The 54,883-nt window shown below is 62.3% G+C and carries 56 protein-coding genes (1 of these 56 cut by a window edge); 29 read left to right on the top strand and 27 right to left on the bottom strand.

Translation table 11 applies throughout. The features are described from left to right. Positions 1–79: the 5' end (the start) of a hypothetical protein gene (locus tag EGN72_RS05230; RefSeq protein ID WP_158623141.1), read on the bottom strand. The gene continues 203 nt to the left of window position 1, outside the view; the window shows 79 of its 282 coding nt (coding positions 1–79); the start codon lies at positions 77–79; the stop codon falls past the left edge of the window. An 88-nt stretch (positions 80–167) separates the two neighbouring features. Here EGN72_RS05230 and EGN72_RS05225 point away from each other — a divergent pair, with 88 nt between their 5' ends. Both EGN72_RS05225 and EGN72_RS05220 read left to right on the top strand, forming a co-directional pair. Further along, the gene (locus EGN72_RS05225; protein WP_127045592.1) at positions 168–1,460 is read left to right on the top strand and encodes an adenylosuccinate synthase; all 1,293 of its coding nucleotides are present in this window, start codon (positions 168–170) and stop codon (positions 1,458–1,460) included. A gap of 100 nt (positions 1,461–1,560) precedes the next feature. Continuing rightward, entirely contained in the window at positions 1,561–1,821 is a 261-nt protein-coding gene (locus EGN72_RS05220; RefSeq protein ID WP_127045591.1) for a DUF2842 domain-containing protein, read from the top strand. Between the two features lie 38 nt (positions 1,822–1,859). Here the strand turns inward: EGN72_RS05220 and EGN72_RS19130 are convergent, their stop codons facing one another. Continuing rightward, on the bottom strand, positions 1,860–4,445 hold the full coding sequence (locus EGN72_RS19130; protein ID WP_158623140.1) for a hypothetical protein: 2,586 nt from the start codon (positions 4,443–4,445) through the stop codon (positions 1,860–1,862). A 141-nt stretch (positions 4,446–4,586) separates the two neighbouring features. Here EGN72_RS19130 and EGN72_RS05210 point away from each other — a divergent pair, with 141 nt between their 5' ends. Then, positions 4,587–5,270 carry a thiamine diphosphokinase gene (locus EGN72_RS05210; protein WP_127045590.1) on the top strand — a complete coding sequence of 228 codons (684 nt, stop codon included), beginning with the start codon at positions 4,587–4,589 and terminating at the stop codon, positions 5,268–5,270. On the opposite strand, the gene EGN72_RS05205 is transcribed toward EGN72_RS05210, so the two are convergent. Beyond that, positions 5,239–6,183, bottom strand: a complete 945-nt coding sequence (locus tag EGN72_RS05205; protein WP_233587037.1) for a DMT family transporter — start codon at positions 6,181–6,183, stop codon at positions 5,239–5,241. The two genes, EGN72_RS05210 and EGN72_RS05205, sit on opposite strands and share 32 nt — an antisense overlap. Positions 6,184–6,353: 170 nt before the next feature. Here EGN72_RS05205 and EGN72_RS05200 point away from each other — a divergent pair, with 170 nt between their 5' ends. Beyond that, positions 6,354–6,983 carry a hypothetical protein gene (locus EGN72_RS05200; protein WP_127045589.1) on the top strand — a complete coding sequence of 210 codons (630 nt, stop codon included), beginning with the start codon at positions 6,354–6,356 and terminating at the stop codon, positions 6,981–6,983. A gap of 7 nt (positions 6,984–6,990) precedes the next feature. Here EGN72_RS05200 and EGN72_RS05195 read toward each other — a convergent pair whose 3' ends face one another. Together EGN72_RS05195 and EGN72_RS05190 are read right to left on the bottom strand one after the other, a co-directional pair. Beyond that, entirely contained in the window at positions 6,991–8,370 is a 1,380-nt protein-coding gene (locus tag EGN72_RS05195) for an L-serine ammonia-lyase (protein ID WP_127045588.1), read from the bottom strand. A gap of 10 nt (positions 8,371–8,380) precedes the next feature. Continuing rightward, complete coding sequence (locus tag EGN72_RS05190; RefSeq protein ID WP_127045587.1) at positions 8,381–9,070, bottom strand: glutathione S-transferase family protein; 690 nt, start codon at positions 9,068–9,070, stop codon at positions 8,381–8,383. Positions 9,071–9,218: 148 nt separating this feature from the next. Between EGN72_RS05190 and EGN72_RS05185 the strand changes: the two genes are divergently transcribed. The 6 genes from EGN72_RS05185 (at position 9,219) to EGN72_RS05160 (ending at position 16,023) form a co-directional block, all read left to right on the top strand. Then, positions 9,219–9,752: a hypothetical protein gene (locus EGN72_RS05185; protein WP_158623139.1), complete on the top strand. Its 534-nt coding sequence runs from the start codon at positions 9,219–9,221 to the stop codon at positions 9,750–9,752. Between the two features lie 100 nt (positions 9,753–9,852). After that, entirely contained in the window at positions 9,853–10,641 is a 789-nt protein-coding gene (gene rpiA, locus EGN72_RS05180) for a ribose-5-phosphate isomerase RpiA (protein WP_127045585.1), read from the top strand. A gap of 138 nt (positions 10,642–10,779) precedes the next feature. Then, positions 10,780–12,138, top strand: a complete 1,359-nt coding sequence (gene gor, locus EGN72_RS05175; protein ID WP_127045584.1) for a glutathione-disulfide reductase — start codon at positions 10,780–10,782, stop codon at positions 12,136–12,138. 59 nt (positions 12,139–12,197) lie between these two features. After that, positions 12,198–13,382: an FtsH protease activity modulator HflK gene (gene hflK, locus EGN72_RS05170; RefSeq protein WP_127045583.1), complete on the top strand. Its 1,185-nt coding sequence runs from the start codon at positions 12,198–12,200 to the stop codon at positions 13,380–13,382. Then, positions 13,382–14,260, top strand: coding sequence for a protease modulator HflC (gene hflC, locus EGN72_RS05165; protein WP_127045582.1), 879 nt, complete (start codon positions 13,382–13,384; stop codon positions 14,258–14,260). The genes hflK and hflC overlap by 1 nt, the downstream gene beginning before the upstream one ends. A gap of 293 nt (positions 14,261–14,553) precedes the next feature. Next, positions 14,554–16,023 carry a DegQ family serine endoprotease gene (locus EGN72_RS05160; protein WP_127045618.1) on the top strand — a complete coding sequence of 490 codons (1,470 nt, stop codon included), beginning with the start codon at positions 14,554–14,556 and terminating at the stop codon, positions 16,021–16,023. Between the two features lie 55 nt (positions 16,024–16,078). Here EGN72_RS05160 and EGN72_RS05155 read toward each other — a convergent pair whose 3' ends face one another. Continuing rightward, complete coding sequence (locus EGN72_RS05155) at positions 16,079–16,726, bottom strand: HD domain-containing protein (RefSeq protein WP_127045581.1); 648 nt, start codon at positions 16,724–16,726, stop codon at positions 16,079–16,081. Then, positions 16,723–17,259 (bottom strand): peptidoglycan-binding domain-containing protein, encoded by a 537-nt coding sequence (locus EGN72_RS05150; RefSeq protein ID WP_127045580.1) that lies wholly within the window; start codon positions 17,257–17,259, stop codon positions 16,723–16,725. The genes EGN72_RS05155 and EGN72_RS05150 overlap by 4 nt, the downstream gene beginning before the upstream one ends. A 225-nt stretch (positions 17,260–17,484) precedes the next feature. On the opposite strand from EGN72_RS05150, the gene EGN72_RS05145 reads away from it, so the two are divergent. Together EGN72_RS05145 and EGN72_RS05140 are read left to right on the top strand one after the other, a co-directional pair. Next, positions 17,485–17,808 carry a 2Fe-2S iron-sulfur cluster-binding protein gene (locus tag EGN72_RS05145; RefSeq protein WP_127045579.1) on the top strand — a complete coding sequence of 108 codons (324 nt, stop codon included), beginning with the start codon at positions 17,485–17,487 and terminating at the stop codon, positions 17,806–17,808. Then, positions 17,805–18,629, top strand: coding sequence for a VCBS repeat-containing protein (locus tag EGN72_RS05140; protein ID WP_233587036.1), 825 nt, complete (start codon positions 17,805–17,807; stop codon positions 18,627–18,629). Before EGN72_RS05145 ends, EGN72_RS05140 begins: the two co-directional genes overlap by 4 nt. Here the strand turns inward: EGN72_RS05140 and EGN72_RS05135 are convergent. The 9 genes from EGN72_RS05135 to EGN72_RS05095 form a co-directional block, all read right to left on the bottom strand. Then, positions 18,604–19,065: a GNAT family N-acetyltransferase gene (locus EGN72_RS05135; RefSeq protein ID WP_127045578.1), complete on the bottom strand. Its 462-nt coding sequence runs from the start codon at positions 19,063–19,065 to the stop codon at positions 18,604–18,606. The genes EGN72_RS05140 and EGN72_RS05135 overlap by 26 nt on opposite strands. Next, entirely contained in the window at positions 19,065–20,486 is a 1,422-nt protein-coding gene (locus EGN72_RS05130) for an amidase (protein ID WP_199743703.1), read from the bottom strand. Before EGN72_RS05130 ends, EGN72_RS05135 begins: the two co-directional genes overlap by 1 nt. 170 nt (positions 20,487–20,656) lie before the next feature. Beyond that, positions 20,657–21,682 carry an extracellular solute-binding protein gene (locus tag EGN72_RS05125; protein ID WP_127045577.1) on the bottom strand — a complete coding sequence of 342 codons (1,026 nt, stop codon included), beginning with the start codon at positions 21,680–21,682 and terminating at the stop codon, positions 20,657–20,659. A gap of 30 nt (positions 21,683–21,712) precedes the next feature. Beyond that, positions 21,713–22,516 carry an ABC transporter permease gene (locus EGN72_RS05120; RefSeq protein ID WP_127045576.1) on the bottom strand — a complete coding sequence of 268 codons (804 nt, stop codon included), beginning with the start codon at positions 22,514–22,516 and terminating at the stop codon, positions 21,713–21,715. Further along, positions 22,509–23,423 carry an ABC transporter permease gene (locus EGN72_RS05115; RefSeq protein WP_127045575.1) on the bottom strand — a complete coding sequence of 305 codons (915 nt, stop codon included), beginning with the start codon at positions 23,421–23,423 and terminating at the stop codon, positions 22,509–22,511. Before EGN72_RS05115 ends, EGN72_RS05120 begins: the two co-directional genes overlap by 8 nt. 4 nt (positions 23,424–23,427) lie before the next feature. Then, positions 23,428–24,483 (bottom strand): ABC transporter ATP-binding protein, encoded by a 1,056-nt coding sequence (locus EGN72_RS05110; RefSeq protein WP_127045615.1) that lies wholly within the window; start codon positions 24,481–24,483, stop codon positions 23,428–23,430. 84 nt (positions 24,484–24,567) lie between these two features. Further along, positions 24,568–26,019, bottom strand: coding sequence for an amidase (locus EGN72_RS05105; protein WP_127045574.1), 1,452 nt, complete (start codon positions 26,017–26,019; stop codon positions 24,568–24,570). A gap of 30 nt (positions 26,020–26,049) precedes the next feature. Next, on the bottom strand, positions 26,050–27,837 hold the full coding sequence (locus EGN72_RS05100) for an ATP-binding protein (RefSeq protein WP_127045573.1): 1,788 nt from the start codon (positions 27,835–27,837) through the stop codon (positions 26,050–26,052). 108 nt (positions 27,838–27,945) lie between these two features. Continuing rightward, a complete protein-coding gene (locus EGN72_RS05095; RefSeq protein ID WP_127045572.1) occupies positions 27,946–28,260 on the bottom strand; it encodes a DUF6476 family protein in 315 nt (104 codons plus the stop codon). On the opposite strand from EGN72_RS05095, the gene EGN72_RS05090 reads away from it, so the two are divergent. After that, positions 28,259–29,308, top strand: a complete 1,050-nt coding sequence (locus EGN72_RS05090; protein ID WP_127045571.1) for an RluA family pseudouridine synthase — start codon at positions 28,259–28,261, stop codon at positions 29,306–29,308. The two genes, EGN72_RS05095 and EGN72_RS05090, sit on opposite strands and share 2 nt — an antisense overlap. A gap of 192 nt (positions 29,309–29,500) precedes the next feature. Further along, positions 29,501–30,397, top strand: a complete 897-nt coding sequence (gene rpoH, locus EGN72_RS05085) for an RNA polymerase sigma factor RpoH (protein ID WP_127045570.1) — start codon at positions 29,501–29,503, stop codon at positions 30,395–30,397. Positions 30,398–30,454: 57 nt separating this feature from the next. Here rpoH and EGN72_RS05080 read toward each other — a convergent pair whose 3' ends face one another. Beyond that, the gene (locus tag EGN72_RS05080) at positions 30,455–30,844 is read right to left on the bottom strand and encodes an SMI1/KNR4 family protein (protein ID WP_127045569.1); all 390 of its coding nucleotides are present in this window, start codon (positions 30,842–30,844) and stop codon (positions 30,455–30,457) included. A gap of 123 nt (positions 30,845–30,967) precedes the next feature. Between EGN72_RS05080 and EGN72_RS05075 the strand changes: the two genes are divergently transcribed. Both EGN72_RS05075 and EGN72_RS05070 read left to right on the top strand, forming a co-directional pair. After that, on the top strand, positions 30,968–31,477 hold the full coding sequence (locus EGN72_RS05075; protein WP_127045568.1) for a hypothetical protein: 510 nt from the start codon (positions 30,968–30,970) through the stop codon (positions 31,475–31,477). Positions 31,478–31,579: 102 nt separating this feature from the next. Beyond that, positions 31,580–32,068 (top strand): GFA family protein, encoded by a 489-nt coding sequence (locus tag EGN72_RS05070; RefSeq protein ID WP_199743702.1) that lies wholly within the window; start codon positions 31,580–31,582, stop codon positions 32,066–32,068. A 38-nt stretch (positions 32,069–32,106) separates the two neighbouring features. Here the strand turns inward: EGN72_RS05070 and EGN72_RS05065 are convergent, their stop codons facing one another. Then, complete coding sequence (locus tag EGN72_RS05065) at positions 32,107–32,901, bottom strand: DUF2145 domain-containing protein (protein ID WP_127045567.1); 795 nt, start codon at positions 32,899–32,901, stop codon at positions 32,107–32,109. A 23-nt stretch (positions 32,902–32,924) separates the two neighbouring features. Next, positions 32,925–33,257 (bottom strand): hypothetical protein, encoded by a 333-nt coding sequence (locus EGN72_RS05060; RefSeq protein WP_127045566.1) that lies wholly within the window; start codon positions 33,255–33,257, stop codon positions 32,925–32,927. Between the two features lie 161 nt (positions 33,258–33,418). Here EGN72_RS05060 and EGN72_RS05055 point away from each other — a divergent pair, with 161 nt between their 5' ends. Together EGN72_RS05055 and EGN72_RS05050 are read left to right on the top strand one after the other, a co-directional pair. Then, positions 33,419–34,411: a Gfo/Idh/MocA family protein gene (locus tag EGN72_RS05055; RefSeq protein ID WP_127045565.1), complete on the top strand. Its 993-nt coding sequence runs from the start codon at positions 33,419–33,421 to the stop codon at positions 34,409–34,411. Beyond that, on the top strand, positions 34,408–35,349 hold the full coding sequence (locus EGN72_RS05050; RefSeq protein WP_127045564.1) for a hypothetical protein: 942 nt from the start codon (positions 34,408–34,410) through the stop codon (positions 35,347–35,349). The genes EGN72_RS05055 and EGN72_RS05050 overlap by 4 nt, the downstream gene beginning before the upstream one ends. On the opposite strand, the gene EGN72_RS05045 is transcribed toward EGN72_RS05050, so the two are convergent. The 5 genes from EGN72_RS05045 to EGN72_RS05025 form a co-directional block, all read right to left on the bottom strand. After that, positions 35,338–35,679, bottom strand: coding sequence for an MmcQ/YjbR family DNA-binding protein (locus tag EGN72_RS05045; RefSeq protein WP_127045563.1), 342 nt, complete (start codon positions 35,677–35,679; stop codon positions 35,338–35,340). The two genes, EGN72_RS05050 and EGN72_RS05045, sit on opposite strands and share 12 nt — an antisense overlap. 3 nt (positions 35,680–35,682) lie before the next feature. Next, positions 35,683–37,512, bottom strand: a complete 1,830-nt coding sequence (locus EGN72_RS05040) for a M3 family oligoendopeptidase (protein WP_127045562.1) — start codon at positions 37,510–37,512, stop codon at positions 35,683–35,685. Between the two features lie 69 nt (positions 37,513–37,581). Beyond that, entirely contained in the window at positions 37,582–38,589 is a 1,008-nt protein-coding gene (locus EGN72_RS05035; protein ID WP_127045561.1) for an LLM class flavin-dependent oxidoreductase, read from the bottom strand. A gap of 56 nt (positions 38,590–38,645) precedes the next feature. Further along, on the bottom strand, positions 38,646–40,226 hold the full coding sequence (locus tag EGN72_RS05030) for an ATP-dependent DNA ligase (RefSeq protein ID WP_127045560.1): 1,581 nt from the start codon (positions 40,224–40,226) through the stop codon (positions 38,646–38,648). 106 nt (positions 40,227–40,332) lie between these two features. Continuing rightward, positions 40,333–41,352: a ligase-associated DNA damage response exonuclease gene (locus tag EGN72_RS05025; RefSeq protein WP_127045559.1), complete on the bottom strand. Its 1,020-nt coding sequence runs from the start codon at positions 41,350–41,352 to the stop codon at positions 40,333–40,335. Positions 41,353–41,532: 180 nt separating this feature from the next. On the opposite strand from EGN72_RS05025, the gene EGN72_RS05020 reads away from it, so the two are divergent. The 5 genes from EGN72_RS05020 to EGN72_RS05000 are packed head-to-tail and all read left to right on the top strand — an operon-like array spanning position 41,533 to position 46,400. Further along, positions 41,533–42,945 carry a circularly permuted type 2 ATP-grasp protein gene (locus tag EGN72_RS05020; RefSeq protein ID WP_127045558.1) on the top strand — a complete coding sequence of 471 codons (1,413 nt, stop codon included), beginning with the start codon at positions 41,533–41,535 and terminating at the stop codon, positions 42,943–42,945. A gap of 4 nt (positions 42,946–42,949) precedes the next feature. Then, the gene (locus tag EGN72_RS05015; protein ID WP_127045557.1) at positions 42,950–43,900 is read left to right on the top strand and encodes an alpha-E domain-containing protein; all 951 of its coding nucleotides are present in this window, start codon (positions 42,950–42,952) and stop codon (positions 43,898–43,900) included. Further along, positions 43,900–44,709, top strand: a complete 810-nt coding sequence (locus EGN72_RS05010) for a transglutaminase family protein (RefSeq protein WP_127045556.1) — start codon at positions 43,900–43,902, stop codon at positions 44,707–44,709. Before EGN72_RS05015 ends, EGN72_RS05010 begins: the two co-directional genes overlap by 1 nt. Before the next feature lie 33 nt (positions 44,710–44,742). Next, complete coding sequence (locus EGN72_RS05005; protein WP_127045555.1) at positions 44,743–45,465, top strand: proteasome-type protease; 723 nt, start codon at positions 44,743–44,745, stop codon at positions 45,463–45,465. Further along, complete coding sequence (locus tag EGN72_RS05000) at positions 45,465–46,400, top strand: D-isomer specific 2-hydroxyacid dehydrogenase family protein (protein ID WP_127045554.1); 936 nt, start codon at positions 45,465–45,467, stop codon at positions 46,398–46,400. Before EGN72_RS05005 ends, EGN72_RS05000 begins: the two co-directional genes overlap by 1 nt. A gap of 134 nt (positions 46,401–46,534) precedes the next feature. Here the strand turns inward: EGN72_RS05000 and EGN72_RS04995 are convergent, their stop codons facing one another. After that, a complete protein-coding gene (locus EGN72_RS04995; protein ID WP_127045553.1) occupies positions 46,535–47,467 on the bottom strand; it encodes an alpha/beta fold hydrolase in 933 nt (310 codons plus the stop codon). Beyond that, entirely contained in the window at positions 47,467–47,751 is a 285-nt protein-coding gene (locus tag EGN72_RS04990; protein ID WP_127045552.1) for an SCP2 sterol-binding domain-containing protein, read from the bottom strand. The genes EGN72_RS04995 and EGN72_RS04990 overlap by 1 nt, the downstream gene beginning before the upstream one ends. Positions 47,752–47,830: 79 nt before the next feature. Between EGN72_RS04990 and EGN72_RS04985 the strand changes: the two genes are divergently transcribed. The 5 genes from EGN72_RS04985 (at position 47,831) to EGN72_RS04965 (ending at position 52,894) form a co-directional block, all read left to right on the top strand. Continuing rightward, positions 47,831–48,391: a tetratricopeptide repeat protein gene (locus EGN72_RS04985; protein WP_127045551.1), complete on the top strand. Its 561-nt coding sequence runs from the start codon at positions 47,831–47,833 to the stop codon at positions 48,389–48,391. Positions 48,392–48,406: 15 nt separating this feature from the next. Beyond that, complete coding sequence (locus EGN72_RS04980; protein ID WP_127045550.1) at positions 48,407–51,331, top strand: helicase-related protein; 2,925 nt, start codon at positions 48,407–48,409, stop codon at positions 51,329–51,331. Between the two features lie 4 nt (positions 51,332–51,335). Beyond that, positions 51,336–51,689 carry an RNA-binding S4 domain-containing protein gene (locus EGN72_RS04975; RefSeq protein WP_233587035.1) on the top strand — a complete coding sequence of 118 codons (354 nt, stop codon included), beginning with the start codon at positions 51,336–51,338 and terminating at the stop codon, positions 51,687–51,689. Between the two features lie 64 nt (positions 51,690–51,753). Next, the gene (gene fdxA / locus EGN72_RS04970) at positions 51,754–52,092 is read left to right on the top strand and encodes a ferredoxin FdxA (protein ID WP_127045549.1); all 339 of its coding nucleotides are present in this window, start codon (positions 51,754–51,756) and stop codon (positions 52,090–52,092) included. Positions 52,093–52,384: 292 nt separating this feature from the next. Then, on the top strand, positions 52,385–52,894 hold the full coding sequence (locus EGN72_RS04965) for a CarD family transcriptional regulator (protein WP_127045548.1): 510 nt from the start codon (positions 52,385–52,387) through the stop codon (positions 52,892–52,894). Positions 52,895–53,008: 114 nt separating this feature from the next. Here EGN72_RS04965 and EGN72_RS04960 read toward each other — a convergent pair whose 3' ends face one another. Then, a complete protein-coding gene (locus EGN72_RS04960) occupies positions 53,009–53,716 on the bottom strand; it encodes an adenosylcobinamide-GDP ribazoletransferase (RefSeq protein ID WP_127045612.1) in 708 nt (235 codons plus the stop codon). A gap of 129 nt (positions 53,717–53,845) precedes the next feature. Here EGN72_RS04960 and cobT point away from each other — a divergent pair, with 129 nt between their 5' ends. Continuing rightward, entirely contained in the window at positions 53,846–54,856 is a 1,011-nt protein-coding gene (gene cobT / locus EGN72_RS04955; RefSeq protein WP_127045547.1) for a nicotinate-nucleotide--dimethylbenzimidazole phosphoribosyltransferase, read from the top strand. The last annotated feature ends 27 nt before the right edge of the window (positions 54,857–54,883 follow it).

The following is a 54,883-nucleotide window of genomic DNA, read 5'->3' as shown; positions in this document are numbered from 1 at the left end:
TAGGCATGACTAACCCTCCGATACTGAAAATATTGTATTGAATACTGTCACGATAAACGCATTTTTTCCCGTCTGGCAAGGATTTCGTCGAATGACAGAAAGGTGTTTCGCCCAGACGCGCAGGCGGTTATACCCGCCGCGGGTTTTCCAGCTGAAAAGGGATCAATATGGCCAATGTCGTTGTCGTCGGCGCCCAGTGGGGCGATGAGGGAAAAGGCAAGATCGTAGACTGGCTGTCGGAACGCGCCGATGTGATCGCGCGGTTTCAGGGCGGGCATAATGCGGGCCATACGCTGGTCATTGATGGTAAGGTTTACAAGCTGTCCTTGCTGCCAAGCGGGATCGTGCGCGGGGGCAAGCTGTCGGTCATTGGCAACGGCGTGGTGCTGGACCCGTGGCATTTGATCACCGAGATCGAAAAGCTGCGCGGGCAGGGGGTGGAGATCACCACCGAGAACCTGATGATCGCGGAAAACGCGCCATTGATTCTGCCGGTGCATGGTGAATTGGACCGCGCGCGCGAAGGTCAGACCAGCGTGGCGAAGATCGGCACGACCGGGCGCGGCATTGGCCCGGCCTATGAAGACAAGGTCGGCCGCCGTGCGATCCGCGTGGCCGATCTGGCCGATGAGGCGACGCTGGAGCTGCGCGTCGACCGTTTGCTGACCCATCACGATGCGTTGCGCCGGGGCTTGGGACTGGAGCCGATTGACCGCGCGGCGCTGCTGGCGCAATTGCGCGAGATTGCGCCGCAGGTGCTGCCCTATGCGCAACCCGTGTGGAAAGTGCTGAATGAGGCGCGGCGCGCGGGCAAGCGCATTTTGTTCGAAGGGGCGCAAGGCGCGCTGTTGGACATTGATTTTGGCACCTATCCGTTTGTGACCTCGTCCAACGTGATTGCAGGGCAGGCGGCCACGGGCACGGGCCTTGGGCCGGGGGCGATTGATTTCGTTTTGGGCATCGTGAAGGCCTATACCACCCGCGTCGGCGAAGGCCCGTTCCCGGCAGAATTGAAGGATGCGGATGGCGAACGGCTTGGCCAGCGCGGGCATGAGTTTGGCACCGTGACCGGGCGCAAGCGCCGTTGTGGTTGGTTCGATGCGGTTCTGGTGCGGCAGACCTGCGCCACCTCTGGCGTGACGGGGATTGCCCTGACCAAGCTGGATGTGATGGATGGCTTTTCCACGATCAAGATTTGCGTGGGCTATGAATTGGATGGCAAGCGGCTGGATTACCTACCCACCGCTGCCGATCAGCAAGCGCGCTGCACCCCGATCTATGAGGAAATGGAAGGCTGGACCGAGGATACCGCCGGCGCGCGGTCCTGGGCCGACTTGCCGGGGGCGGCGATCAAATATGTGCGGCGGATCGAAGAGTTGATTCAATGCCCGGTCGCCCTACTTTCGACAAGCCCAGAGCGGGACGATACCATTCTGGTCACGGATCCCTTTGCGGATTGAGTGTTGAAACGGTGCTGCTCTTTGGCCCTTGCGGGCCGCATCGCGGGCGATTTGCGATGAGGCACCGCAAGGGGCCGAAGAGCGGCGGGAAAGGCGAGCGATGAAACTGTCTTACAAGGCGCGGCGGCGTTGGTCATTGGTGGTGCTGCTGGTGGGTTTGCCGCTGTATATCGCGGCGGCGCTTTTTGTGGTGTCGCTGTTTGATCGCCCCCCCTTCTGGCTGGAATTCATTGTTTATGTTTTCCTTGGCTTTCTGTGGATGTTGCCCTTCAAATTCGTGTTTCTGGGGGTGGGCAAGCCTGACCCGGATGCAGCCCCGGATGCCGACCCGGATGCGCCAAAGGAAAAGGCCGAGGGATGATCCTCGGCCTTTCGGTTTTTTGATCGTGCGGCTGTTGCTTAGCCTTCGGCGGCTTTGCGGGCCTCGCCTTGGATGGGTGAGCTGTCGCTGAGAGTAAAGAACCCCCGGCGCACTTTTTCCAGGCGGCCTTCGCGCAGCAAGGTGCCAAAGCTGCGCAGCATATCTTCGCGGTCCTCCAGCAGGTCGGGCTGAACCGACATCACATGTTCCACCATCTTGGGGCGCGACACATCTTCTTGGCCCTCGACATGGGTGGCATAGGCGGCGGCGGCTTCCAGCAGGTCTGACAGTGTTTCCGCGCCCAGTTTCTCGGCATATTCGGCAAAGCTGAGGGCCGCGCCAAAGATGTTTTTGGCGTCAGAGCCATCGTTTGCGGCATCGAGGTCGTGATCGTCGGGGTCTTCTTGGGTCAGGGCCAGATTGCCGCCCTGAACGCGGCGCGGACGCACCGGGGTGATATGGGTCTGCGCCGGGCTTGGCTTGACGCGGGGGGTATCAATCCGCTGTTCCGAGACCAGCATCAGCGGGGCGGGGCGGTCGCCTTTCGGGGCCGGGGCCTCGGCGGCGGTGCGCGGGCGGACGGCGCGTTCCAGATCATTGCGATAGGGGTTCATGCGGGTTTCTTCGCTTGGTCCCTTGTCGCCCCCCGCCTTGCGGTCGGCCACGGTGGCCGCAACGGCGGCTTTCAGATGGGCGATGGCCGACAGGCGGCGGCGGTTTTCGGTGCCTTGAAACTCGGTATCCGTCTGCGCCATCAAGCGCTTGACCGAGGCATCTTCTTCCTCTGCGCTGACCGGGCGTTTGGGGGTGATGCTGCGATCGGGGCGCTGCGGGCGCACCGGCTTGACCACGGCAACGCCTGCGGCATCGGCGGGTTTGCTTTGCGCCTCTGCGGCCTTTGCCGCTGAGGCCGCTTCTGGGGCCGCTTCGTCGGCTTCGCCCAATTCACGCAGCAAATCGGCCTCTGCCTCGGGCGACAAGGCCCCGGCATCGGAGGATTGCGGTGCTGTGGGCGCGCTTTCTGCCAGTGGAGCGCGGCGGATCTTGATGACGCGGGCACGGGCGCGCTGCAATTTGTCATTGGGTTCTGTGGCGGTGGGTTCTGCGGCGGTTTCCGGCGCGGCGGGCGTGGCGTCGGCGTTGTCCATTGCACCGGCTTTGGTTTCAGCCTGTGGCGTGGGTGCGGCGGCGTAGCTTGGCAGCGGGTTTGCCTCGGCGGGGATGTCCAGCACCCCGTCTTCGGAGGCAAAATCATCGGCAAAAGACAAAGGCACAGCTGTTGCTGGGTCTTTGGCATCGCCCTCGGCTGCGATCACTGCTTGGCTGGCCCCGTCCAGCGCCGCTAGCTCTGCCGCGCCTTCTTCGGCGGTCATGGCTTCGGCATCGTCTTCGGTCAGCGCCGCATCGGGTTGGATTGGGGTGGCTGCTTTGGCTTCTGCCTTGGCGGGGGCGGGGGCCGGTTCTGCCAAAGCGGCGGCGAGAGAGGCCATGAGCGTATCATCGCCATCGACATCAGTGAAGGACAGAGGTGGGGTTTCGGCCAGAGGTTCGTCGTCGAAACGACCATCTTCGGCGCGGTCTTCATCGTCGAAGGCCCCGGCCAGAGAGGCGATCAGCGCATCATCCGACGCGCTATCCGCTTGCGCAGCCGCTTTTTCGGCGGCCTCTGCCTCTGCCTCTGCCTCTGCCTCTGCCTTTGCTTTGGCTTGCGCTTCGGCTTCGGCCTTTGCCTTGGCAACCTCTGCCGCTTTTGCCTGCTTGGCGGCCTCCGCTTCGGCTGCCGCCTTTGCTTCGGCTTTGGCTGCGGCTTCCGCCTCCGCTTTGGCTTTCGCTTCTGCCTCTGCTTTCGCTTCGGCTTCGGCCTTTTCGGCGGCTTCAGCTTCTGCTTTCGCTTTGGCCTGCGCTTTCGCTTCTTCTTCCGCTTTTGCTTTGGCCTCTGCCTCTGCCTCTGCCTTTTTGGCGGCCTTCGCTTGGGCTTCGGCCTTGGCTGCGGCTTCGGCCTGTGCCTTCGCTTCTTCCTCGGCCGCCTGGGCTTCGGCTTCGGCCTTTGCAGCTTCCTCGGCTTCGGCGGCGGCGAGGGCGGCGGCGAGGCTGACGGGGGGGCGAGTGGTTTCGCCGGAGGCGCGGGTTTCGGCCATGGCGTTGCGAATGCGCGACAATTTCGCCGCGACGCTTTCCGAGATCGCAGCTTCGGCGGCATCAGCGGCAGGTTTGGCGCTGGTTGCGTGTTGGTCTTCGAACATCGCATCGGGTTTCGCCCGTGCTGCTGCCGGCTTGGCTGCCGGTTTCGCCACGGGTGTGGTGGCTTTTTCGGCGGGCGTGGGCGGCGTATCGGCGGTTGGGGCAGCCAGCGCTGCGGCCCCTTGCGATTCGGTGGCGCGCAAGATCACGCCATTGTCCTGCACTTTTGCTTCGACCCGGCGCTTCATCTCGCGTTCAGCGATCTGGTGCAGCATGGCGGCATCTGGCGTCGGCGGTTCTGCCCCGAAATAGCGGTCATCTGCCGCCAGATCGCGGAAATACTCGGCAATCGCCTTCATCGTGTTGAAAGGTTCGTCAAACCCCTCCAGAGTGCAGGAGAAAGTGCCGTAAGAAACCGTAAGAATTTTGCTCGCCCCGACCATTGGATGCTCGCCCTTTGTTACCAAACTGATGCCTTACATGACCGCAAGGGATGTTCAATTCCGTGGACAGATAGGGGTAATTTGAAGGATTGTTTGTGTCCACCCGGCTGAATTCTGCCTTAATCTGGATACAGTAACACGATGAATCAAGGAATTGTTGAATCCTCTGCGGGGGTGACACTGCTGGCCGGGGGGCCGGTGGCCAAGCGTGATCTGCGCCGGGCGCTGGCGCTGGCGCCGGTGCTGGTGGCGGCGGATGGCGGGGCGGACAGGGCTTTTGCGCTGGGGGCTGACCCTGTGGCCGCGATCGGGGATATGGATTCCATTTCGGACGCGGCCAAGGCGCGGCTGGGCCCGCGTTTTCACCATATACCCGAGCAGGAAAGCACCGATTTCGACAAGGCCTTGCGCAATATCGCCGCGCCTTTCGTGCTGGGGCTTGGCTGCCTTGGCGGGCGGGTGGACCATGAGCTTGCCACGCTGTCGGTTCTGGTGCGCCGCGCTGATGTGCCGTGTTTGCTGGTTGGACGGGAGGATGTGATTTTCGTGGCCCCACCAGTGCTGGAGATGGATTTGCAGGTCGGTGATCGGTTCAGCCTGTTCCCGATGGCCCCGGTGACAGGGCGCAGCGCGGGGTTGGAATGGCCGATCGACGGCTTGGCCTTTGCGCCCGGTGTCCGGGGCGGCACATCGAACCGGGTGACAGGGCCGGTGCGGCTGGAGATGGACGCGCCGGGGATGCTGGTGATCGTGCCCCGCGCGCGGCTGGTGCAGGCCTTGGCGGCGCGCTTGGCTAGTATTCCGGGCTGGGGGGGCGCACTGTGACGCGGGCGTTCACCTGCTCTCGCCAGATCACATAGAGGCCAGAGCCGGAGATCACCGCAATGCCGGCCCATGTCATCAGATTGGGGAAATCGCTGAAGATGACATAGCCCAGCACCACCGCCGAGATCAGTTCAAGGTAATGCAGCGGGGCCAATGTGGCGGAAGGCGCGAATTTCAGCGCATAGGTCATGCACATATGGCTGCACGCGGCCCAGAAGCCCACGCCAAACAGCCAGAGCCATTCCAGCCCCTTGGGCCAGATCGCATCCAGTTCCTTGATGCCGGACCCGTCAAACAGCCACATCAGCGGCAAGCAGATCACGCCGCCCGCGATGGCGGTGTGCAGTTGCATTGTCACGGGATGCAGCGCGCGGGCCATGAAGCGGGTGATCAGCATATAGGCGGCAAAGGTAAAGGCCGTGCCCAAGGGAAACAGCGCCACCCAGCCAAAGGTGGTCAGCGCCGGTTGAATGACCAGCAGCGCGCCACAAAACCCGATGGCCGAGGCGATGATGCGGCGGGGGCCGACCTCATCCCCAAAGAGCAGCCAGCCAAGGATCAGGATGATGAAGGGTTCCACAAAGACGATGGCAAGGGCATCGGCAATCGGCATCACCGCCAAAGCCGCAACAAAGCAATAGGTGGACAGCATTAGCAGCACTGCGCGCGCGGTGATCAGCAGCGCCATACGCGTATCAACCCGCCAGCGCAGCCGCATGAACAGTGCCACCGGCAGCATCAGCGCCGCCTGCACCACAAATCGCGCGGTGACGATTTGCCCGATGGGCAGCGTGGCCGTGGCCAGCTTGGCCGAGACATCCAGCAAAGGGGCCAGCGCGCAGAACATGAGCATCAGAAACACACCCATCAGGATGCGGTCAGGGCTGGCGGTGGGGGTCAGTGCGGTTGTCATAGGCCCAGACCTAGCGGGCAGGGGCGCGCCCGTCCTGCCTGATTTGACCGGGTTTTGGGCCGAAAACGGCAGGGGCGCGCGGCTGTGTCACCCTGTCTGCGCCGTCCAAGGGCTTGCCTTGGCGAGTCTATTCGGCTTTGTAAGGGGAAGGTTGCAAAGGGAAAAATGACGTGCTGATCCTGGGCATACAGCGTCTGGTCGTGCTGGAGACTCCGAAAACCGGGTCGATGGCGCTGCGGGCCATGTTGGAACCTTATACCCTGCCCGCATCAGATGAGGCGGCGCGGCATGTCGGCCATACCGGTTACATGCTGAAACATGCGCCCGCTTTGGCCCAAGCCTTTGGCGGCGGGCTGGAAACGCTGGCCGTGGTTCGCGAGCCGCTGAGCCGGATGAAAAGCTGGTATCGGTATCGGATGCGCGAAAAGGTGGCGCATCTGCCTGTCAGCACCAAGGGCATGCGCTTTGCCGATTTCATGATGGCCTATCTGGAAGACCCACCGCCCACGTTCGCCAATGTCGGGCGGCAGGATCGTTTCGTCGGCTGGAACGGGCGCGAGGCGCGGGTGGATCATCTGTTCGACTACAACCGGCTGGAGCTGCTGGAGGCGTTCTTGTCGGAGCGGACGGGCGATGTGCTGACATTGCCGGCCCGCAATGTGACCCCGAAAACCAAGCCGCTGGATTATTCGCTCAGCGACGCTGTTGCCACACAGTTTGAGGAACAGAACGCCGAGGAATTCGCGCTTTATGCGGCGGTGTCTAAAACCGGCTATCTGCGGCGCGGCGGGGTTTGCTAGGCCGCGTTCAGCAATTCGGCACGTTGACAGCAAGGCCGCCAAGCGAGGTTTCCTTGTATTTCTCATGCATGTCCTGACCTGTCTGGCGCATGGTTTCGATGCAGGCATCAAGGCTGACCAGATGCACGCCATCGCCGCGCAGGGACAGGCTGGCCGCAGAAACCGCCTTGATCGCGCCAAGCCCGTTGCGCTCGATGCAGGGCACCTGCACGAGGCCCTTGACCGGATCGCAGGTCATGCCGAGGTGATGTTCCAGCGCGATCTCGGCGGCGTTTTCCACCTGTTCGGGCGAACCGCCCATCACCGCGCAAAGCCCGGCTGCGGCCATGGCGGCGGCAGACCCCACCTCTGCCTGACAGCCACATTCCGCGCCCGAAATGCTGGCGTTATGTTTGCACAAGCCGCCAATTGCCGCCGCTGTCAGCAGAAAATCCGCCACTTTGGACGCAGAGGCCCCCGGCACATGGTCAAGGTAATAGCGGATGACAGCAGGCACCACACCTGCCGCGCCATTGGTGGGGGCGGTGACGACTTGGCCGCCTGCGGCGTTTTCCTCATTCACGGCCATGGCATAGAGGCTCATCCAGTCGTTGATCGTATGCGGCGCGGTCATGTTCAGCCCGCGTTCGGCCATCAACTGGTCATGGATGTTCTTGGCCCGCCGGCGCACCTTCAGGCCACCGGGCAAGATGCCGGTGCCTTCCATACCGCGGTTGATGCAATCATTCATCACCTCCCAGACGCGGGCGATGCCTTTGTCCAGATCCTCGGCGCTGCGGAACCGCAATTCATTGCGGCGCTTCATCTGGGCGATGGTCAGGCCCGAGGTTTTCGCCATGTCCAGCATCTCGGCTCCGTTCTGAAACGGAAACGGCACGTCTGACCGCGCATCCGCCTTGGTGGTGGAGGCGGCCTCATGTTCGGCGGCGGTCAGCACAAAGCCGCCACCGATGGAATAATAGGTTTCGGCCAGGATCACATCGCCTTGGGCATCGGTCGCGCGGATCACCATGCCATTGGCATGGCCGGGCAGGTTGGGGCCGTAGTCAAAGACCAGATCGGTTGCGGGGTCGAAAGAGAGTGGGCCAAGACCGGGGGCGTCGATGACCTTATGGGTCTTGATCGCGTCCAGCGTGGTTTCGGCGCGGGCGGCGTCATAGGTTTGGGGTTCAAACCCCGCAAGGCCCAGAATGGTGGCGCGGTCGGTGGCGTGGCCCACCCCGGTAAAGGCAAGGCTGCCGTGCAGGGTCGCCCGCAATCCATGGGCGCGGAACGGGCTGCGGCGCAGGGTTTCCAGAAATTGCGCAGCGGCCACCATCGGCCCCATCGTATGCGACGAGGACGGGCCGATACCGACTTTGAACATATCAAGGACAGAGAGGAACATGAGCAGCCTTTCAAAGCGCGCTGCCTTCGGGCGGGCAGGGGTATTGCGGGGCGGTGAAGGGGGCAGGGCCAAGCCCTTCGGCGGTGATCGCGGCGCGGGTGGCAGGGCGTTGCTCCAACGCCTCGGCCATGGCTTGCAACGCGGGATAGTGGTGCAGGTTGAACCAGCGCGCCGCCGCTTTCGGGTAAAGCATCGGCCAGCGCATCAGGGTGGCGGTATAGTAGGACAGCACGCAAGGCGCCGCAAACAGCGTTGGGTGGTCACTGGCGGCTTGGTTCAGCAAGCCGAAATGCCGCATCATCCGTGCGGTCAGCAAGGCGGTGTGGCCGGGCGTTGCCTCTGCCGGGACATATTGGTCGGGGTAGAACAACTGCCGCAAATCGGCATGGGCGGTATTGGACAGAAAGAACAACCATTTCAGAAAGGGTTGCCGCAGGGCATGGCCCGGCGCGGGGGCAAGCCCCGCCTCGGGATGCGCCTCGGCCAGCCACAAAAGGCAGGCGGCGGTTTCCGATATTGGCCCGTCAGGCGTGACCAGTGTGGGGATCAGCCCGCTGGGGTTCAGCGCGCGATAGGCGGCGCTGTCTTGTTGGCGGATGCGGCGATCCACCAGAACCGCGCGATAGGGCAGGCCTGCCTCCTCCATCACCAGACGCAGTATCAGCGAGGCATTGTCCGGGGCGTAGTGCAGATCATACATGCGCTTGGTCCTTTTGCTGTGTTGGGGATAGCGCAGGCTGACGCGGCGCGGCGGCCGGAAAGCGACATTTGCCACGCAATCGCGGCAGGGGCGCGTTAAGGCTATGTTCATCAATCTGTTGGAACGTAGCGCGAACACGGAGGGTTTGATGCTGCGATTGCTTGTTATTGCCTTGGTCTGGCCGCTGGCGGGCTTTGCCCAAAGCGCGGATGTCTCAGAGGGGCTGCGCGCCCGCATACTGGCCAAGCCTGACCGCTTTGAAAGTGTGATTGCCGGGCTGATCCTTGGCTATGGCAATGCCGAGGGATTGTCTGCGCAAGGGGTGGAAAACTATCTGGCGGTGGAACGCAGCAAGGTCAGGGTGCGCGAGATGCGGCGCCTGATGCTGGCGGATCTGGATGATGACGGAACCGTGACGCAGGCAGAACTGTTTGTTGTGATGTCGGCGCAGGGGGCCTCGGCGCGCGGCAGCTTGTGGCAGGCGCATAGTGCGGCGGATAAGGATGCGGATGGTGCGGTGACTTGGGCGGAACTGCATAGCCAGTCGCGCGCAGTCGCGGCCCGATCCGCCGCCGATGAGGCAACCTTGCGCAGCGTGATGGAACTGGATTTTGACAGCGACGGTTTCGTTTCCATGCAGGAATTGCGCGAAGCGGTCACGCTGATCGCGCCCCGAACCTGACATTGGGGGGGCGCAGCCGGGGGATTTGCCGAAATTGCCCCCTCGCACCGCGCGGCAGGCACCGCTATAAGAAAGCTGTAACAGTCAGCGGAGACGGAACATGGCGGCAGAGCTTTCCCCGATCGACAAGGCGAAATTTGTCGCGGCCAAGCGCGCGGTTGAGTTTGTTGAAAACGGCATGAAGCTGGGTCTTGGCACCGGGTCAACCGCCGCGTGGATGGTGCGCTGTCTGGCCGAACGCATCCGCGAGGATGGCTTGCGCGTGACGGGGGTGCCCACTTCCAGCCGCACGGCGGAACTGGCGCGCAGCCTTGGCGTGCCGATCACCAGTCTGGATGAGGCGCGCTGGCTGGACCTGACGATTGATGGCGCGGATGAGTTTGACCCCAGCCTGAACCTGATCAAGGGCGGTGGCGCGGCGCTGTTGCAAGAAAAGATCGTGGCGACCGCCAGCGACCAAATGATCGTGATCACCGATGCCGCCAAGGAGGTCGCGCAGCTTGGCGCTTTCCCCTTGCCGGTGGAGGTGATTCCCTTTGGCTGGCAAACCACCAAGGCGCTGCTGGAAGAGATGTTGGTGTCGATGGATGTGCTGAATCGCGAGTGCAGTTTGCGGATGAATGGCGCGGCGCCCTTGGTGACGGATGAAGGCAATTACATCGTCGACATGCATCTGCGCCGTATCGGCAATGCGCGGCAATTGGCGATGGTGCTGAATCAGATTCCCGGTGTGGTGGAAAACGGGTTGTTCATTGATATCTGCGATATCGTGGTCATCGGCCATGGCGATGGCCGCGTTGTGGTGCGCGACATCAACTCTGGCGAGGTGGAAGATGACCGCGTCGAATTCGTCCCCTCGGACAATATTTTCGCCGATATGGGCGATTGATCGCCCCTGCCGCGCGGGAGGGGTGCATTGCACTGCCCGGCATCTTGTGCCAGCCAAGGGGTCCCGCGCGCCGCAACAGCCCGCCGATGCCTTTTGATGAACCCCGATGCCTTCTGATGAACCAAGGAGCCTGACACCATGAGTTTTGACTATGATCTTTTCGTCATTGGTGGCGGGTCTGGTGGCGTGCGGGCGGCGCGGATTGCGGCGGGCACCCATGGGGCCAAAGTGGCGCTGGCCGAGGAATACCGCATGGGCGGCACCTGTGTCATCCGCGGCTGCGTGCCCAAAAAGCTGATGGTATTTGCCAGCGAATATCCCGACATGGTGGCGGATGCGCGCAGCTATGGCTGGGACGCGCGGATCGGTGGCTTTGACTGGTCGGCCTTTCGCGCCAAGCTGGATGCCGAACTGACCCGGCTGGAAAAAGCCTATCGCTGCGGGCTTTCGGGTGCTGGCGTGACGGTGTTTGACAGCCGCGCCGTGCTGGTCGATGCGCATACGGTCAAGCTGGCCGATGGCACGCAGGTTTCTGCCAAATATATTCTGGTGGCCACGGGCGGCGCGCCCTTCATTCCCGATGTTCCGGGGCGCGAGCTTGCGATCACCTCAAATGAGATTTTCCAGATGGACGCTTTGCCAAGCCGGGTTCTGGTGGTCGGCGGTGGCTATATCGCCTCGGAATTCGCTTGTATTCTAAATGGCTTGGGCTGTGAGGTGGCGCAATATTATCGCGGCGCGCAAATCCTGCGCGGCTTTGACGATGAGGCGCGCGGCCATGTCGCCGAGGCGATGCGCGAAAACGGCGTGGGCATCCATTGCGGCACCGATGTGATGCGGTTGGAAAAGGTGGCCGATGGGATCCGCGCGGTGGCGACCGACGGGTCAGAGCGGGTGTTTGACGCGGTGCTTTACGCCACGGGGCGCAAGCCGAATTCCTCAGGTCTGGGGTTGGAGGCTTTGGGTGTCGCGCTGGGCCGCAACGGCCAGATCGAGGTGGATGAGTATAGTCAGACGGCTGTGCCCTCGATCTTTGCGGTGGGCGATGTGACGGATCGCATCAACCTGACCCCGGTGGCCATCCGCGAGGGCCATGCCTTTGCCGATACGATCTTTGGCGGCCAGCGCCGCAAGGTGGATCACAGCCTCTTTGCCAGCGCGGTCTTTACCCAACCCGAAATGGGCACCATCGGCCTCACCGAGGAGGAAGCGCGCGAGCGCGAACCGATCGAGGTTTACGCGACCGCCTTTCGCCCCATGCAATCGGCCTTTGCGGGCCGTCCGGACCGGGTGTTGATGAAGCTGATCGTGTCGCAGGCCAGTCGCAAGATTTTGGGCTGTCACATCGTCGCACCCGGCGCAGGGGAAATGATCCAGCTTGTCGGCATTGCCGTGACAATGGGCGCCACCAAAGAGCAATTCGACGCGACAATCGCCGTTCACCCCACGATGGCGGAAGAATTGGTGACAATGCGCAGCCCGACGCGTAGGGGTTAACTTGAATTTCTGGTGAAAACCACCAGTTTAGAGAAAACGAAGTCAGATAGGATATTCAGATGGCAGGAAGCGGAGGCCCATGGGGCGGCGGTGGCGGCAACCGGGGTGATGATGGCAACGATGGGAATGATCGCCCGAACGGCGGTCGGCGTCCCGGCAATGACGGGCCACAGATTCCTGAAATTGAAGAAATCATGAAAAAAGGCCAAGAGCAGTTGCGCGTCCTGATGGGCGGGCGCGGCGGCAATGGCAACCGGCGCAATGGCGGCGGTGGTGGCGCGGGCGGTGGTGGCGGCATGGGGCCGTTGTTTACCAAGCAGGGCTTTGTGCTGGGCGGGCTGATCGCCGCTGGTCTTTGGGCTTTTGCGTCCTTTTACACGGTGAAGCCTGAAGAACGCTCGGTCGAATTGTTCCTTGGCAAGTTTTCTGCCGTGGGCAATCCGGGTCTGAACTTTGCGCCCTGGCCCTTTGTGACAGCGGAAATCGTTCAGGTGACGGGCGAACGCCAAACCGATATCGGCACCGGTCGTGGGGGTGCGATGGACAACGGGTTGATGCTGACGCGCGACCAGAACATCGTGGATATCGAATTCCAGATCGTCTGGAACGTGTCGGACCCGGCAAGCTATCTGTTCAACCTTGCCGATCCGGCGGATACGCTGCGCGCGGTGTCTGAATCCGCGATGCGCGACATCATCGCGCGGTCAGAGCTGGCACCGGTGCTGAACCGGGATCGTGGTGTGATTGCCGCCGATTTGCAGGCCGCGGTGCAAGGCACGCTGGACAGCTATGCCGCCGGCATCAACGTAGTGCGGGTGAACTTTGACAAGGCCGACCCGCCGCGCGAAGTCATCGACAGCTTCCGCGAAGTGCAGGCCGCCCAGCAGGAACGTGACCGGTTGGAGAAAGAGGCCGATGCCTATGCCAACCGTGTGACAGCCGCCGCGCGTGGTCAGTCGGCCCAGTTGACGGAAGAGGCCGAAGGCTATCGCGCCCGCGTTGTCAACGACGCACAGGGTGAGGCGAGCCGCTTCCTCTCGGTCTATGAGGAATACATCAAGGCACCGGAAGTCACCCGGCGGCGGATGTATCTGGAAACCATGGAAGGGGTCTATGCCGATATGAACAAGGTGATCCTTGACGGTGTGTCGGGGGCAGAGGCCGGGGGGCAGGGCGTTGTGCCTTATCTGCCGCTCAATAATCTGACACCTGCGCCGCGTGCGACCACTGGGGGGACGAACTGATGAACAAATCTGCAATGATCCTGCCCGCCATCGCGTTGATTGTCGCGGGTATCCTGTCCTCGGTCTTTATCGTGGATGAACGGGAGCGCGTTCTGGTGCTGCAATTCGGTCAGGTGAAGGCCGTGAAGGAAGAACCGGGTCTTGGCTTCAAAGTGCCGCTTATTCAAGAGGTTGTGCGCTATGATGACCGTATTCTGGGCCTGCTGACGCAGCCTTTGGAAGTGACCCCGCTGGATGATCGCCGTCTTGTGGTCGACGCCTTTGCGCGGTGGCGCATCGTCGATCTGGTGGATTTCCGGGAATCGGTCGGGACCGAAGGCGTGCGCGCCGCGCAGGTGCGGATTGAGCGTATTCTGAACGCCGCCATCCGCGAGGTTCTGGGTGCGGTTCCGTCGCAGCGGGTGCTGTCCGAGGACCGGACCAGCCTGATGAACCTGATCCGTGATCAGGCCCGTCGTCAGGCGCTTAGCCTTGGGGTCGAGGTGGTGGACGTGCGTCTGACCCGCACCGACCTGCCGGAACAGAACCTTGCCGCCACCTTTGCCCGGATGCGGGCCGAGCGGGAGCGCGAAGCCGCAGACGAGATTGCCCGTGGTAACGAGGCCGCGCAGCGGGTTCGCGCCAGCGCTGACCGGACCGTGGTCGAGCTGACATCGCAGGCCCGCAAGGAATCGGAAGTGATCCGCGGTGAAGCGGACGCCCAGCGGAACGCGATCTATGCCGAGGCCTTTGGCCGCGACCCGGAGTTTTTCGCCTTTACCCGCTCGCTCACCAGCTATGAGCGGGCGCTGAAAGGGGGCAATTCCTCGATCGTGATGCAGCCAGACAGCCAGTTCTTTGACTATCTGCGCAGCGATCAGGCACCCGCCGGGAATTGATCCTGAAACCATCAGCGGGCCCCGGCTTTTCAGAAAGCCGGGGCCTTTTTTATGCGAGATCAATGGGTTGTTGCGGGTTTTTGCACCGGATGGGCCCGATCTATGGCGGGCGCGAGCCGGTCGGGCGATGACAAATCTGTTCACGTCCTGTTGAGCAGGCGCGACCGGGTTTGTATTGCGCGTGAAAGCGCCTAGATTGATGTTGGTCTTGCAATGACTGCTGCGCCGCTTAGGGTTGTCCCGGCGCAGGGTTGCGAAACGATGAAGAGGAGTTTCGAGTGCAATCGAAGAGCATGTCAACCACCCGGTTCGCGGAAGATCGCCGCCAAACCGGAATGATGCGCGGCTTGACCGCGCTGGTGCTGGGTGCGGCGCTGGTTCTGGGTCAGGCGCTGTCGGTCGAGGCGCGCGGCGCCCCGGAAAGCTTTGCCGATCTGGCAGAGTCGATCAGCCCTGCGGTGGTCAATATCACCACCTCCACCACAGTCGCGGCCAGCGCGGAAGGTATCCCGCAAGTTCCCGAAGGCTCCCCGTTTGAGGATTTCTTCAGGGATTTCATGGATCGCAACGGCCAAGGCGATAACAAGCCGCGTCGGTCCGAGGCGCTGGGGTCTGGCTTTGTGATTTCCGAAGATGGTTATATCGTCACCAATAACCATGTGATCGACAAGGCCGATGAGATCGAGATTGAATTCTTTTCGGGCAAGCGTCTGGAAGCCAAGCTGATCGGCACTGACCCGAAAACCGATATCGCGCTGTTGAAAGTGGAAAGCGACACGCCGCTGCCGTTTGTGCCCTTTGGCAATTCGGACCTGATGCGTGTGGGCGATTGGGTTATTGCGATGGGCAACCCCTTGGGGCAGGGCTTCTCGGTCTCGGCCGGGATCATCTCGGCCCGTGGGCGCGCGTTGTCGGGCACCTATGACGACTATCTGCAAACCGATGCCGCGATCAACCGGGGCAACTCGGGCGGGCCATTGTTCAACATGGACGGGCAAGTGGTCGGGGTGAATACCGCGATTCTGTCGCCCACTGGTGGGTCCATCGGGATTGGCTTTTCGATGGCGTCGAATGTGGTGACCAAGGTCGTGGCGCAGCTGAAGGAGTTTGGCGAAACCCGGCGTGGCTGGTTGGGCGTGCGCATTCAGGACGTGACGCCGGATGTCGCCGAAGCGATGGGCTTGGCGGATGCCAAAGGTGCCTTGATCACCGATGTGCCAGATGGCCCCGCCAAGGACGCGGGCATGCAGGCGGGCGATGTCATCACCTCTTTCGACGGGGCTGATGTGGCCGATACGCGGGAATTGGTGCGCCGTGTGGCCGATGCCCCGGTGGGTGAGGCGGTGCGCGTGATGGTGATGCGCGATGGCAAGACGCAGACCTTGTCGGTCACGCTGGGCCGCCGCGAAACCGCCGAGGGTGAGCCGGTGCCTGCCGCCGCCGCACCCGCGCCGGAACCGTCCAGCGCCGAGTTGCTGGGCCTGACGGTGAAGCCGTTGACGGCCGAGGATGCCAAGGCGCTGGGCCTGTCGGCAGATGCGCAAGGGCTGGCCGTGATGGAGGTGGACGAAGTGTCCGAAGCCTATGCCAAGGGGTTGCGTGTGGGTGATGTGATCACCGAAGCGGGCCAGCAAAAGGTGGTGCGCGTCAAGGACTTGCAGGACCGGATTGCCGAGGCGCGTGATGCGGGCCGCAAATCCCTGTTGCTGTTGATCCGCCGTGCGGGCGACCCGCGTTTCGTGGCGCTTGGCATCGAAAAGTAACCAAGGCTTAACGTGAATATTTCAACGGGCGGCGGGGCAACCTGCCGCCCGTTTTCTATGTAATCTCGCGCAGCAGCCGCGCCCGGAAAGATCGCATCCATTCCACCCGCGCCAGCGCCAGTTCCCGCCCGGTGGCGGTGCGCATGGTTTGCGCGATGGGAAACAGCTTTACCTCCAGATGGTCCAGCGAAAAGCGTTTGTCATCCAGCGGGCGGTTTTGGGCCAGCGGGTCTTCGGCATCAAACAGCAGCCCGCCCATTGCGCCGCCGACATGGAACATCCGCGCAATCCCGATGGCGCCCAAGGCCTCTAGCCTGTCGGCGTCTTGCAGGATGGCCGCTTCGGGCGTTTCGGGGGTGATATTGGCCGAAAAGCTGTGCGTGGCGATGGCATGGGCCACGGCGGCGATTTTGGCAGGCGCAAACCCGTCAGCGGCCAGAAAAGCGCTGGCCCAGTCGGCAGAGGCGACAGAGGCGCGGGCGCGATCGGGGTGGTTTTTCGGCAGGTTCACCGCATCATGGAAATAGGCGGCAGGCAGCAGCACCTCCAGATCCGCGCCGCCTTCCTCTCGCGCAATCTCAACCGCATTGGCCCAGACCCGGTCCAGATGGCCCAGATCATGCGCGCCATCACTCTGCCCGTCCCAATGCGCAGCAATCGCGGCACGATAGCGCGCGCGGGCCTGATCTTGTGCCGGGGTCAAAACGCAAACTCCCCTGCGACAACGCCCAAGCGGCGGGCGGCGGCCAGCGACAGCCGCTCACTGTCGAGGCCAAGCGGTTCCTGATATTGCCGGATGGCGCGGCGGGTCTGCGCGTCGAATTGCCCGGTCAGGTCGCCACGGTAAAACCCCCGCGCCTTGAGCGCGCGTTGCAGGCTGGCCGTCAGGTCCAGCGTCAGAAGCTCAGGGCAGGGGGTGCGGAACCAGACCTCGCGCCGGTCTTGCACGATGCGCTGCGCGGTTTCGGTGCGGAACACGGCGGCCGAGATCAGCTCCCCCTCCGGGTTGCGCTGTTCGGGGCGCACCAGCACCTGTTCGGTGACGGTTTCGATGATGGCGGGCATGGTGTCATCGGCCCAGCAGATAGACTTGCCCTCGCTTGGCGGGGTGTCGCTGGTTTTGGTCACCAGTTCCGCCCGCAAGCTGTCGGGCAAAGGCGGTGGGGCGGGCACGCCGGGCTGGCAGCCCGCCAAGGCAAGCACAAAGAACAGGAAAGCGGCGGCGCTGCGGGGCATGGATTGCTCGGGTTTCTTCTGATTTCGCAGCACAATAGCGGCATTTCCCCCGAAGGAAAGCGCCCCGCCGCAGGCTTTGGCTGATGCGTGGCGCTTTGGTCGCGGCTTTGTGCATCATAGTGGCGCTTTTTGGCCGTTTTGTGCCGCTGGACAGGGTGGCAAATCACCCGGATTTGGCCTATGTGCAAGGCAGATACGATTACCCATCAAGGATAAGGGACGGGCATGGCGAAGATCACCTATGTAGAATTTGGCGGCAAGGAACATGTGGTTGAGGTGAAGAACGGCCTGACCGTGATGGAAGGTGCGCGCGACAACGGCATCCCGGGGATCGAGGCCGATTGCGGCGGGGCCTGTGCCTGCTCTACCTGCCATGTGTATGTGGACCCGGCTTGGGTGGCAAAGCTGCCCGCCAAGGATGGCATGGAGGAAGACATGCTCGATTTCGCCTATCAGCCAGACCCGGAGCGGTCGCGCCTGACCTGCCAGATCAAGGTGACGGATGCGCTGGACGGTTTGCGCGTTCAGATGCCCGAAAAGCAGATTTGATCCGCTTGGCGCGCGGTTTCGGCCTTTGGGCGGCGGCGCTGGCTGCGGCTATGTTTTGCGCGCCCCTGTCGGCGCAGACATGGGCGCAAGGGGCGGCGTCGTTCATTGAAACGAAAGGCGCAAGCCCCGCCCCTGCGGCTGGGTATCGCTTGCCTTGGCCGCAGTCGGCCCGGCTGTCTGGCCCTACGGATCGCTATAGCCATGATGTTTTGGGCGGGATACCGCGCTGGACGGATCTGGGCCTGCGGGCGCAGCCCTGCGCAACCTGCGACCAAGCCGCCACAGGCCAGACCATCCGCCTGCCCGAAACACTGGTGTTCGAAGATACCGGCCCCCGGCTGTGGGATGTGACCGGTGATGCCACGCCCGAGATTGTGGTGGTTGAAAGTGATCTGCGCAAAGGCGCGCGGCTGACCGTCTGGTCCTATGACACAAGCCTGACCCGGATCGCCGTGACCCCGCATATCGGGCGCGCAAATCGCTGGCTTGCGCCTTTGGGTGTGGGGGATTTCAACGCCGACGGCCAGCCCGATATCGCCTATGTCGACCGCCCGCATCTGGCGCGGGAACTGGTAATCGTGACGGTCAAAGGCAAGCGCCTTGTCGAACTGGCGCGGATGGGCGGTGTTACCAATCATCGCATCGGTGAAAGCGTGATATCCGGTGGCGTGCGCAATTGCGGGCAGGGTGCCGAGGCGATCTTGGCCAATGCCGATTGGTCAGAGGTGATGGCCGTGCGGATGGAAGGGGCGCGGCTTGTCGCGCGCAGTCTTGGGCCGCTTGCACGCAACAGTTTCAGCCGCGCGTTGGCCTGTCGCTGATCGGTCTGTGCAGGTCTTCGCCGTCAATGGCAAAGCCGCGGTGCTGAAAGAACTGCACGGCGGGAGCTGTCAGCGCCGGATCGCGCGCCGAAACCCGCAGCCATTGCCAGCCAAAGGCGCGGCCCTCGGCCTCTGCCGCGTGCAGCAACTTGGTGCCTACACCGGAATCGCGGCACCATCGGGCCACATAAAGCGCGGATATATTGGCAAAATCCCCGCCTTTTTCGGCGGCAAACCCCGCCCGCAGCACGATCACCCCCACCGGAACCTTGCCGCTATAGGCCAAATGCCCCGAACTGCCTGCCGCTTTCAGCAAACGGTCGGCTTGCGCGCCCTGTGCCGCAACCGGGGCCTCCTTCTGGAACTGCTGCAACAGCGCGATGGCATCTGCCTCATAGGGCTGCCGGATCGGGAACAGGGCGACGATGGCGCGCATCACAAACCCTTTGGTGCTTGGGCAGGCCAATCGGTGGCGTGGTGATAGGCTTGGCCCATCGCCAGAACCTCGGCATCCGCCCCATTGCGCCCGATCAGTTGTATCCCCATCGGCAAGCTATGGGCCCCAAAGCCCGCAGGCAGCGCCAGCGCAGGCAGGCCCGCAAGACTGGCCGGGATCACCACTTCCATCCAGCGGTGATAGCTGTCCATCGCAACCCCGTTGATGCTTTGCGGCCAGCGCCACTCCGCCGGGAAGGGCCAGACCTGCGCCGAGGGCAGCACCAGCGCGTCAAATTGGTCAAACAACCGCGCCGCCCGTGCATACCAGCGCGACCGGATGACCGAGGCGTCGTAGACCGCCTGCGCGCTCAGGGTCAGGCCTTGCTCAATCTCCCAAAGGGTTTCGGGTTTGGTCAGCGCCCGCTGCGCCGGGTCGTCGTAAAGCGCGCGCTTGGCCCCCGCATTCAGCATGGCGCGCAAGGTGGTCCAGGCCTGCCACAACTGGGCGGCAGGGAAGGGGGGCGCCAAAGGTTCCACCACTGCCCCCAGCGCCTCTAACACCTGCAAAGCGGCCTCCGATTGCGCCAATATCCCCGGCTCCATCGCATAGGCCCCGCCCCAATCACCCAGCCAGCCAATCCGCTTGCCGCGCAGATCGGCGGGTTGCGGCGGCGTAAAGCGCGCGCTCCGGCCAAAGGGGACGCGTGGGTTTTCGCCCGCCTGCACATTCAGCAATAGCGCAAGGTCATCAATCGTCCGCGCCATCGGCCCTTCGGTCGCCAGCGTCGCCAGAAACGTATCGCCCACCGCATCCCCCGGCACCAAACCCCAGGTCGGGCGAAAGCCGTAGACATTGCAAAACGCCGCCGGATTGCGCAGCGATCCCATCATGTCCGACCCATCGGCAACCGCCAGCATCCGTGCCGCCAGCGCCGCCGCCGCCCCGCCCGAAGACCCGCCTGCCGTCCGGCTCAGATCATAGGGGTTGCGCGTCACCCCATGCACCGGGTTGAAACTATGCGATCCTTGCCCCCATTCCGGCGTGTTGGTCTTGCCGATGAAAATCGCCCCCGCCGCCCGCATCCTCGCGGCCAGAATATCATCCGCCGCAGGCACGAACTCCGCAAAAACCGCAGAGCCATAGGTCGTCCGCAAACCCTTGGTCGCGACCAGATCCTTCACCGCCAGCGGCAAACCGTGCAAAGCCCCCCGCACCTCCGCCGCATCCGCCGCCCGCGCTTCCGCCATCAGATCCTCAGCGTCGCGCAGGCTGACAATGGCATTCACCGCAGGGTTCACTGCGTCAATCCGGGCCAGAAAAGTCGCCATCACCTCGGCGCAAGACATCTCGCGCCGCGCCACGCGCCTCAGAACCTCTGTCGCAGACCAGCCCGTCACCTCCACAGTCTTGCCCTTCATCTATTTGAAAATATCTTGGGGGTTTGGGGGCAAAGCCCCCAATCCTTCGCTTGTGGGGGCAAAGCCCCCGGGCCTTCGCTTGTCGGGGCAAAGCCCCCAATCCTTCGTTTCTGGGGGCAAAGCCCCCAGCGGGGCGGCGGGGGTTCGATGCCCCCGCCGCGCCGGTTCCCTTATTTCTGCAATTCGGTCCAGATCGCTGTCAGATATTCCTGCGATTTCTGGCTGCATGTCGGCAAGAACCGCCCCGCCTTGGCATGTTCTTCCGGCGTCACCACTTCGGGCGCGGTTTTCATATCCTCTGGCATGAACTCCGCCGATCCGGCAATCCCATTGGCATAGCGCGCAAAGGCCGAAATCATCGCGGCATTTTCCGGCAGCATGATGAAATCAATGAACTTATAGGCGTTGTCCACATTCTTGGCATCCGACAGCAGCGCCACCGAATCCATGAACAAGGGATAACCCTCACGCGGGTAACCAAAGGCCACGTCCGGGTTTGCCAGACGCGCCCGCATGGTCGAACCGTTCCAGTTCACCGATGCCGCCCAGTCATTGTTCGACAGTTTCTCGGTCGCACCGTAATCCATCGCCAGCCAATCCGCCTTGGCCGCCACCACCAGATCGCGCACTTTCTTCAGCACTTCGGTGTCTTCGGTGCAAGGCTCACCGCCCACGTTGAAAATCGCCATGTTCAACACATCGGTCATTTCCGGCACGACGTTGATCTTGCCCTTCAACTCCTCTGGCACGCGCAGGAAAATATCCGACGTGTTGATATCGCCCTTATAGACAGAGGTGTTGACCGCCACACCAACCGAGCCCCATTGCCACGGCACCGAATATTGGCGCCCCTCATCCCAAGGCACGTTCACCCATTCCGGCGCGATATTGCCCTTGTTGGCCAGCTTGCTGTCATCCAGCTTTTGCACCAGCCCTTTCTCGATCCAGATCGGGATGTAATTGGCCGACGGCACCACAAGGTCAAAGCCTGACCCGCCGGCCTCGACCTTGGCCAAGGCAGCTGTGTTGCTGTCATAATCCGTCACCACCACCTTGATGCCGGTTTCTTCCTCGAACTTCTTCAGCAGATCGGGCGAGGTATAGTTGCCCCAGTTATACAGCTGCAATTCGCCTTCGGCTGCCGCAAGCGCGGTGCTTGCCAGCAGCAGGGCCGTTGCCGTTACGATCTTTTTCATATGTCGTCTCCCTTGGTTGGTTTTTTGTTTTCAGTCTTTCTTGCGCGTCAAAAGGAAAAACGCGGTCAGCAGCAGGACCGTCAGCGCCAGCAACACGGTCGAGATCGCGTTGACCTCGGGTGTGATGGCCCGGCGCATCTGGCCCAGCATATAGGTGGGCAGTGTATCCTGCCCGCCGGATTTTACAAATTCGGTGATCACCACGTCATCCAGACTGATGACAAAGGCAAGCATGGCCCCCGCGATGATCCCCGGCAACATCAAGGGCAGGGTGACAAAGCGAAAGGCCTGCCAATGGCTGGCGTAAAGATCGGCGGCAGCGGTTTCCAGCGTCAGGTCCATCCCTTCCAGCCGCGCGCGAATGGGCAGATAGGCGAAGGGGATGCAAAAGGCGGCATGGGCGATGATCAGGTAGATCAAGCCATTATACCCCGTCGCCACCTTGATCGAGGCAAAGAAGATCAGCAGCGCCACCGCTGTCACGATCTCGGGCACCATCAGGGGTTGGTTGATCATCACATAGATGAAGGTTTGCCCCTTGAACGCCTTTCTGCGCGTGGTGCCAAGGGCTGCCATGGTTGCCACCGTCGTCGCAATGGCCGAAGCAGAGGCCGCGATGAGGAGCGAGCGATAGGTCGCCCCTTTGACAGCCTCATTTTCCCAAGCGGTGGTATACCAATCCAGCGAGAATCCTTCCCACACGGCGACCGATTGGCCCGCATTGAAGCTATAGACGACCAATGTGATGATCGGCAGATAAAGCAGCACAAAGGCCGTCAGCGCGATGCTGCGAAAGCCGGGCAGGCGGGCGACTTCAAAGCTGCGGTCAGCCATGCGGGTTGCCCTCCTTGTTGGCGGCGCGCACATAGACCAGCAGCGCCACCATCACCACGACCAGCAGCGTCATCGACAGCGCCGCCCCCAGCGGCCAGTTGCGCCCTTGGCCGAATTGCAATTCAATGAAGTTGCCGATCATCATATTCTTGCCGCCCCCCAGCACGCGCGGGGTCACATAGGCCCCGAGTGAGGGCACAAAGACAAGGATGGACCCCGCCACGATCCCCGGCTTCACGATGGGCAGGATCACCCGGCGCAGCACGCGCCAGCGGCTGGCATAGAGGTCATAGCCCGCCTCCAGCAGGCGCATATCAAACCGGTCGATCGCGGCGTATAGCGGCAGCACCATCAGCGGCAGATAGACATAGGCCATCCCGATCAGCACTGCGGTATCGGTGTAAATGATGCGGATGGGTTCCGAAATCACGCCCAGCCAGATCAGCGAGGTGTTCAGCAAGCCCTCATTGCGGATCACCTCATTGATCGCCACGGTGCGGATCAACAGGTTGGTCCAGAAGGGAATGGTGATCAGGAACAGCCAGAAGGCGCGCTGTGCGGGCGGGCGCGTGGCGATGAACCACGCCGTCGGAAAGCCCACGGCAAAGGTGATCGCCGTGGTCAACAAGGACAGTTTGACCGAGCGCCAGAAGATCGACAAATGCGCATCGGCCAGTTTCAGCGTGCCGTCAAAGATATCGCGGGTATAAAGGATGCTGACCCAGCCGTTCAGATCGAAATCCCAGATCACATTGCCATATTGGCCCGGTGTCAGGAAAGAATAGGTCAGCACGATCAGCAGCGGGCCAGAGGCCGCGAAGACCAACACAATCAGCGCGGGCGTTGACAAGAGCCACGCAGAACGGGTGCGCGCGGCTTCGGCCTTTTTTTCGGCGTCAGAGGACATCAGATCAATCCTCCAACACTTGCAGGGCATCGGCGGGCAGGATCACGCCGACCTCATCGCCGGTTTTCAAATCCATTGCGCCAGTGGCGGGAATTTGCTGGCGGGCGACGATCTGGCTGCCATCGGACAGCGACAGATGCACATGGGTATCGGTGCCGAAATAGACGGTCGAGGCGACACGGGCGGGCATCGCCCCTGCGCTGCCCGTGGCGACAAGGCGCAGTTGTTCAGGGCGAATGGCAAGGCTTACAGCGCCTTGTTTCGTCACCAGATCAACGGCAGCCCCATTGTGCAGCACCACCTGCCGCCCATCGCTTTTCCCGGTCAGGAAATTCGTCTCGCCGATGAAACTGGCGACAAAGCGGTTGGCGGGACGGGTATAGATATCGCGCGGCGAGCCTGTCTGCTGGATATGGCCTGCCGACATCACGGCGATGCGGTCGCTCATGGTCAGGGCTTCTTCCTGATCATGGGTGACGAAAACGAAGGTGATGCCGGTTTCCATTTGCAGGCGTTTCAATTCAATCTGCATTTCCTTGCGCAGCTTGAGGTCCAGCGCCGACAGCGGTTCATCCAGCAACAGAACCTTGGGCGTGGGGGCCAAGGCGCGGGCCAGTGCCACGCGCTGCTGTTGACCACCTGAAAGCTGGCTGGTCTTGCGGCTGGCCATCGGTTCCAGTTGCACCAGCGCCAGCATCCGCGCTACGGTTTCCTTGATTTCCGCGCGGGGGCGGTTCTGCATTTCCAAACCAAAGCCGATATTCTGCGCCACCGTCAGATGCGGAAACAGCGCATAGCTTTGGAACACCGTGTTCACCGGGCGCTTGTTGGGGGGCAGATGGGTGATATCTTCGCCGCCCAGCAAAATCTGGCCAGAGGTGGGTGTTTCAAATCCTGCGATCAGGCGCAGCAAGGTGGTCTTGCCACAGCCCGAGGGGCCAAGCAGGGTAAAAAATTCGCCTTGCCGGATTTGCACCGAGACATCGTCCAGCGCTTTGACAGCCACCGCCCCCTGCCCAAAGGCCTTGACGGCGTTGCGGGCTTCGACGGCGATGGGCATGGTGGTCATGCTTGGCTCCCTATGGCTCATGGCTCTACCCTAAGCGCTTGGTTTTAAGGATGGCAAGGGTCTTTACCAATTGGTCTAGAATGCAGCGGCCCAAAGCGGGGGGTGATGGTGGCCCCAAGGGGCGGCCCGTTCCAGCTCTGCACACAGGGCGATCAATTCTTCATCATTTCCGAAACGGCTGGCCAGATGGATGCCGATGGGCAGGCCCGTGCTGGACCAGCCCAAGGGGACCGAGGCGGCAGGTTGGCCGCTGGCGTTGAACACCGCGCAAAAGGGCGAATAGGCAAACACGCGCCCCGGCCCGATGCGGTAATCGACATAATCCTCGGGCTGGTGGTTGAAGCGCCCGATCTCGGCCGGGGGTTCGGCAAGCGTCGCGCTCAGGATCACATCGGGGGCGTTGGGGCCATCAAAAACGGCGGCCATTTCGCGGCCAAAGGCGTGAATTTCATTGACCGCTTCGAGGTAGCGGGTGGGGTGCAGGGTGTCGGCATGGGCCAGCGCACCGCGCGCCACACCTTCGACCAGATCGGGCGACAGCGGGCGGGATTTCAACGCTTTGCGGATGGACAGCGCGGTGCCGATGGCGACGATATCGGTCCAGGCCCGCATCATGCCAAGGGTATTGGCGCGGGGCAGGCCGGGGGTGATGTGGTGGCCAAGGTCTTGCAGCAGGCGGGCGGTTTGATGCACCGCTGCTGCGCAATCGGGGTGGATCGCCTCTCCGGTGAAGCTGGTATCGCAGAGCATCACCCGCATCCGGCGCGGAGGACGGCTGATCGCATCGGCATGGCTGCGGCGCAGGGGCGGGGCGACATAGGGCGCGCCAAGGTCTGCGCCTTCGCAGGCATCCAGCATCAGGGCCGTGTCGCGCACTGACCGGGTCAGGAAGCCGTCGATGGCCATGCCCGCCCAGCCTTCGCCGACATAGGGGCCATCGGGAAGCCGCGCCCGCGTGGGTTTGAACCCGAACAGCCCGCAAGAGGATGCCGGTATCCGCACCGAGCCGCCGCCATCGGACCCATGCGCAAAGGGCACGATGCCCGCCGCCACCGCCGCCCCCGCACCACCAGACGACCCGCCGGGCGTATGCGCGAGGCCCCAAGGGTTGCGGGTCGGCCCGCCATAGACCGCCGCCTCGGTCGCGGGGCCGATGCCACCTTCGGGGGCGGTGGTGCGCCCGAAGGTCACGACCCCGGTGGCGCGGATGCGGGCGAAGATGCTGGAATCCATGCCGTAACGCGTATTGGCCAGCAACCGCGAGCCGTTATGCGACGGGAACTCCACCGCCTCACAGCCCAGATCCTTGAGCAGGAAGGGCACGCCGCGAAACGGGCCTTGCGGCAGGCCTGCGGCGATATGGGCGCGGGCTGCGGCCTCTTGCATCAGCACCACGGCGTTCAGATCGGGGTTCAGCCGGGCCACCGCCGCCAAGGCCGCGTCCAGCAATTCGGTGGGGCTGACGCTGCCCGCCGCGACCATTCGGGCAAGATGGGTGGCATCGGGTTGGGGGGCAGGGTGGGACATCGGCGCGCCTTTCGCAGGACTGTTTCGCGCTTAGTCTGCGGGCGAAGCCTTGCGTTTGTCCATCACTGCTTTGATTTCCATCTCGATCCGGGTCGGGTTGATCGGTTTGGCCAGATAGCCATCAATCCCTTGCGACAGATTGAAGGCGCGTTGTTCCGGCAAGGCGTCTGCCGTCATCGCGATCACCGGAAGGCTGCCCGCAGGCCCCGGCATTGCCCGCAGACGTTTGAGCGTTTGCAAACCGCTCATCCCCGGCATGTTCAGGTCCAGCAGGATCAGATCGGGCAAGGTGGTAGACAAGATCTCCAGCGCCTTTTCGCCGCTGTCCGCTTCGATCATCGAAGCCCCCAGCATCCTAAGATAGGTAGAGGCAACCAGCCGGTTGGTGGCAATATCGTCGATCACCAGCACCCGCAACCCAGAGGCCACGCTTGCCGCCACGGGGGGCTGTGTATAGGCCTTGGGCGGTTGCGTTTTTTGCCGGGCAGTGGGCAGGGCAACGCTGGGCGAAGGTGGCACATCCGCAGGCGCGGGCCGGACCGCCAGTGTCAGGATAAACCGCGCGCCGCTTTGGCGGGGGCTGTTGGGCGCAAGCGTCAGGTCGCCCCCCATATGGCGGGCCATGCTGCGGCAGATCGACAGGCCAAGCCCGTTGCCACCTGCGCCGCCGCGGGTGTTGCGCGCCTGTGAGAAGGGTTCGAAAATCGCGCGATGCTGCGCGGAGGGGATGCCGGGGCCGGTATCGGCCACCTCGATTTCCAGCAATTCCGACCCGTTTATGGCCTCGGTCAGGCGGGCGGAAATATGCACCCCGCCGCGCGGCGTGTTTTTCAGCGCATTGGACAGCAGGTTCGACAAGCATTGCCGCAGGCGCTGCGGGTCCAGCAGTTTTGGCGCGGTCAGCATGGGGGACAAGCTGTGGTTCAGGCTTAACCCGGCAGCAGTGGCGGCAGGCTGGAACAGCGCAAGGGCGGCCAAAATCTCATCCTGCGGGCGGACGGCTTCGGGGCGGATGGGCAGGCGGCCCGCATCCAGCGCCGACATATCCAGAATATCATCGAGAATGGTCGAAAGCCCTTCGGCCGAGGCGATAAGGACGGACAGCCGGTTCTGGCTTAACGCGTCCTTGTTGCGGCGCAGTTCGGCATGACCCATGCCCAGAATGGCATTTAGCGGGGTGCGCAACTCATGGCTCATCTGGGCCAGAAACCGGCTTTTCGCCTTGTCATTCGCCAGCGCTTCGGCCCGGTCCGTGGCCGAGACTTTGTGCAGCCGGTGGTTGGAATGCATCGCGATGATCGTATACCAGAAGGCGCAGACAATCGCGAGGGTCGAGACGCCAAACCCGACAAGGTTGCTCTCCGTGACCAGCCAGTGATGGCTGTTCAAGACCCCCGTAATAAGCGCTACAGCCGACAGCCCGATATAGCCAAAGGGCAGATGGCTGGCCCGCACCAGCGCCAGTTGCAGCAGTTGCGACATCAGGACGCCGACCGCCAGGGATTGTCCGTAGCTATCCGCCATCAACCACGTCAGCGAGGCCGCAAGCGTCAGGTAGGCCTCGCGCAGAAAGGACAGACCCGCGACAAGGATATAGCGCTGGGCGTGCCGTTTGGGGGACAGCGCGCGCATGTAGCGCATCGCAAGGATGTCGCAGCCGACATTGCCGATCATGCAGATCAGTGCCACCCAGATCGGCAGATAGATCGCGGTGATGCCGATGGCTGCGATCGACAGCAGGTTCCGGCTGAGGGCCTCGCCCCGCAGCAGATCGCGTTGACGGGCGATCTCGTGTATTTCGGTCCGGCCGGTCTGCATTTTGGGTGGCGGTCCTGTCCTGTGCGGTTGAAGGGGCCGGTGAAAGGGGCGGCTGGCGTTATGTCTGCCACCTGATAGGGTGGCAGTCAGGCCGTGGTGGTCAAGCCTTTATTCCCCTTGCGGTTGAATCGCCACCTCTTGCAGCAGGGCCCCGGTTTTGCCGAACACCAAGATCCGGTTGTCCTGCGTCACCACCGCCGTCCAGCCAGTGCCAAAGGTGATGGCCTGCGCCTTGGCCCCTTCGGGCAGGGTGATGCTGTCTGGCAGGCTGGGGCGGGCGGCAAAGCTTTGCGGCATGCGGGTGACAATCACCGCAACCACGGTTATGACGCCAATAATCATGGTGAGCGTCAGCACGATCACCAGCCCTTTTAGAAACCTGAGGCTGGGCGGAAGCCCGTCTGGTGCCGGAGCCTGTTCCATGGTCAATACGTCCTTGCCTGTCTTGCATGTCACGATCGGGGAGGCCCCGCCTGATCGCCTTGATAAGGCGCTTGCCCGCGATGTGCCAGAAGAAGCGTCGCTGTCGCGGTCGCGCTTGATGAAGATGATCGCCGAAGGTCTGGTCTTTCTGGATGGTGAACCGGTGACGGACCCCAAGGCCCGCGTGGCCGAGGGGCAGGTTTATGCGCTGCTGCTGGAACCTGCCGCCGATGTGGACACTTTGCCCGAAGATATCCCGCTGGAGGTGCTGTGGGAGGATGACGATCTGATCGTTGTCAACAAACCTGCGGGCATGGTGGTGCATCCCGCGCCGGGGTCTTGGTCGGGCACCTTGGTCAATGCGCTGTTGCATCACTTTGGTGGCAAGCTGTCCGGGGTGGGCGGTGAAAAGCGGCCCGGTATCGTGCATAGGATCGACAAGGAAACCTCGGGGCTGTTGGTGGTGGCAAAGTCGGATCGCGCGCATCACGGGCTTGCTGCGCAGTTTGAGGCACATTCCGTGCATCGGCGCTATCTGGCGGTGGTGAACGGTGCGCCGGATGCCGCCGACCCGCGCTTGCGGGGCATCAAAGGGGCCACGTTTGAGGCATCGAATATCCTGCGCATCGCCACCAATCTGGCGCGTCACCGCACCGACCGCCAGCGTCAGGCGGTGTTCTTTGAGGGCACCGGCCGCCATGCGGTCACCCGCGCCCGCACGCTAGAGGTGTTTGGCACGCCCCCGGTGGCGGCCTTGGTGGAATGTTGGCTGGAAACCGGCCGCACGCACCAGATCCGCGTGCATATGGCCCATGCGGGCCATGGGCTGATCGGTGATCCGACTTATGGCGGCAAGCGCAAGGTTTCCGAAAAAGCCGTGGGTGCGGCGGCGGTGGCCGCGGCAGAGGGCTTTCCGCGTCAGGCGCTGCATGCGGCGACCTTGGGGTTTGAACACCCGGTTACTGGCGAAATGCTGGAATTCTCCTCACCCTTGCCCGAGGATATGGAGGCGCTGATCACCGCCTTGCGCGGCGCTGCGGCGGGCTGAGCGGGGGTTTTGTCTGACATATTCGTGATCTGACCGACACAAATCTGGAACCGCGACAGAACAAGGCGCATTTAACGTTGTAAGCAGCACAAGGGGGCGCCGCTTGCGAAGCCCCGATGAAATGCTTAGATTTGCCGATCCCCGCCAGCGCATGATTGATGGCAGGGACCGACAGCGGAACGGAGGACGATTATGAGTAGCTATGCCAATTTACCAGCACCAAGCCCGGAACAGGGGCTGAACCGCTATATGCAAGAAATCCGCAAGTTTCCGCTGCTGGAGCCGGAAGAAGAATACATGCTCGCCAAACGCTGGGTCGACCATCAGGACAGCACGGCTGCGCATAAGATGGTGACGTCGCACCTGCGACTGGCCGCCAAAATCGCCATGGGCTATCGCGGTTACGGCTTGCCGCAGGCCGAGGTGATTTCAGAGGCGAATGTGGGCCTGATGCAGGCGGTCAAACGCTTTGACCCGGAAAAAGGCTTCCGCCTTGCGACCTATGCGATGTGGTGGATCCGCGCCTCTATTCAGGAATATATCCTGCGGTCGTGGAGCCTTGTGAAACTTGGCACCACATCGGCGCAGAAAAAGCTGTTCTTCAACCTGCGCAAGGCCAAGGCCAAGCTTGGCGCGCTGGAAGAAGGTGATCTGCGCCCGGAAAACGTGGCGCAAATTGCCCGCGATCTGAACGTGACCGAGGATGAAGTTATCTCGATGAACCGGCGTTTGTCGGGCGGGGATGCTTCGTTGAACGCGACGGTCGGGTCGGATGGCGAGGGGGCGACGCAATGGCAGGATTGGCTGGAAGACGAAGACAGCGATCAGGCCAATGATTACGCCGAAAAGGATGAGCTGGACACCCGCCGCGAGATGATGGTGCAGGCTATGTCCGTGCTGAATGACCGGGAAAAGGACATTCTGGTGCAGCGCCGCCTGAACGATGTGCCGGTGACGCTGGAAGAACTGTCGGAAAGCTATGGCGTCAGCCGCGAGCGTATCCGCCAGATCGAAGTGCGGGCCTTTGAAAAGCTGCAAGACAAGATGCGCGAACTGGCCCGCGAAAAAGGCATGGTGATCCCGGCCTAAGCCCCATTTCGCCCCGATGCCGTTTGACAACAGGCCCCCGCAGATCTCTGTGGGGGCCTATTTCTTCAAATCCGCGAAATCCTTGGCAACGGGGGTCAGGTGCCCGGTTTCATGGTTCCAAAGATAAACGGTCGCCTCGCAAACCGCGCCTTGGCGTAGAAACACCAATGCGTCCCCCATGCCGTTCGAGGCGATGCAGATCGCCGTTGGCGGCCAGCCCGCCCAACCAGACATTGCTTTCGTTTCCCGCAGGATGTGATTGCTGGTGCGCGACATCCGCTTCCGGTCTTGCTGGTCAAACACAGGGATCAGCGTCCATACATCAGACCCCAGCTTGCGGCTACCGCCGTTTTCCGCTTTCAAAGCCTGGCGATAGCTTTCGGGTAGCCTCACGCCCAAGCTGATCTCTGCGGCGGCGATGAATTTCTCTGCGACATCAAAGGTCATTGCGACACTCCAGCACCCTGTTCCGTGATGTGTTAGGGTGAAAATATGTGAGAGGCATGTCAATTTTGGACGCTGCCACTTCGCCCAAATCTTTTGCGAAAGCCTTATTGAATGATGCGGTTATTGTCACGTTTTTGGCGCCCCAAGCCTCTGCCCCTGTTTCTGGCCTGTTCGGTCTATGCCAATGGCCGGGTTATTGGTGTCTTGACGGTCAAGTTAGTGGGGCGGGCGGAATTGGTCGATTTCGATGTCGGCAGTTTCGAAGCACGGCTGCCGATAGACGATCCGCAACTGATCGCGGCCTGCCGCAGCGCGCTTGATCGGTCCTGTGCGGTTCCCACGGAGGAGATTCGCGCTTTCCCGGATTATCTGGAAACGGAGCGGCGATTCAAACGCTGGGCTGAAGCGCTTCGCGTATTCGATGGGCGTAAATCCATCTACACCGTTTGGCAAAAGATGGAGCTTGTCTATCTGCACTATGACGGCGCGGATTATGTGGTCAGGCCGATGCAAAAGGTCCGCCACTACTCCTATACCGTGATGAAAGGACCGGATGGCGCAGAGATAGCCCCACGCTTTGACAGGCTGGAAGATGCCGTGACGGAGCTTCGTCGCTGGATGGTCCGACCTTAAACCTGTGCGCAGTCAGTGGCGCGTTGCAGCGTGCCTGCCTCGACATTCGGTTCCGATTGGGCCAGTGTCGGGCTGCTGGGCGGGATGCGGAAAGGCAAGGGCATGACAAAGGCCAAAGGCGGCTGCCTGTGTGGGCGGCATAGATATGCAGTAACGGCAGAGCCGATCCGGACCACGATTTGTCATTGCCGCTTTTGTCAACGCGCGACCGGGGTGGCCTATATGGTGCAACCAGTGTTCGCGGCAGCGGATTTCGCGATGCTGACAGGGCCGGCGCAGACCTACACACATCTTTCTGAAGGAAGCGGCAAAGAGGTGTATGTGCATTTCTGCGCTGCCTGCGGCACCAAGCTTTACCTGACCTTCCAGCGCTTTCCCGGTTTTGTCGGGCTTTACCGTGGCACATTCGACAATCCGAACTGGTTCGCGGTAACGCCAGAAACGTCGAAGCACATCTTTTTGGGGCAGGCGCAGCAGGGCACGGTTATCCCGGCGGGGGTCAATTGTTTCATGGAACATGCGGCGCAAAGTGATGGCACAGCGATCGCACCCACGGTGTTTGACAGTGCCAGAACCATTCGCGGAAACTGACACAGCCGGGGGAGGTGACCCCCCGGCCGCGCAGCGGTTCAGAACCGATAGGCCTTGTCTGGCGTCAGCCGATAGACGGATTTCGCCAGCCCATTGGCCTGCATGAACCGCGCGATGGACCCGAAGGTGGCGGTGGCAACGCTTGCGCCGTGATCTGCCGTGGTCAGTGCCTGACTGGCGGCGGGGGCCAGTGCGCGCTTCAGCCCGCCGATGGCGATGGGTTGCGGGGTGAAATGCGCGGCCACATTGGCCTTGATCCGCGCCACATCTGACGTGCCGTATAGCGCGGCCATCATCACATCCAGCGTATGTTCGGTGCAATTCTGAAACTGGCTGGTATTGGGATTGGCCAGCACCGAATAGCGCGGATTGTGCAGCGCCTTGTAGGTGGGGCTGGCGATCACTTTCAGCAGTTTTTTCTGCAACCGGGCATCGGGGATGATGATCCCGGCATCAAGGCGGTAGGCGCCTGCAAAGAAATCTGCGGGGCTGTCCTGCACAAGGCTGCTGCGGGTGCCGTTCTTGGCGTCCTGATACAGGTTATAGACCCGGTATCCGGTGCCGGTGCGGCCATCGGCGGTTTTGATCTGCGACAGCACCCAATAGCTGACATGGGTATAGCGCACGCCTTTGGGCAATTGGCTTGGGTTGCGGCCCATGCGCGCCACAATCGCTACATTGACCCCGCGCGCGGCAAGGTCTTGTTGCACGCGGTTGGAAAAGGCCGCGACCTCGGCGGCGGGAAGCTGCGGCTTGCCGGCTTCGGAACTGCCGGCATGGGCGGGCAAGGCAAGGCAGAGGGCCAGAAAGGCCAGAATGATCCAACGATACATGGTGTTTTCCCCCTCGATGGGTGTTAGTCGAGCGTCGGCGCGCCATCGGGCGCGATGCGTTTGGTCTTGCGCGGCTGGGTGGTTGCGCTTTCGGCCATGGCACTGCCAACGGCTGCCGCGCCGCTGCCCACCTCTGCCAAGGCGGCACCGGAAATGGCGATGGCCCCGCCGGTCACGATGATGGGCACCGCCACCACCAGCGCCGCGCCAGAGGCCACAGCCGCCGACCCATGGCTGGAGGCTTGGCCGCTATGGTTGACCGATTGCGCCGAATGTTGGTCGCTGCCCCCCGCAAGGGCAGGGGCGGCTGCAAGGGCGGCGATCAAGGCGCCAAGGTGGCTGAACTGCTTGAGCATGGTCTGTCTCCTGTTTGTGAACACCGTTCAATGAACATGGTTCAATTTTCAAGTTCGGTCAATCGGGATTCTTGAACGGCGTTCAATGACGTGGCGTCACGCAGGGCTTTCCTTGGCCCAGCCCCGCGACTAAGCTGCCCGAAACGAGAAGGGGAACGCGCATGACCAAACCAATCCGCTGGGGCATTCTTGGGGCTGCAAAATTCGCGCGGGAGCATATGGCCCCGGCGATCCACGCGGCCAAGGGGGCCGAACTCGCCGCGATTGCCACCTCGGACCCGGCAAAAGCCGAGCCATTCCGCGCCTTTGCGCCTGCGATGGCGGTGCATGCCAGCTATGACGCTTTGCTGGCCGATCCGTCGATTGAAGCGGTCTATATCCCGCTGCCGAACCATCTGCATGTGGAATGGACGTTGAAGGCCTTGGCCGCAGGCAAGCATGTGCTGACGGAAAAGCCGATCTGCCTGAAAGCGCCAGAGATCGCCCAGATCATCGCCGCGCGCGATGCCGCCGGGCTGCTGGCCGCCGAGGCCTATATGATCGTGCATCACCCGCAATGGCAGCGCGCCCGCGACCTTGTGCAATCCGGCGCAATCGGGCGGCTGGTGCAGGTGGATGGGGTGTTCAGCTATGACAACCGCGCCGACCCCGGCAATATCCGCAATAAGGCCGACACCGGGGGCGGCGGGATTTATGACATTGGCGTCTATACTTACGGCTCTGCCCGTTTTGTGACGGGGGCAGAGCCAGAGGCGCTGCACTGCCGGATGCAACAGGAAAACGGCGTGGACACCTGGGCGCAGGTGACGGGCACAATGGCGGGGCCGATGGGCCGCTTTGCCTATTCTGCCATCACCTCCATGCGGATGCACAACCGGCAGGAAATGAACTTTCACGGCGAAAAAGGTGTGATCCGGCTGACAGCCCCGTTCAATGCCAATGTCTTTGCCGAAGCACAGCTGGAGCTGCGGGCGGGCATGTCTGTCACCACCGAACGCTGGCCGGGGGTGAACCAATATGTGCTGCAAGTGCAGAATTTCGGTGACAGCATCCGCAACGGCACCGCCTATCCCTGCCCGTTGGAATTTACCCATGGCACGGCGGCGATGATTGACAAGGCGTTTGCCGGGGCAGAGGTGTTTGCGCTGACGTGAGCGGTTTTATCTTTCACCTGCCCGGTTCTGTTCTTCGTGACCGATCCGTGATGAAACCCTATTACGTCAAACTGACCGAAGGTTTGGCCGCGCGCGGTTTTCGGGTCGGTCTGACGGTGCATGACCGCATGACACTGTTGGCCGAGGTGGCAGCAAGCGATGCCTTTCACATCGTCGATCACGGTGGGCAGCGGCACGCGCGGGTTCTGAACACCGGTATCGCCTATGTCTATCCGTTCTGGAACCTTGATCCATGGGGCATCCGCGCGATGTCTTCGATTTCCGAAAAAACCTTTGATGCCAAGGCGCTGGACGTTGACGCTGCGACAACTTTTGCCGACCGCCTGCGCAAGCGTTGGGTGGTGGCGCGCAAGTCACGCTATGAACAACCCATAGCAAGGGCCAAGATTCCGTCCGATTGTATCGCAGTGTTTTTGCAATCGGAATCCCACAGAGACACGCGCGAGACGTGTCACCTTGATCTGCGCCAGATGGTCAAGGCCTTGATGGCCCGCGCCGATCCGCGCCCGATTGTCATCAAGCCGCATCCACTGGACCCCGACCCAAGCACGCGCCGCTTTCTGGCCCGTATCGCAGGGCGGGATGCACGCATCACCTTGGTCGATGCCAATATTCACGACATTCTGGCGCAGGCGGCGGTTTGTGTGACCATCAACTCCGCTGTGGGCATAGAGGCAATGATGCATGGCCGCCCGGTGGTTTTGTGTGGCCAGACCGATTTTCACCACGGCGCGGTCACGGTGACATCTGCCGACGCGATGGACAATGCGATTGCACAGGCCATCACAACCAATTGGCCGCATGACGCGTTTCTGTATTGGTATTTCGGGCTGAACTGCCTGAACGCGGGCAAGGAGACGCTGGTGTATGATTTTCTGGCCAAGGTTGCGCAGACGGGCTTTGCCTTAGCCCGCTAATGCGGCCTGCGCCTTTTTGCTCAGCCCCGCGAAAACCATGTCGTAAGAGGCCAGAAGATGCGCGCGCAGCGCCTCATCCGAGAGCCCGTCCGCCCCGTAGTTTTTCAACCATTTCAGGCCACGAGACGCCATATAGGGCGCAGGGCCGATGCCGGGCCCGTCTTTCAGAATTTCATACGCCATATCAGAGGCTTTGAAGGTCACACCGTCGTCCCAAGTGATGGCAAAGACCTTGCCGCCCACTTTCCAGACATCGGCGCCCCCCCATTGCACGACATGGGTAACGGCGCGCAGAGAGGCGCAAAAGGCGTTGATCTCTGCGCGCGTCATCGGTCAGTCTTCCATCGCTTCCAGCTCGTCGATGAAGCCGGAAATCATATCCAGCCCCTTGTCCCAGAAGGCAGGATCGCTGGCATCAAGGCCAAACGGGGCCAGCAATTCCTTGTGATGCTTGGAGCCGCCAGCTTTCAGCATCTCGAAATACTTCTCTTCGAACCCCGGCAGCCCATCGGCGTAAGCGGCATAAAGCGCGTTCACAAGGCCATCGCCAAAGGCATAGGCGTAAACGTAGAACGGCGAATGCACGAAATGCGGGATATAGGCCCAGAAGGTTTCATAGCCGTCCATGAAGTCAAACACCGGGCCAAGGCTTTCGGCCTGCACGCTCATCCACAGGGCGTTGATGCCGTCGGGCGTCAACTCGCCATCGCGGCGGGCATCGTGGAGTTTACATTCAAAGTCGTAAAAGGCGATCTGGCGGACGACAGTGTTGATCATATCCTCTACCTTGCCCGCCAGCAGGGTCTTGCGTTCCGCCTTGGTCTTGGCCCCGTCGAGCAGTTTGCGGAAGGTCAGCATTTCACCGAAGACCGAAGCGGTTTCCGCGAGGGTCAGAGGGGTGGAGGACAGCAATTCGCCTTGGCCTGCCGCCAGAACCTGATGCACGCCATGCCCAAGTTCATGCGCCAAGGTCATGACATCGCGGGGTTTTCCCAGATAGTTAAGCATGACATAGGGGTGAACGGTCGTCACGGTGGGGTGCGCAAAGGCCCCCGGTGCCTTGCCCGGTTTCACGCCGGCATCAATCCAGCCTTTGGTAAAGAACGGCTCGGCCAGGTCGGCCATCTTGGGGGAAAAGGCGGCATAAGCCTCCGTGACGGTTTTGCGCGCCTCGTCCCAACCCACCACCCGCGGGGCCTCTTGCGGCAAGGGCGCGTTGCGGTCCCAGACTTGCAATCTGTCCAGCCCCATCCATTTCGCTTTCAGCGCGTAATAGCGGTGCGACAGCTTTGGATAGGCCGCCACAACGGCATTGCGCAGCGCCTCCACCACCTCGGGTTCGACATGGTTCGACAGGTGGCGGCCGGTTTGCGGGGTTGGCATCTTGCGCCAGCGGTCTTCGACCTCTTTTTCCTTGGCCAGCGTGTTATGAACGCGCGCGAACAGCTTGATATTCTTGTCAAATACCACAGCCAGCGCACGGGCCGCGGCTTCGCGTTTGGCGCGGTCGGTATCGGTCAGCAGGTTCAGCGTGGCCTCAAGGTTCAGCGGCTCTTCCTCACCCGCGACATCGAACATCAGGCCGGCCATGGTTTCATCAAACAGCCGGTTCCACGCGGCGGCACCAACGGTGGATTGATCGTGCAGGAATTTCTCCAGCTCATCCGAAAGCTGATGCGGGCGCATGGCGCGCATACGGTCAAACACCGGCTTATAGCGCGCCAGATCGGCATTGGCGGCCAGAAGCCCGTTCAGATGCGCCTCGTCCAGACGGTTGAACTCCAGGCTGTAAAACACCAGCGGGGTTGTGAAATTCGTGATCTCATCCTGCGCGTCGGCCATGAATTTGGCGCGATCGCTATCCATCGTGTTCTGGTAATAGCGCAGGCCCGCATAGGACATCACGCGCCCGGCAGTCACGTCAATCGCCTCATAGTCCTGCACGCATTTCAGCATGGCATCGGCATCCAGCGTGGCCAGCTTGCCTTCGTATCTGGTCGCGAAATCGGCGCAGGCTTTTTCCAGCCAGTCCATGTCGCGGTCAAATTCCGGGGCATCGGGGGCGGGATAAAGATCTGTCAGGTCCCAATCGGGCAATTTGCCCAAGCCCCCCGATCCGGTTGCATTGGCGTCAAATACGGGGCGGCGGGGGGAAACTGTCATCTTTAACCTCTGATATTGCGGCTTTGGTTCTGTGTAGGCTGCGGCGGGCGGGGGAACAACCCACCCCGTTCACGCAGCCTGTGCGGGGCGTTGCAGATCGCGCAGCGCATCCGCGGCGATCTGGAAAGAGCGGATGCGGGCGGCGGGATCGTGGATCATGCCGGTGATCATCAATTCATCGGGTTTGTAGAGGTCGATCAGCGCCGAAAGCTGCGCCTTCACGCTGGCCGCCGACCCATGCGCCGAACAAGACAGCGCCTGTTCCACTTGCGCCAGCATCGGGGCAGGCACCTCGGCCCGCACATCCGCCACGGGGCGTGGCAGTTTTCCGGGCCGCCCCATGCGTAGCCGCGCAAAGGCAAGGAGTTGCGAGGAGCGCAGGAATTCGGCTTCGGCATCCGTGTCGGCTGCGCAAACCCCTGCGGCCATCATCGCATGAGGGGCGGGCAGATGGGCCGAGGGGCGGAAGGTGGCGCGATAGGTTTCCAGTGCCTCCTCCAACATCGCGGGGGCAAAATGCGACGCAAAAGCATAGGGCAGGCCGAAATAGGCGGCCAGTTGCGCGCCGTAAAGGCTGGAGCCCAATATCCACACCGGCACATGGGTGCCAAGGCCGGGAATGGCGCGCACGGGGGCATCCTCTGGCATATCACCGAGATAGGCGATCAGTTCCTGCACGTCTTGCGGAAAGCTGTCTTCGGGGGCCATGTGGCGGCGCAGGGCGCGGGCGGTGGCCATATCGGTGCCGGGGGCGCGGCCAAGGCCCAGATCAATCCGGCCGGGGTAAAGCGTTGCCAGCGTGCCGAATTGTTCCGCGATCACCAAAGGCGCGTGATTGGGCAGCATGATGCCGCCCGCACCAACGCGGATGCTCTTGGTGGCCGCTGCAACATGCCCGATGACCAGTGGCGTCGCCGCCGAGGCAATCCCCGGCATGTTGTGATGTTCGGCCAGCCAGAAACGCGCATAGCCCGCAGCCTCTGCCGCTTGGGCCAGTGCCACCGTATTGCGCAGCGCATCGGCGGCGCTGCCGCCTTCGGGAATGGGGGACAGATCCAGCAGAGAGAAGGATTGCATGGGGCCTCACTTTCGCATTCAACCTAAGTGCGGGGTTGGCCTGTGCCAAGGGCCGCTTACGGCAAAAGCGCGCGCAGGCTATCCAGCGTGTCGATCTCCTCTACCGGTTTGTCATGGCGCCAGCGCAGCATGCGGGGAAAGCGCAGGGCAATGCCGGATTTGTGGCGCGGGCTTTCCGCAATGCCTTCAAAGGCGATCTCGAACACCAGTTCGGGCGGCACGCGGCGCACGGGGCCAAAGCGTTCGATCGTGTGCTTTTTCACCCAATCGGTGATCTGGCGAAATTCGGCATCGGTCAGGCCGGAATAGGCTTTGGTGAAGGGCACAAGCGCATCGCCATCGCGGACCGCAAAGGTGAAATCAGTGAACAGATTGGCGCGGCGGCCATGGCCCGATTGCGCGTAAAGCATCACGGCATCAACGGTATAAGGGTCCAGCTTCCATTTCCACCAATCGCCGCGCTTGCGCCCCGCGTGATAGGGCGAGGCGAGGCGTTTGAGCATCAAGCCTTCGGCGGATTTTTCGCGCGCGGTGTGGCGTGCTTTGGTCAAGGTGGTCCAATCGGGCGCTGTGACGGCGGCAGAGGCGGCGAGCGGCAAGCCGGGCGGCAATTGGGCGAGCATCTGCATCAAGGCGGCGCGGCGGTCGGCCAAGGGGGCCGCGCGCAGGTCGCGCCCTTGCCATTCCAGCAGGTCATAGGCCAGAAACCGCGCCGGAGCCTCGGCCAGCAGCTTTTTCGGCACCGTCTTGCGGGTGATCCGCTTTTGCAGCAGCGCGAAGGGCAGGGGCGCATCATTCGACCACACCAGCACCTCGCCATCCAGCACGGTGCCTTGCGGCAAGGCGCGGGCGAGGGGAGCGAATTCGGGGAAGCGGTCGGTGATCAACTCCTCGCCGCGCGACCATAGCGCGAAGGCACCGGGGCGGTTGATGATCTGGCCGCGAATACCGTCCCATTTCCATTCGGCCAGCCATTCCGCCCGTGGGCCGAGCGTTTCTGGCTTATCCTCCAGCCCGGAGGCGAGGGCGAAAGGATAGGGTTTGGTGCTGCCCTGCAAATCGGTTTCCGCGATCAGATCGTCGAAATCGGTGGTGGCGGGGTTCCAATTCCCCATCAGTCGATGCGCAAGCAGGCTTTCATCAACCCCGGTGGCCTGTGCCAAGGCGCGGGTCATCAAGCCCCGGCTGACGCCCATGCGAAACCCGCCGGTGATGAGCTTGTTGAACAAAAAGCGCTCGGTCGTCTCAAGGCTGTCCCATGCCGCCAGAACGCCGGCGCGCTTGGCCTCGGGCGGTTGATCGGTCAGCGCGATCAGGGTTTCGATCCAGCCTGTCAGGCTTTGGTTGCTGCGGCTTTGCGGGGCGGGCAGCAGCAAGGCGATGGTTTCCGCCAGATCGCCGACGATGGGATAGCTTTCTTCGACCATCCACAGCGGCAGGCCTGCTGCTTCGGCAGCCCAGTCGCGCAGTTGTGTGCTGGAGGCGGCGCGTTTGGGCCGACGACCAGAGAGCAGCGCGATGGTCCAGACCCGGTCGGATTTGGGTGCGGTTTGGAAATAGGCGGCAAGGGCCGCGGTTTTCGCGCTGGTTTTGGTGGTGGCATCGAGCGCGTTGAAAAGCTGGGCAAAGCGGTTCATGGCGCGGCCTGTGGCGGCGGGGGCGGGGGGCAGTCTGCCCCCCCTTTTTCTGACGAAAAATTCCCCCCCTGAAGGTATTTTTGCCAAGATGAAGCCAGCGCGGTTTTCATTCCGGGGTGATCTCTTTGTCAGGCTCGGCCGTCTCGCCTTGCCACTCGGTTGCGACGATGCCCGCGTCATAGCCTTGCGAGGCAAGCCAGCGTTGAAAGGGGGCGGTATAGCCATGGTTGGCGAAGATCTTTTCGGCCCCGGTGGCGCGGATGGCGCTGTTCAGCCCGTCCCAATCGGCGTGGTCGGAGATGATGAACCCCGTGCCAAGGTTGCGCCTGCGCCGGATGCCGCGCAGGGCCATCCAGCCAGAGGCGAAAGCCTCGGACCTTGGACCGAGTTTTGCGGCCCAGGCAGAGCCAAGCGCAGAGGGCGGCGCGATGACAAGGGCATCGGGGGGCGGGGGTGCGCGGCTGACAAGGGTGGTGGGGGGCAGCGGGTAGCCCTGGTCGCGCAGGATGCGGGTTGTCGCCTCTGCCGCGCCATGGGTGAAGAGGGGGCCGGGCAGGCCCTGTGCCGCCAGCATCGACATGATGCGCTGCGCCTTGCCAAGCCCATAGGCGCCCAGCAGCGAGACGCGGCCCTCGGCGGCATTCCTTGCCCACCATGTTGCGATTTCGGCGGCTGTTTTGGCCTGTGCGGGCCAGCGAAAGACGGGCAGGCCAAAGGTGCATTCGGTGATGAAGGCGTGGCAGGGGATCGGGGAGAAGGGTTCGGACAGCCCGTCCTCCTCTAGTTTGTAATCACCAGAGACGACCCAGACCTCGCCCCCCACTTCGATACGGATTTGCGCTGATCCCGGCACATGGCCTGCGGGGTGAAAGGACAGATTGGCCCCGCCGATGCGCTGCACCTCGCCGTAGGCCAGCCCATGCGCGTTGATCTGGCCCAAGCGGTGGCGCATCACGGGCAAGGCGGCATGGGTGGCCAGATAGCTGCCATGCCCTGCACGGGCGTGATCGGAATGGCCATGGGTGATGGCGGCGCGGGCCACGGGGCGCCACGGGTCGATATAAAAATCCCCCGCCGGGCAATAAATGCCCTGATCGGTGAAGCGCAGAACCGGATCGCGTGTCATTTCCCAAGCTTAGCCCGCTTGGCGCAAAGGGGAAGGGGGGCGATTGCCTGATTTTTGGGCGATTGCCCGTGGTAGGGGCGGTTTTCGCGGTGCAGCCCCTTTCCCTTCATCTTGCCACCTGCTTACATGGGGCAAAGGGCGGGCCAACCGCCGCTCTGCGCAGCGAGGGACAGCACCAGCATGACACGCTATTTCAATGAGATGTATGAGGGCGATCAGGTCCGATTGCCCTATCAGCAATTGGATGCCTGGATGCGCAACATGCCCGCCGAATTGCGCCAGATGAAACAGGCCGAGGCCGAGGCGCTGTTTCGCCGCATCGGCATCACCTTTGCCGTTTATGGCGAAGGCGGCGACCCGGATCGCCTGATCCCGTTTGATATGTTCCCACGGGTGTTTTCGGCCTTTGAATGGGCCAAGCTGGACCGCGGCGTGAAGCAACGTGCCCGCGCGCTCAACGCGTTTCTGGCCGATGTTTACGGGCGCGGAGAGATTGTGCGGGCGGGCCGTATTCCGGCCAATCTGGTCTATCAAAACGAGGCCTATGAAAAGGAAGTTGTGGGCATTCTGCCGCCCAAAGGCGTTTACAGCCATATCGTGGGCGTTGACCTTGTGCGCACCGGCCCGGATGAATTTTTCGTGCTGGAGGATAATTGCCGCACGCCTTCTGGCGTGTCCTACATGCTGGAAAACCGCGAGATCATGATGCGGATGTTCCCCGCGCTGTTCCGTGAAAACCGGATTGAGCCGGTGGACACCTATCCCGACCTGTTGCGCCGCACCTTGGCCTCGGTCGCGCCGCCCAAATGCACGGGCGAGCCGGTGATCGTGATTCTGACGCCGGGGCATTTCAACTCTGCCTATTACGAACATTCTTTCCTTGCCGATCTGATGGGGGTGGAACTGGTCGAGGGGCAGGATTTGTTCGTGGAGGGCGAATTTGTCTATATGCGCACCACCGAAGGCCCGCGCCGGGTGGATGTGATTTACCGCCGGATTGATGATGCTTTCATCGACCCTTTGTGTTTCCGCCCCGATAGCATGTTGGGCGTGCCGGGGCTGATGGATGTTTACCGTTCAGGCGGTGTGGCGATTTGTTCGGCCCCCGGTGCGGGTGTCGCCGATGACAAAGCGGTTTATACTTTCGTGCCGGAAATGATCCGCTTTTATCTGGGCGAAGAACCGATTTTGAACAATGTGCCGACATGGCAATGCGCCAAACCCGATGATTGCAAATATGTGCTGGAAAATCTGGCAGAGCTGGTTGTCAAAGAGGTGCATGGATCGGGCGGCTATGGCATGTTGGTCGGCCCCAAATGCACCAAGGCCGAGATTGCGGAATTCGCGAAACGGATTGAGGCAAAGCCGCATAATTACATCGCCCAGCCCACGCTGGCGCTGTCGACCACGCCGACCTTTGTCGATCAGGGCATCGCGCCGCGCCATGTCGATTTGCGGCCCTATTGCCTTGTGGGCGAGCGGGTGGAACTGGTGCCGGGGGGGCTGACCCGTGTGGCGCTGACGGAAGGGTCGCTTGTGGTGAATTCCAGCCAAGGTGGCGGGGTCAAAGACACTTGGGTTTTGGCGGGGTGATGACATGCTGAGTAGAACCGCAGATAACCTCTATTGGATCGCGCGCTATATGGAACGCGCGGAAACCGCGGCGCGGCTGCTGGAAGTGGGGGCGCGCAACTCGTTGATTCCATCGGCGCATGGGCATCGCAGCGAATGGAACAGCCTGTTGCATGCCATTGGCACCGAGGCCGCCTTTACCGCGAAATACGGCGACCCGGTGCAGCGCAACATCGAAAGCCATCTGTTCTTTGACCATGACAACCCTTCCTCGGTGGTGTCTTGCATCACGGCGGCCCGCGAAAATGCGCGGATCGTGCGCACGGCGCTGACCTCGCAGGTTTGGGATGCCATCAACTCGGCCTTTCAGGAAATGCGCCAGATGGAACGCAGGCCACGGTCAGAACTGGACCTGAGCCGATTGACCGAATGGACGATGCGCCAGACCGCGATGATGCGCGGCGCCATCGAGGCCACGCAATTGCGCGGCGATGGCTATCACTTTCTGAACCTTGGCTATTATCTGGAACGGGCCGACAGCACGGCGCGGCTGCTGGATGTGAAATATTACGTTTTGCTGCCGCGCGTGGATTTTGTCGGCTCTGGCCTTGATAACTATCAATGGACGACGCTGTTGCGCGCGATGTCATCGCATCGGGCATTTCATTGGGCCTATGGCGGCGATGTGACGGCGCAGAAAATCGGGCATTTCCTGATTTTGAACCCGCAATGCCCGCGCTCTTTGATCACCTGCGCCGATGGGATGGTGGCGCATCTGGAACGTCTGGACCGGGGCAGCCGCAAAAAGAGCACGGCGCGCAGTCAGGCGCGGTCGCTTCTGGCGGAATTGGCCGAAACCAAGGTCGAAGAGATTTTCGACGAAGGTCTGCACGAGTTTCTGACGCGGTTCATTCAGGAAACCGGCAAGCTGGCCCATGAAATCCATGAATCCTATCTGAGCGGGGATATTCGCTGATGCTGCTGACTGTCGATCATGTCACCTTGTATCGTTACAGCGCACCCGTGCGTGGGGTTGTGCAAAGCCACCGGCTGACGCCCTCCAGCTTTGACGGGCAGCGCGTGCTGGACTGGCAGGTCACCGTCAGTGACGGGCTGCGGGGCGGCGGGTTTCGCGACGGGGCAGGGGATTTTGTGCAAGCCTGGTCAATTCAAGGCCCGGTGTCGGAAATCGAAGTGGCGGTGCGTGGCACAGTGGAAACCAGCGATCTGGCAGGTATTCTGCGCGGCCATAAGGAACGCGTGCCACCGCAATGCTATCTGGAATCCACCGCGATCACGATGGCCGATCTGGCGCTGGCAGAGCTGTCAGACAGTGCCGAGGCCACAGGTGGCGGGCTGGAGGCTGCGCATCGGCTGGCAAGTCTGGTGGCCGATCATATCGCCTATGAACCCGGCAGCACGATCGCGGCCACCACCGCAGCCGAGGCGCTGGCGCTTGGCAAAGGCGTGTGCCAGGATCAGGCCCATGCGCTGCTGTCCATGGCGCGGCGTGCCGGTATTCCCGCCCGCTATGTCTCGGGCTATCTGCATTCCAGTGCCGATGGCAGCCCGCATGAGGCCGCCCATGCCTGGGCCGAGCTGTGGGTGCCCGATCTGGGCTGGGTCGGGTTTGACCCCGCCAATCGCTGCTGCCCCGATGATCGTTATATCCGGCTCGGCTCTGGCCTTGATGCGCTGGATGCGGCCCCGATCAAGGGCATCGCGCGGGGGCATGGCGAGGAGTCGCTTGACGTCAGGCTTGCAGTGCAGCAATCCAGCCAGTAATCACCCCTCAGACCCTTTGCCGCGGAGCCCCCTATGACCTATTGCGTCGGCCTTCTGTTGAAAGAAGGCATCGTCTTGTTGTCCGACACGCGGACCAATGCGGGCCTCGACAATATCTCGACCTATCGCAAGATGTTCTTCTTTGAGGACCCGGGCGAGCGGGTGATCGGTATTCTGACGGCGGGCAGCCTGTCGGTGACACAGACGACGCTGGCGCGGCTTCGCGAGTTGTGTGATGATCCGAACGCGGATGAGACGACATCCATCCTCAAGGCGCCGACCATGCTGAAAGTGGCCGATATGGTGGGCAGCATGTTGTCACGGGTGCGGGCGGATGTGACGGACAAGACCCAGATGGGACAATGGGCTTCGGCCACGATGATCGTGGCGGGGCAGCGCAAGGGGGGGGAAATGCGGATGTTTCTGATCTATCCCGAAGGCAATTACATCGAGGCGACCCCCGATACCCCCTTCCTGCAAATCGGCGAGCATAAATATGGCAAGCCGATTCTGGACCGGGTTGTTACCACGGAAACCAGCCTGAAAGACGCGCAAAAAGCGGTGCTGTTGTCGATGGATTCGACGCTGCGGTCGAACCTGTCGGTGGGGATGCCGCTGGATCTGGCGGTGATCAAGCGCGATCAGTGCCGGGTTGCCGAACGGCGGCGGATCGAGGCGGGGGATGAAAGCTTCCGCGCGATGTCCGAGGCTTGGTCGAACGCGCTGCGTGACGGCTTTTCGCAGATTGAGCTGTGATGCAGACCGGGGCCCCCAAGCGCCGCGTTCTGGTCACCGAACCTGTTCACCCTGCCGCCCTTGACCTGCTGGAAAGTGCCGGGGTCGAGGTGATTGGGCCGCTGGCTGGCCCCGCCGAGCCTTTGGTGGCCGCCGATGCCTTGCTGGTGCGGGTGCGCCCGGTTTCGGCGGAGGAGGTAGGGATGTTTTCCATGATCTCCAAACACGGGGTCGGGGTGGACAATATCGCCATGCAGGCAGCAGAGGCGGCGGGCGTTACCGTCAGCAACACGCCGGGGGCCAATGCACATGCGGTGGCAGAGCAGGCCCTGATGCTGATGCTGGCACTGGCGCGGGGCCTTGACGGGCAGCGCGCTGCGGTGGGGCCGGGCAAGCCCGCGCCGCGCGTGCCGGGGCTGGAAGGGCGGCGCTTGCTTGTGGTGGGGTTCGGGGCCTCGGGGCAGTTGGTCGCGGGCTTGGCCAAGGCGCTGGGCATGATCGTGACCGTGCATTCGCGCAGTTTGAAACTGGCGCGCAATGCGGGCTATCCGGTGGCGCCCGATTTGCACGCGGCTTTGCCGCAGGCGGATGTGATCTCGCTTCATTGCCCGTTGACGGATGAGACGCGGGGCTTGTTGGGGGCCGAGGCGCTGGCCCGTTTGCCGCAAAGCGCGCTGGTGATCAATTGCGCGCGGGGTGGGTTGATTGATGAGCCTGCCTTGATCGCGGCGCTGGGCGCTGGTCATCTGGGCGGGGCCGGGCTGGATGTGACTGCGGTGGAGCCACTGCCCGGTGACGACCCGCTGCGCAGCGCCCCCAATGTGATCCTGACGCCGCATGCCGCGACCCTGTCTGACGGGGCGTTCCGCCGGATGGGGATGATGGCGGCGCAGAATATCCTTGATCATTTCGCCGGGCGCTTGAAGCCGGAATTCACGCTGCTGCCGCAGGTGTGAGAGGGCTGGCCGGGGCGGGGGGCTGTCTGCCCCCCGAACAGCTTTGGCAGGGCCAAAGCTGACCCCCCGAGGATATTTTTGCCGAAAAGAAAGCAGGGGCGATGGGCCGGGTGGCCCAGCAGATGGGGAATGCCTTAGCGGTGTTGATCGAACAGTGCTGCGGTTTGGTCGTAGAAGGTCTGCCGGGTGGCGGGGATTTCCATCATGATCTCATGCTCGGCCTGTGCGATCAGCGCCAGTTTGCCCTTGGGCCAGTTTGCCATGCGGGCGTGGATGGGGGCAGGGTCCACCACTTTTTCTTCGGCACCCAAGAAGCACAGGCAGGGCAGGTCTGGTGCGGGGAGGCGGGCGAGGGCATCACATTCGCGCATCGCCTCATCCAGCCAGTGCAGGCCGGGGCCGCCGAGGGCGAGTTCCGGATGGGCGGCGAGTTGGGCCTGCATCCAGGCATAGGTTTCCGGATCGCGGGTGAGGACATTGCCCGGATAGGGTGTGTAGGTGACATAGCTGGCCGCGAGGGTGCCGGGGGCATAGCGCTGGCCTTGGCCCAGAGCCTTGGCGCTGCGGGACAGGATGCGGGCCACGGGGGCAAGGCCGGGGGCCATGCGGATGCCCCACATTGGCGCGGAAAAGGCGGTGGCCTTTACGGCAAGCCCGTTGAGCAAGGCCCGCAGGGCGATGCAGCCGCCCATGGAATGCGACACGAGATACCGTGGCCCGGTCAGGTCAAGTTCATCCATTTTGGCAAGAACGGCGTCCAAGTCTTTCTGATAGCATGTAAAATCGTCAACATGGCCGACCATCGGGTCAGGTGTTGGCCGGTCTGACAACCCTTGGCCGCGCCAGTCGATCACCACGCTGGCATAGCCGCGCGCACCGAATTCGGCGGCCGCGCGGCCATATTTTTCGATATATTCGGTGCGCCCCGGCAGCAGCAGAACTGTGCCTTTTTCCCCCGCTGGCCAATGCGCCATGCGGATCCGCGTGCCGTCAGCGGTGCGGAGCCAATAGGCCTGCCCGTTTTCAGGGCCTTCTGCCAGTCGGTTGAACAGCGGGGCGTCGCCCATCAGCCGAGAACCGAGGCCAGTTTCATCGCCATACCCATCGAGCCATCGACCGACAGCTTGCCAGTCATGAAGGCGGTGGTCGGGTTCATCTCGCCGTTCAGAATCGCCTCGAACACGTCGGCATCGGCGCTAAGCGTGACATCGGCTTCTTCATCGCCTGCCCGCACGCCGGCATCGTCGATCATGATCGCGCCTTCGCCGTTTACGACGAATTTGGCAACCCCATCAAAGCCTTGCACCTTTGCGCTTAGCGCGGTTACGGCAGCATCAATCACAGCACTCATCGGTATTCCTTCCCTTGATCCCTTGAAAGTGAGCGCAAAGGATATGGCTTTTCCCCGCGCGCACGCTACACTTGATGTTATGAAACCACGCGCACCCTTTCACAATCGTATCGTTGCGGCACTTTTTCCGATTTTGATCGGCTTTGCGCCTGTGCCTAGCTTCGCCGCAGGGCTGGATGACCTGTTCACGCAGTTACAAAGCGCCGAGCCTGCGGCAGCAGCGCGGCTGGAGCGGCAGATCTGGCGTGAATGGTCAAAATCCGGGTCGGCGGCGATGGATTTGTTGCTGCAACGCGGGCGCGACGCGATGGACGCAGGCGAGACGCAGGCAGCGATTGAGCATTTCACCGCAGTGATCGACCATGCGCCCGATTTTGCCGAAGGCTGGAATGCCCGCGCTACGGCCTATTTTCAGGCCGGGCAGTTCGGCCCGTCGGTTGCGGATATTCAGCAGGTTCTGCGGTTGAACCCCCGGCATTTTGGTGCGCTCAGTGGTTTCGCGCGCATTCTGGAAGAGACCGAGCAGGACGAGCGCGCGCTTCAGGTCTATAAGGCGGCCCTTGCTATACATCCCCATCTGAGCGGGGTAAAGGAAGCGGTGGAACGGTTGCAGACCAAGGCAGCCGGGCAGGAAATGTAAGGCAGGCCAAGCTCTATGCGCAGCACCGCGCGGGTAACGGCGGTTCTGGGACCGACCAATACCGGCAAAACCCATTACGCGATTGAACGGATGCTGGCCCATCGCACGGGGGTGATCGGCCTGCCGCTGCGCCTGCTTGCGCGTGAGGTTTACGACCGCATCGTCGCGCAACGTGGCCCCGGTGTGGTGGCGCTGGTGACGGGCGAGGAACGGATTGTTCCGGACCGCACGCAATATTGGGTCTGCACGGTAGAGGCGATGCCGCTGGAAATCGGGGCTGATTTCATTGCGATTGACGAGATTCAGCTTTGCGCCGATGCCGAGCGGGGCCATGTGTTCACCGACCGTTTGCTGCGGGCGCGCGGCTTGCATGAAACGCTGTTTCTGGGGGCCGATACGATGCGCCCGGCAATTGCGGCGCTGGTGCCGGGGGTGCAGTTCATGGCGCGGCCCCGCCTGTCGGAATTGACCTATTCCGGGTCAAAGAAAATCAGCCGGATGCCGGAGCGCAGCGCGATTGTCGGGTTCTCGGTTGAAAATGTCTATGCCATCGCCGAGCTGATCCGCCGCACCAAGGGCGGTTGTGCCGTGGTGATGGGCGCGCTGTCGCCTCGCACCCGCAATGCGCAGGTGGATCTGTATCAGAACGGCGATGTCGATTATCTGGTGGCGACCGATGCGATCGGCATGGGGTTGAACCTCGATATCAAACATGTGGCGTTTTCCTCGACCGTGAAATTCGATGGCCGCCGGATGCGTGCGCTGTTTCCGCAGGAACTGGCGCAGATTGCAGGCCGGGCGGGGCGGCACATGACCTCCGGCACCTTTGGCGTCACGGGCGAGGCGCGGCCGCTCAGCGATGAGATCGTGGAAGCGATCGAAGAGCATCGCTTTCAGCCTGTGCGCAAATTGTCATGGCGCAATGAGCAGTTGGAATTTGGCACCGTTTCACGGCTGATCGGCAGCTTGGAACGTCATACCGATGATGAATGGCTGTCGCGCGCCCGGGATGCGGATGATGTAACCGCGCTCAAGACTCTGTCCAATCTGCCGGAGATCACGGATCGCGTCAGGAACCCGCAGGATGTGCGCCTGCTTTGGGATGTCTGCCGCATTCCGGATTTCCGCGGCATTTCGACCACCGAACACGCCAGCCTGTTGCAGATCATCTTTGATCATTTGCGCAAAGGGCAGATTCCCGCCGATTGGTTGGCGCTGCAAATCAAGTTCATTGACCGGACCGAGGGCGACATTGACACATTGTCCAAGCGATTGGCCTTTATCCGCACCTGGACCTATGTTGCCCAACGCAAAAACTGGGTTGCAGACGAATCCCATTGGCGCGAGACGACTCGCGCTGTAGAAGACCGCTTGTCAGACGCGCTTCATGCGCGGTTGACCCAACGATTTGTTGATCGGCGCACGTCCGTGTTGATGCGCCGGTTGAAGCAGAAGGAGAGCCTTGTGGCCGAGGTTAATGACAAAGGCGAAGTGACGGTAGAGGGTGAATTTGTCGGGAAACTGGAAGGGTTCCGGTTCCGGCAGGATGCCAGCTCCTCCCCCGATGAGGCGCGCACGCTGCGCATGGCGGCGGTGCAGGCGCTGAAGCCTGAATTCCATCTGCGCTCGGACAAGTTTTACAACGCGCCCGACACCGAACTGGATTTCACCGAGCAGGGGGGCCTGATGTGGGGCAGCTCTGCCGTGGGTAAGCTGGTGGCCGGTGCCGACCCGCTGCGCCCAACTGTCGAAGCCTTTGTCGATGAAGATGCAGGCCCCGACATCGCCGAAAAGGTGAAGCGCCGTTTGCAGCATTTCATTGACCGCAAGGTCGCGACCCTGTTCGAGCCGCTTCTGGCCATGAGCCGGGATGAGGCGCTGACCGGCCTTGCGCGCGGGTTCGCCTTTCAACTGGTTGAGGCATTGGGCGTATTGCCGCGCGAAAATGTGGCCGATGAGGTCAAGGCGCTGGACCAAGAGGCGCGCGGCCAGTTGCGCAAGCATGGCATCCGTTTCGGCCAATATACCATCTTTCAGCAGGCTTTGCTGAAGCCCGCGCCGACCCGGTTGCGGCTGGTTTTGTGGTCGCTTGCCAATGGCTTGCAGGAATTCCCCGAAAGCCCGCCGCCCGGTCTGGTCACGATCCCGAACCTCGCGGATGTGCCAAAGCAGCATTACACGCTGGCAGGCTATCGCCCTGCTGGTAGCCGCGCGATCCGCATTGATATGCTGGAACGCTTGGCGGATTTGTTGCGCGGCCAGGACAGCCGTGGCGGGTTTGAGGCCAGCCCCGACATGCTGTCGATCACCGGCATGACGCTGGACCAGTTCGCCGATCTGATGGCCGGTCTGGGCTATAAGGGCGAAAAGGGCGAGCGGGTGAAAGCCAAGGCCGCCGCGCCCAAAGAGCTGACCGCCGAAGATATCGCCGCTGCGGCCGCCGCCGCCGCCGCAGAGGCCAAGATCAAGGTGCCAGACGCCCCGGCAGACGCCCCGGCAGAAGCGGAAGCAGACAAAGCCGAAGCCGCGCCGGAAGCCGAGGCCACTGTTGACGCTGCGGCAGATGCGCCTGCGGCAGAGATGGAAAGCTTCATCACCTTCACTTGGGCCCCGCGCCCGCGTGCAGACCGCCGCCCCCCGCGCCGCGACAACCGTGCCGCTGCAACCCCCGGTGCCACAGCCGAGGCAGGGGCGCCGCAAAACGCCCCGCGCGGCGACCGCCCGGCACGCCAAGGCAAACCCGATGGGCAGGCGCGCAACAAGGACCGTGGCCCGAAACCCGAAGGCGGGTTCAAGGGCAAGGGCAAGTCCGGCAAGCCGCATGGCAAGCCCGCGCAATCCGGCCCGCAGAAATACGAATCGCGCCCCGCGCGGCCCGAAAAGAAGATCGACCCCGACAATCCTTTCGCAGCCTTGGCAGCCCTGAAAGGGAAGATCTGACGCTTTGGCCAAACGTGGCGGCAAACAAGAGAGCGCCGATGCAGAGGATGATATTTCCGCTGCATCGGGCAAAATCCGGCTTGATAAATGGCTGTTCTATGCCCGGTTTTTCAAAACCCGGAACCTTGCGGCGGCGGTGATTTCCAAGGGTCGTTTGCGCCTGAACGGGCAGCGGCAGGCCAAACCCGGCCATGCCATCGGCCCCGGCGATGTGCTGATCTTTCCAATGGGCAACCAGACCCGCGTGATCCGTATGTTGGCCCCCGGCACCCGGCGCGGGCCAGCCGCCGAGGCACAATCGCTTTACGAAGACCTCGACCCGCCCGGCGAAGATGTGACAGGATCGCCGCTTGAATGATTGGCGCGGGTGATTTAACCACAAGCCCGAACGCATCTTGCGCATTCCAGATAAGAGGCCAGCCATGACCTATGTGGTGATTGATAACTGCATTGCTTGCAAATACACCGACTGCGTTGAAGTCTGTCCGGTGGATTGCTTTTACGAAGGCGAGAATATGCTGGTCATCCATCCTGATGAATGTATTGACTGCGGCGTCTGTGAACCGGAATGCCCCGCCGATGCCATCCGCCCGGATACAGAGCCGGACATGGAAAAATGGGTGGAATTCAACCGTAAGTATTCCGAAAAATGGCCGGTCATCGTGTCCAAGAAAGACCCGCTGCCGGGATATGAGGATCGGGATGGGGAGACGGACAAACTGTCCAAATACTTCTCCGAAGCACCGGGCGAGGGCGGCTGAGCCTCGAATCGGGTGACGTTGCGGCAAGCGCTTTGCGGCCCCGCGCAATGGCCTAATGGATTGTTTTGAAACGCGCCTGAACATAGGGCAGCGATTCTTCCCCTGTTGGAATCAGGCCGATTCTGTGTTATACAATACGGACAGACAACCAAGGATCGCCACACCAGACCCAGCGCTGCTACGCTTTTGGGGGGATTATTTCCGGACACACGTTAGGATCGGCGAGGCCATCAGGGCCACGTTCGGTCTTTTGTGTTCGGAATGGATGACGTCCGCATAAGGAAGTGACCGTATGACAAAGACCAAAAAGCCTGATTTTCGTCCGAACGAGTTTGTTGTGTATCCGGCCCACGGGGTTGGCCGCATCATTTCCATTGAAGAGCAGGAAATTGCGGGCCTGCATCTGGAACTCTTCGTTATCTCCTTTGAAAAGGACAAGATGACGTTGCGGGTTCCGACCCATAAGGCCACCGAAATCGGCATGCGGTCGCTGTCGTCGCCCGATCTGATCACCAAGGCGCTGGACACGTTGAAGGGCAAAGCCCGCGTGAAGCGTGCGATGTGGTCGCGCCGGGCGCAGGAATATGAGCAAAAGATCAACTCCGGTGATCTGCTGTCCATCGCGGAAGTGGTGCGCGACCTTTATCGCACCGACGACCAGCGCGAGCAGTCGTATTCCGAGCGTCAGTTGTATGAAGCCGCGCTGGAGCGGTTGACCCGCGAAGTTGCGGCTGTGTCGGGCGTGGATGAAAAAGGCGCGCAAAAGACCGTGGACGATGTGCTGATGTCGCGCGCGGCCTGATCTCAGGCGATAGATTCTGCAGCGGCGGCCCTTCGGGGCCGCCGTTTTGCATTCGGGGGGTAAAGCGTTTCGCGTTTCACCTGATACATCGCGCATCATCAAACGCGAAACGCTCTAGGCCAGAAGGCTTGCAAGCACCGAAAGCGCAGCCGCTTCAGCCAGTTGTTGTGAGGCGCCCAAAATGTCGCCCGTTTGCCCGCCGATCTTGGCGCGGGCGGTAAGGGCCAGAGCAAGCACAACACCAATTGCGGCGATGCCAGCAAGCAAGCCTGCGGCACCCAGCCAAAGCAACGCAGCCGCGCCCAGCAGGGCCGCCCCCGCTGCCGATTTCGCCGGAACACGGCCCACGGATTGCGCCAGACCGCTGCCCCGCGCGTTGGGCAAAACCCACATCAACACCGCCATTGGCGCTCGGCTGAAGGCTGCGACCAGAACAATCGCCGCCCAATGCCCCCCCGCGATCAACGCGGCAAGGGCGCTCCACCGGATCAGGGCGATGACCAGCAGCGCCATGACCCCGTAGGTGCCGATATGGCTGTCTTTCATGATGGTAAGCCGTCGCGCCTTGTCCCAGCCGCCCCAAAGCCCGTCGGCGGTATCGGCCAGCCCGTCTTCGTGCATGGCCCCGGTGATCATGGCTTGCGCCCCAAGCGCCAGAGCCGCCGCAACCGGGGCGCCCAAGCCTTGGGTCAGATAGGCGACAGCGGCCACCAAGCCCCCGATCGCCACCCCCGCCACAGGCCAGGCCCAGGCGGCAGCGGGGCCGGGGATGCTATCGCTCTGCGGCAGCGGCAAGCGGCTGAGCAGGCGCAGGCCGCCCATCACATCCGCGCCAAGGCGTTGCGCGCCGCTTATGTCGTTTTGCCTCACGTCTTGGTCCCTTTCGGCACTGGTCAACTGGTTGCGCCTTCGGTAGCCAAGGTGACAGAAAACGACAAGGAGGCCAGCCCCATGACCGCAACTTTCACCGATTTATCCGGGTTTCGCGCCGCTTTGGCACAGGGCCCCGCACCGGATGCCGCCGCTGTTGCCGGGGCTGCGGCGCGCAATGGGCAATTGACCAAACCGCCGGGTGCTTTGGGGCGGCTGGAAGGGTTGGCGCAATGGTATGCGGGTTGGCGTGGCAGCGACCGGCCGCGGCTTGTCGCCCCGCAGGTGATCATTTTTGCGGGCAATCATGGGGTTGCGGCGCGCGGGGTTTCGGCCTTTCCGCCCGAGGTGACGGTGCAGATGGTGGCAAATTTCAAAGGCGGCGGTGCGGCGATCAACCAATTGTCCAAGACCTTTGGCGCGCAGATGTCGGTGCATGCGCTGGAACTGGATCGCCCCACCGCCGATTTCACCCAAAGCCCGGCGATGGATGTGGCAGAGGTTCTGGCCGCATTGCAAACCGGTTGGAACGCGGTGGACCCGCAAGCGGATCTGTTGGTGACGGGCGAGATGGGGATTGGCAACACCACCCCCGCCGCCGCGATTGCCTGCGCCTTGTTCGGCGGCGCGGTGGAGGATTGGGTGGGCCGGGGCACCGGGGTGGATGATGCGGGCCTTGCGCGCAAGGCGCAGGTGGTGGCCGAAGGTCTGGCGCTGCACCAAACCCGCGACCCGCTGGAGGTGTTGCGCTGCCTTGGCGGGCGCGAGATTGCGGCCATGGCCGGGGCGATTGCCCGCGCCCGGCAAGAGCGGATTCCGGTTATTCTGGACGGGTTCATCTGCTGCGCGGCGGCGGCTGTCTTGGCGCAGTTGGACGCGGGGGCCTTGGATCATTGTGTGGCAGGCCATGTCAGTGCCGAAAGCGCGCATCCGGCCTTGCTGCGCCATCTGGGCAAAGAGCCGCTGTTGAACCTTGGGTTGCGGCTTGGCGAAGGGTCTGGCGCGGCTTTGGCGATTGGCGTGTTGCAAGGGGCGGTGGCCTGCCATTCTGGCATGGCCACTTTTGCCGAGGCCGGGGTGGCTGCAGGCTAAGCGGGGGGGCTGAGCGGGGGCAGGGGG

The organism is Pseudorhodobacter sp. E13, assembly GCF_003991405.1.
Lineage (GTDB): Bacteria > Pseudomonadota > Alphaproteobacteria > Rhodobacterales > Rhodobacteraceae > Pseudorhodobacter.
The sequence above is the reverse complement of the archived record's forward strand: the minus strand, read 5'-3'. Positions and strand labels throughout refer to the sequence as shown.

Excerpts from the sequence above, each read along its gene's own strand:
- EGN72_RS05225 (WP_127045592.1), top strand. The coding sequence starts at position 168 with ATGGCCAATGTCGTTGTCGTCGGCGCCCAGTGGGGCGATGAGGGAAAA.
- EGN72_RS05220 (WP_127045591.1), top strand. The coding sequence starts at position 1,561 with ATGAAACTGTCTTACAAGGCGCGGCGGCGTTGGTCATTGGTGGTGCTG.
- EGN72_RS19130 (WP_158623140.1), bottom strand. The coding sequence starts at position 4,445 with ATGGTCGGGGCGAGCAAAATTCTTACGGTTTCTTACGGCACTTTCTCC.
- EGN72_RS05210 (WP_127045590.1), top strand. The coding sequence starts at position 4,587 with ATGAATCAAGGAATTGTTGAATCCTCTGCGGGGGTGACACTGCTGGCC.
- EGN72_RS05205 (WP_233587037.1), bottom strand. The coding sequence starts at position 6,183 with ATGACAACCGCACTGACCCCCACCGCCAGCCCTGACCGCATCCTGATG.
- EGN72_RS05195 (WP_127045588.1), bottom strand. The coding sequence starts at position 8,370 with ATGTTCCTCTCTGTCCTTGATATGTTCAAAGTCGGTATCGGCCCGTCC.
- EGN72_RS05190 (WP_127045587.1), bottom strand. The coding sequence starts at position 9,070 with ATGTATGATCTGCACTACGCCCCGGACAATGCCTCGCTGATACTGCGT.
- EGN72_RS05185 (WP_158623139.1), top strand. The coding sequence starts at position 9,219 with ATGCTGCGATTGCTTGTTATTGCCTTGGTCTGGCCGCTGGCGGGCTTT.
- rpiA (WP_127045585.1), top strand. The coding sequence starts at position 9,853 with ATGGCGGCAGAGCTTTCCCCGATCGACAAGGCGAAATTTGTCGCGGCC.
- gor (WP_127045584.1), top strand. The coding sequence starts at position 10,780 with ATGAGTTTTGACTATGATCTTTTCGTCATTGGTGGCGGGTCTGGTGGC.
- hflK (WP_127045583.1), top strand. The coding sequence starts at position 12,198 with ATGGCAGGAAGCGGAGGCCCATGGGGCGGCGGTGGCGGCAACCGGGGT.
- hflC (WP_127045582.1), top strand. The coding sequence starts at position 13,382 with ATGAACAAATCTGCAATGATCCTGCCCGCCATCGCGTTGATTGTCGCG.
- EGN72_RS05160 (WP_127045618.1), top strand. The coding sequence starts at position 14,554 with ATGTCAACCACCCGGTTCGCGGAAGATCGCCGCCAAACCGGAATGATG.
- EGN72_RS05150 (WP_127045580.1), bottom strand. The coding sequence starts at position 17,259 with ATGCCCCGCAGCGCCGCCGCTTTCCTGTTCTTTGTGCTTGCCTTGGCG.
- EGN72_RS05145 (WP_127045579.1), top strand. The coding sequence starts at position 17,485 with ATGGCGAAGATCACCTATGTAGAATTTGGCGGCAAGGAACATGTGGTT.
- EGN72_RS05135 (WP_127045578.1), bottom strand. The coding sequence starts at position 19,065 with ATGCGCGCCATCGTCGCCCTGTTCCCGATCCGGCAGCCCTATGAGGCA.
- EGN72_RS05130 (WP_199743703.1), bottom strand. The coding sequence starts at position 20,486 with ATGAAGGGCAAGACTGTGGAGGTGACGGGCTGGTCTGCGACAGAGGTT.
- EGN72_RS05125 (WP_127045577.1), bottom strand. The coding sequence starts at position 21,682 with ATGAAAAAGATCGTAACGGCAACGGCCCTGCTGCTGGCAAGCACCGCG.
- EGN72_RS05120 (WP_127045576.1), bottom strand. The coding sequence starts at position 22,516 with ATGGCTGACCGCAGCTTTGAAGTCGCCCGCCTGCCCGGCTTTCGCAGC.
- EGN72_RS05115 (WP_127045575.1), bottom strand. The coding sequence starts at position 23,423 with ATGTCCTCTGACGCCGAAAAAAAGGCCGAAGCCGCGCGCACCCGTTCT.
- EGN72_RS05110 (WP_127045615.1), bottom strand. The coding sequence starts at position 24,483 with ATGCCCATCGCCGTCGAAGCCCGCAACGCCGTCAAGGCCTTTGGGCAG.
- EGN72_RS05105 (WP_127045574.1), bottom strand. The coding sequence starts at position 26,019 with ATGTCCCACCCTGCCCCCCAACCCGATGCCACCCATCTTGCCCGAATG.
- EGN72_RS05100 (WP_127045573.1), bottom strand. The coding sequence starts at position 27,837 with ATGCAGACCGGCCGGACCGAAATACACGAGATCGCCCGTCAACGCGAT.
- EGN72_RS05090 (WP_127045571.1), top strand. The coding sequence starts at position 28,259 with ATGGTCAATACGTCCTTGCCTGTCTTGCATGTCACGATCGGGGAGGCC.
- EGN72_RS05095 (WP_127045572.1), bottom strand. The coding sequence starts at position 28,260 with ATGGAACAGGCTCCGGCACCAGACGGGCTTCCGCCCAGCCTCAGGTTT.
- rpoH (WP_127045570.1), top strand. The coding sequence starts at position 29,501 with ATGAGTAGCTATGCCAATTTACCAGCACCAAGCCCGGAACAGGGGCTG.
- EGN72_RS05080 (WP_127045569.1), bottom strand. The coding sequence starts at position 30,844 with ATGACCTTTGATGTCGCAGAGAAATTCATCGCCGCCGCAGAGATCAGC.
- EGN72_RS05070 (WP_199743702.1), top strand. The coding sequence starts at position 31,580 with ATGACAAAGGCCAAAGGCGGCTGCCTGTGTGGGCGGCATAGATATGCA.
- EGN72_RS05065 (WP_127045567.1), bottom strand. The coding sequence starts at position 32,901 with ATGTATCGTTGGATCATTCTGGCCTTTCTGGCCCTCTGCCTTGCCTTG.
- EGN72_RS05060 (WP_127045566.1), bottom strand. The coding sequence starts at position 33,257 with ATGCTCAAGCAGTTCAGCCACCTTGGCGCCTTGATCGCCGCCCTTGCA.
- EGN72_RS05055 (WP_127045565.1), top strand. The coding sequence starts at position 33,419 with ATGACCAAACCAATCCGCTGGGGCATTCTTGGGGCTGCAAAATTCGCG.
- EGN72_RS05045 (WP_127045563.1), bottom strand. The coding sequence starts at position 35,679 with ATGACGCGCGCAGAGATCAACGCCTTTTGCGCCTCTCTGCGCGCCGTT.
- EGN72_RS05040 (WP_127045562.1), bottom strand. The coding sequence starts at position 37,512 with ATGACAGTTTCCCCCCGCCGCCCCGTATTTGACGCCAATGCAACCGGA.
- EGN72_RS05035 (WP_127045561.1), bottom strand. The coding sequence starts at position 38,589 with ATGCAATCCTTCTCTCTGCTGGATCTGTCCCCCATTCCCGAAGGCGGC.
- EGN72_RS05030 (WP_127045560.1), bottom strand. The coding sequence starts at position 40,226 with ATGAACCGCTTTGCCCAGCTTTTCAACGCGCTCGATGCCACCACCAAA.
- EGN72_RS05025 (WP_127045559.1), bottom strand. The coding sequence starts at position 41,352 with ATGACACGCGATCCGGTTCTGCGCTTCACCGATCAGGGCATTTATTGC.
- EGN72_RS05020 (WP_127045558.1), top strand. The coding sequence starts at position 41,533 with ATGACACGCTATTTCAATGAGATGTATGAGGGCGATCAGGTCCGATTG.
- EGN72_RS05015 (WP_127045557.1), top strand. The coding sequence starts at position 42,950 with ATGCTGAGTAGAACCGCAGATAACCTCTATTGGATCGCGCGCTATATG.
- EGN72_RS05010 (WP_127045556.1), top strand. The coding sequence starts at position 43,900 with ATGCTGCTGACTGTCGATCATGTCACCTTGTATCGTTACAGCGCACCC.
- EGN72_RS05005 (WP_127045555.1), top strand. The coding sequence starts at position 44,743 with ATGACCTATTGCGTCGGCCTTCTGTTGAAAGAAGGCATCGTCTTGTTG.
- EGN72_RS05000 (WP_127045554.1), top strand. The coding sequence starts at position 45,465 with ATGCAGACCGGGGCCCCCAAGCGCCGCGTTCTGGTCACCGAACCTGTT.
- EGN72_RS04995 (WP_127045553.1), bottom strand. The coding sequence starts at position 47,467 with ATGGGCGACGCCCCGCTGTTCAACCGACTGGCAGAAGGCCCTGAAAAC.
- EGN72_RS04990 (WP_127045552.1), bottom strand. The coding sequence starts at position 47,751 with ATGAGTGCTGTGATTGATGCTGCCGTAACCGCGCTAAGCGCAAAGGTG.
- EGN72_RS04985 (WP_127045551.1), top strand. The coding sequence starts at position 47,831 with ATGAAACCACGCGCACCCTTTCACAATCGTATCGTTGCGGCACTTTTT.
- EGN72_RS04980 (WP_127045550.1), top strand. The coding sequence starts at position 48,407 with ATGCGCAGCACCGCGCGGGTAACGGCGGTTCTGGGACCGACCAATACC.
- fdxA (WP_127045549.1), top strand. The coding sequence starts at position 51,754 with ATGACCTATGTGGTGATTGATAACTGCATTGCTTGCAAATACACCGAC.
- EGN72_RS04965 (WP_127045548.1), top strand. The coding sequence starts at position 52,385 with ATGACAAAGACCAAAAAGCCTGATTTTCGTCCGAACGAGTTTGTTGTG.
- EGN72_RS04960 (WP_127045612.1), bottom strand. The coding sequence starts at position 53,716 with ATGGGCGGCCTGCGCCTGCTCAGCCGCTTGCCGCTGCCGCAGAGCGAT.
- cobT (WP_127045547.1), top strand. The coding sequence starts at position 53,846 with ATGACCGCAACTTTCACCGATTTATCCGGGTTTCGCGCCGCTTTGGCA.